Consider the following 57,274-nt stretch of genomic DNA (forward strand, 5'->3'; position numbering starts at 1 on the left):
GGCGCCGCGGTCATCACGGCGCTGACCACACCACCGGCTCCCCTGTGACCATCTCGCGCACTGCCCGGTGTCGCTATCCGGGTTCCGCGTGCCCGGTCAACAAGACCGTCACCCGGGGATTACCGTCCTTGTCCCGGATCTGGACTTTGGATCCGAAATCTCCGTAGTTCGGGGCCTTGAAACTGATCGTCACACGGCACTTGGCATTCGCTTTGTCGGGTGAGCAATCCGTGCCAACGAATTTGAACACCGCGGGATCGGCGGTGGAGATCGTGGCGGCGTCGTAGCATGCCCGCCAATCGATATACGTGTCGCGCTGCTCGGTCATGTTCGGAATCACCGTCCCGAAATTCAACATGCCTCCGACGTACGGATCCGGACACTGTTGCTGCTGTTGTTGTTGTTGCTGCTGCTGTTGTTGTTGCTGCTGCTGCTGTTGCTGTTGTTGCTGTTGCTGCTGCTGTTGTTGTTGCTGCTGCTGCTGTTGCTGTTGTTGCTGCTGCTGTTGCTGCTGCTGCTGCGGATCTGACGGATTCGTCGGTTGCTGTGGCTGCATGGTGGTCACCGAGCTCGATTCGTTCGAATCAGTTGTCGTCCCGGTTGTCACAGCGGATTCGGAGGTGGTCGCGGTCCGGTCGCGAGTGACCTCGCCTGGCGGTGGGTCGATGGTGGTCGCGGGTTCGGACAGCGCCGTGTTCGTGATGTCGTTCGACGGGACAACCGCCAGGCACACCGCCAGCAGCTGCGCGAGAATCAGCAGCGCGACCACGACCGCGCAACGTAGCAATGCCCGATCACGGCCGCGGCGATCCCGCGTTCTCTGCATGTCCTCGATGGCCTTGCCAACCGCCCGGCTCACCGAATGTGTCGGCCCTATCCGGGAGACGAACGTCGGGTACCACGACCGGTACAGCTCTATCCGCTCCTCGAGCCCCGAGGTCGCGATACCGGCGAGGAAGGTCAGCGCACCGGTCGGATCGCCCGCCCCCAGATAATGCCGCACCCCGGCGACCCGCAGGTATTCCGCCGCGTGCGCGGTACCCGACTGCCCGGCCAGTATCACCGCCGCGTGCGCCCGCCGCAAACTGATCGCGTGACCCGCGACCGCGCTCTCCAACGCCGGTCTCAGCGCGGTGTGCGCGATTCCGAGGTGCTCGGCCGTCGTGCCGGGGCGTCGCCGGCTGATCAGTGCGCCGAGGCCTGTCACGACATGACGAGCGTCCGGTGCGGTCACCTCCACGTCGAGATGCTCGGTCGCCGACCGGCACACCAGCTCGATCGGCATCACCGGACCACTCGCCGCGGTCAGCAACACGATCACGACGACGTCGACTACATCGACCGAGCCTGCGTTCGCACCGTCGGCGAATCCCTCACGGGCGCTTCGGAACCGGCGGCCGACGATCGTGTCCACATCGAGCCCGCCCGTGAGCGCGCGATCCTCCCACGACGGGGCGCCTTCCAGCACCAACCGGGCCACCAGCCAGCCACCGGCCAATGCCCATGGTCGATCCGACGGTTCGGCGTCTCCGGGTCCGACACCGGTCGACACCGATCCCCGCACCGCGGTCCACAATTCGAGGAAGCGACTCTCCGGCCACGAATGAACAACACTGTCAACAAGATTGGTGCGCAAATAGTGGTAGATGTCGCGTTCGGAAGGCAGGGGAACCTCGAATCGGCGCATCGGCGGCAACCGCGGTGCCGACAACACGTCCGAGTCGGCTTGGGCGGTGACGATCAGACGAACATTGCCGAACTCGGGCTCCGTCGTGAGCTCCGCGACGCATTCGATGATCGACGCACGATGATCGGGGAGGTCGAGCCCGTCGAGCAGGATCGTCGTGCGCCGCGCGGATGTTCCCGCCCCGGTCAGCAGCTCTCGCAGAACGGCGGGGACCGGGCTGCCGTCGTAGACTTCGGACTCGGCCAGATCATCTCCGCTTCCGCGCAGCTGCGCGACCAGCTCACGCACCACCGAACCGCGGTCGCTGCTGCCGGTCAGGAACACCGCCGCGCTGACATACCGAGCGGTTATGGTCACAACATCGGTCAGATACGGGCGGACCAGCAGTGCGGCCATGGTCGATTTGCCGCTGCCTCCCGGACCGACGATCACCCGCAGCCTGCGGCCACCGTCCTCGATGAGGTCGTTGAGTTGTTCGGCCAGAGTCGTCGTGACGAGCAGATACCGGGTCAGCTCGCTGACGGTGTCGGCTTCGCGGCGACCGAACAGGACATCGGCCTTCGGCGCGGCGTTGCGCACCAGCCACATACCAGGATCGCCACCACTGGGCTTGCGATCCACGACCGCGGAATACCGCGGCCGTTGGCGCTCGCAGTCCCCGGTTACCTTTTCCGCGAGGTCGGCCAGCAGAAGACGGTCCCCGCGATCAGGAATACCGGAACGAGCATGGCGAACCAATGCTCGCGTGAACGCCCCGTCGAACGCCTCACCGTCCCCGGCTGCGACGAACAACTCCACGCGACCCGACACATCCAGCATCGACCCGGACCATTCCCGTCCGGCCGCTTCCTGCACGGCACCGGCGAAGCAGGTATCGATCAGCACGATCACGCCATCCAGACGACGCCGGCTGTTGGCTATCGCGGTCGGAACCACATTCGGAAGGTCGAACGCGGACTGCGCGTCCAAATTGCGCTGATCCTGCCCGTCATCCACCGACGGGCACGGAGAATCCCGCAACAGATAGTAGTAATGCCTGTTCTGGTTCACCGCGCCATGTCCGATGAAGGCGAGCAACAGCGTCGCGCGGACACCGGCCGCGGCGAGCACCGCATCCTTTACCGCCTTGGTCAAGGCATCCAACGGCGGATCGACCAGGACCATTCCATCGGGCAGCGCCGCTTCCCAGCCGCCGGCAGATGTCAACACCGAAGACAATTCGCCGGCGAGAACCGCAGGAAAATCCAACCGGCCCAACACATCGCACTCGGAACTGACGATCAGGGCCAGCCTCTTCCCCACATCCCCATCCTAACTCCCCGACACCCGATACACGGCCCTGATCACTTGCGGCGCAATACCTTCGACGCGCACCCGAAATGCCGGACTCAAAACGAACCCCGCGAACGAACAACCCCCGCGACGCGCGACAACGCGCGACTCTGAAATTCACGTCTTGCCCGCCGCGATCGACACCCGAGAACGAGCGGAGTATCGGCTCGCCGAGGAAATGTGCCCCTCGGGACGACGCGGCCGGGCCGTTACAGGGCGAAAACCGCCGTGGTCAGACGATCGAAAATGCCCGCGGTCCCCCGAAAGGAAAAGCTCCACCGCCGGTCGTCGCGATTGTTCCTCGCCGCGGTCCTCGTCGCAGCACCCGAGCCGCGATCGCCCGCTTCGATCCAGTCCTCGGCGACGGGTTTGGACCAGCCACGGCATCCGGCGACCACCGCTTGCGGCGCAGGGAGTTCGATCTCTCCACGGTAAGCGCGCGCATACAGTGTGGACGGCTCAACGCCTGCCATCCCGGCGAGTTCGATCATGCCGACCAGTTGATCATCGGCCAGTTCCGGCGCCGACAGGCCCACTACGCACCGCGCCGGTGCCTGTGCTTCCTTCGGACGTCGTGCCGCCCACAACGCCAAATGGTCGACCCAGTCGCCCGGCCACGACCGCGGGCGTCGCCGGTCTGGCGCCCGGTGGCGACCGTCCTGGTCGCGGTAGAGCTCCGCGACCGAGAAGACTCGCCCCCGGGCCCCATCCGCGGCGCCCCCGAGTGCATCGGCGACAGTCACCGTGACCGCGTCACGAACCGAACGACGCACGAAACGCCGACCGGAGCGGTCCATGATCTGGCGCGGCCGATACCAGTTCGTCCCGTCCCACCAGTAGCCGCCCGCCCGCAACGTCAGCACCTCGTCGTCCCAGTCCATATGCAGCAACGACGCGTCAATATTGTCGACCAGCACTACCGATCGTCCGTGCTCGGGATGGAACCGCACACACCACGCCAGGTCATGATTACCCGGATCGGTGGTGTACGCCCGCCATCCGTTGTGCCCCCCGCTCTCCGCGCGCCCGCAGTCGTCCCACCGACTCCACATGCCCCGCGTCTCGTGGCCTCGGCCGGTCGCCTCGATCAGACGCGGATCATCGCTGCGAATATGAGTGTCATCGACGAACACCAAACCCGGCACCGGATGATCGGTCGAGATCCCGTTCGCCACCGGCTGTACAACACGTATCATCGAGAATCCCCTCCCCCCGACCACGTTACCGAACCACGGACGTACGTGCGGCGTGGCAACTCGCCCGAAGGCCCGTCCGACCGAGCCATCCCCGGGAACATTCGACCCACCGAAGCGGGGCCGACCGCCGGTAGTCGCCTGTCTCCGAGCTACCCGGTCGACAGTGGGTTCGTGGGTTGATACGTTCCAGCTCTTCGAAATCGGTGGCAACACCGAGTGGTCCGAGCGCAGCGACCGACCCGGACGGCCAACCGGCACGCCGATGTGGGCGGGCACACCGGCGTCCCGGCGTACGAGGCGGATGAAGAGTAGGACCGGGCAGTCAGGTCATTCCGCCGCGTAGATCGCGTCCAGGTCGACCAACATCGGCTTGTCCGTATCACCGGCACGCTGTCCGGGGACCACACCCTCCGCCCACAGATTCTCATCGAATCCGGCGCCGCTGTAGCAGGACTAGGTGGATTTACCTCGGTTGAACGGATCTGCTTCGCGAGTGATCAACTGTGCGTCTTCGAGCACCGACAGCGGATGACCGATGTCGGTCGACGAGCGACCGATCGCATTGGCGATACCGCCCCGCGTCGTATGACCACCGGCGATCGCACCCAGCACCGCGTGGTAAAGAGCGACATCTCGAATCTCGGTTTCCTCGGCGAGGAGATACCGGGCTTCACGAAATAGCGGGACCTGCGGGTTGAGCACGGTGCGCAGTACCCACGAGTCGAAGTCCACCAGAGATTCCGGCACGTCACCCGCGACGAATTCACGCCGATAGGCCGGTGTGCCGCCGACGATCGAATGCACGAGCACAGCGAGGCGCGGGTCGTCGATATCCCAGAACCGCGCGGAATCCAAATATCCGAGCGGCCTGACAATCAATTCCATACTAGGTCAGCCAAGTCAACGGGATGACCTACACGGCTGATCGCCAGCGCGTCGCGGCTGCGGTCACAGTCGACCGACGGCGGATCGCCATCGCTTCATCCCTCGACGCGCTTGCGCAGACCGTTCAGCGTGCTGTCCACGAGCCCTTTGATCACTCGGTTACGAATGAAGCCGGGCAGCGGCAGGTTGTGGTGGATGGTCAACTGGTAGGTGACCGACGTGGTTGCCGGGCCGGCTTCCTCCAGGTGGTAACTACCTTCCTGACCGGTCTGCAGGCGACCTTCCACCATCGACCAGCTCATGCCGTCGTCACTGTGGCGATAGCGGAGAGTATAGGTGTCGGTGCCGACCGTCGCCGACGCCTTGAACCTGGCGATCGACGGCAGACCGGTGTGCTCGTCGACCTCGAGCACCTCGGCTTCGAGGATCTCGGGAATCCATTCCGGCTGACTTCGCAGATCCCGGATGGTCGCCAGCACCCGCGCCGCCGAGGCATGCAGGCGCACCGTTTTCGTCGCACTGTCAGTGGGCACGGCCGCCACCCCCGCAGCAGTTCGCGGATCGGAATGCGGCTGTCCATATATCGGTCACGAGATCTCCTCACGGTGGAGATGCCGACGCCGCTCGGGTCCCGAGGCGGTTATCAGTCACAGTACTCCCGAATTGCGGTCTGCCCGTCGTGCACATCACCAGCGTCGCGGCCCGGCGGGTCGCGGATGCGTTTCCCGCACGACGTCCTGTTGGCGGCCGTCCACGGCGTCTCCGTGCTGCTTCGTGCACACGCCGCAGCACACACCATCCAGTGGATCGCCACCGCCATGACCGCATTCATCGCCGCCGGAGCATTCTGGCTGTCGTTCACCGCGCTACGGTCGCTCGCCATCGCCGCCGGAGTCCCGCACGGCGAAGCATGGCTGTGGCCACTGATCATCGAAGGCTCGATGGCCGAATCCACCGTCGCCCTAATCGCCCTCGCCCATTCCGCACAGGGAGAAGACCGTGCGCACGCCACCACCGAACCGACCACCGACCTCGCAGCGCTCGAGTGCCGTGCGCCCCACAACGATCAGGTCCAATTACCACCGGTCGATATCGCCGTACCCGTGCACACGTCTTCACACGAACTCGAAAAAACAGACCATGACTTTTCGACACTGGCGGCAGCGCTGTGCGCACGTAACCCAGCCAGACGCCGAGACCCGGGGCAGTCCCGCTCGCCCTTCACCCGGCTCGAACTTCCCACCGGCACAGGCTCTTTCTCACGAGACGTCATCGAGGGTTCACTGCTATTCACCCGTCCGGCCTTCCCCTCGCCTGTCACCACCGGGTGGAACGGCAGCGCGTGGGCTTCTCCCCGGAGCTTCGCACCCCGCCGTTACCGACGACGCACGTCCAGGTGGGGACAGATCATCGGACACTGGCCCGGGACCACCCTGACATCGGCATCAACGCCGACCCCCTCTCACTAGACCGCCCACTCAACACACGCGACCTCATGTCGCACCCTCACCATTAGCCTGGATTTTGCGTGAAAGTCCGCCGATAGGGGCGCATGAAGTGCGAAAGTGCCTGTCCTGCAAGGCATAATGGGACTTCTCTAGGGTTCCATGATGCTGCTGGAAGGCACTTCGCAGGTGAAGAATATCGCAACGCTGGGCCGGGTACGGGTCTCGGCGGACGGTCGCGGGGTCGTGTCGCATGCCGGGATGGGGATGCTGCGGGAGCTGGCGGACCTGACGACATTGTCCGCGCAGGTCACCGCGGTGCTGGCCGACACCTATCGCGGGCCGTGGGTGTATGCACCGGGTGCGGTGTTCGCGGATCTGGCGGCTGCGGTCGCCGACGGCGCGGACTGCATCGACGGGGTCGGGCAGCGGTGCGGTGACCGCGAGCACGTGTTCGGGGCTGCGGCGTCCACGACCACGATGTGGCGGCTGGTCGATGAACGCATCGACGCTGCGCATCTGCCAGGAATCCGTTGTGCGCGTGCGGTGGCCAGGGCGAAGGCGTGGGCCGCAGGTGCGGCCCCGGCCCGGGGTGGGTGGCTGCATATCGATGTCGATGCCACGATCACGATCGATCATTCCGACCGCAAGGAGAACGCGGCGGCGACCTGGAAGAAAACCTACGGTCACCACCCGTTATCGGTGTTCCTGGACCGCCCCGAGATCGCGGGCGGGGAAGCCCTGGCCGGGCTGCTACGCCCCGGCAACGCCGGATCGAACACCGCGTCCGATCACGTCACCGTGCTCGAGATGGCTCTGGACTCACTGCCCGCGGACCGGCGGCCGAACCCGGATGATCCTGGCGCGCAGAAGATCCTGATCAGGTCGGACTCGGCGGGCGCTTCCCACAAGTTCGCTGCCGCGTGCCGGAACAAAGCAGTGGGGTTCTCCTTCGGGTTCGCCGTGGACATCCGCGTGCGCGAGGCCGTGGAAATCCTCAACGAAACCGAAAGCTTCTACCCGGCAATCGAATCCGGTGGCGGTATCCGTGAGGGCGCCTGGGTCGCCGAGGCAACCGGGCTGGTCGATCTGAGCGCCTGGCCCACCGGAACCCGACTGATCATCCGCACCGAACGCCCCCACCCCGGCGCACAGCTGCGGTTCACCGACTCGAACGGCCTACGGATCACCGCGTTCATCACCGACACCCCCGAACACGTCGTACCAGGGCAGATCGCAGGCCTCGAGTTGCGGCACCGCCAGCACGCCCGCGTCGAAGACCGCATCCGCGGGGCCAAAGCAACCGGGCTGCGCAACCTGCCCTGCCACGCATTCGACGCCAATGCCGCCTGGCTCGAAATCATCCTGGCCGCAACTGATCTCGTGGCCTGGACCAAACTGATCGGCTTCGGCGACCAGCCCGAACTCGCCCCCTGCGAGATCGGCGCCTTCCGCTACCGCGTCCTGCACGTCGCCGCCCGCATCACCCACTCCGCCCGGCAAACCCGCCTGCGCATCGACGCGACCTGGCGCTGGGCCACCGCAATCGCCACCGCTTGGCACCGCCTCCGCACGGCCTTCACCTGACCCCGGAACCGTCCCTATCCACCCGAACCGAAGGACCGAACAGCCCTGGAAAGCCCGCCCAACCTGGCTGGGCGGTCCCCGATAACGAGACCACCCGGAAATAGAGCCAGGTGATTTCGTACCGTGTTCAGTTGTTCCCGCAGGCCACCGGGTGGTGGGTGCAGGTGCAGGCCGCAGCGTACTCGGCCGGCGTCAGGTAGCCCAGCGCCGAATGCCGGTGCCGCCGGTTGTGGTCGACCTTGAAATCGCCAATCACGACCCGGGCCTCGAGCAGGCTCGTCCAGTGGTTGCGGTTCAGGCACTCGGTCCGCAGCCTCCGGTTGAACGATTCGATGTACCCGTTATTCCATGGAGTGCCCGGCGGAATGTACGAGATCCCCACACTGTCGCCGCAAAAATGTTGCAGTGCAGACGAAATCATCTCCGGTCCGTTGTCCATACGCAGCACCCGCGGTGGCCCGCCCGCCGCCGCGAACACCTTCTCCAGCTCCTCGACCAGCCGATCGGCGGTGATCGAGCGCTCCACTATGTGCAGCAACGATTCCCGCGTGTGCTCATCGATCATCGACGCGATCTTCACCGCCCGACCATCCACGCTCGAGTCGAACTGGAAATCCAACGCCCACACCACCTTCGGCGCATCGGCCTCGACCGGCGGCACCGAGGAAACCCCGGCCCGCTTGCGAGGGTGGTGTTCGCGGACCTGCAAGCCCTCCTCCCGCCAGAGCCGGTGGACCTTCTTGATGTTGACGTCGCAGCCCTCGTCGAACCGCAACCGCGCCCACGCACGGCGAAACCCGTGCCCCTGGTTCTTGACCGCGTACGAACGCAGCCACGCCCGCAAACCGGCGTCCGGGTCGACCGGCGTCTCCTTGGCCGGCCGACACCGGCAGGTCGACCTGGCAAGCCCAACAACCCTGCACGCGAACCGTTCCGACACGCTCTTCACTTCCATGAGCATGTCCACGGCACGACGCTTGGCCGCTGGGCTCAGAATTTTCCCTTCGCGATCTCCCGCAGCGCGTCCTTCTCCAGCTCCGCATCGGCAAGCAGCCGCTTCAACCGGGCGTTCTGCTCCCGCAACTCCTTGAGCTCCTTCGCCGCGTCGGTATCCACCCCGCCGTACTGACGGCGCCAGTTGTACAGCGTGGCCGTCGACACCCCGATCTCCGCGGCGACCTCCTCGCCGGTCTTCCCGGCGGCGGTCAACTCGTCGGCACGGCGCAGCTTCCGCACGATGTCCTCCGCGGAATGCCGCTTACGTCCTGCCATGTCCTCAGTGTCCCTTCTCGGCCCTCACCAGGCCAAACAGGACTCTAATACCGATCGGTCTCATTCATAGGGAGCGGCCCATGGCGAAACAGGCAGACCAGCCATGCCCGAACCCGGCAAATCAAACCGAACCAGCCGACCAGACACCACTCTCAACAACAGACCGATCGGCACGCAAAATCGAGGTTAGGTGCTCCCGATACTGCCGATTCAACCCTAAGCAAGTCGAATCATCTCAGCTCAGGGCGCCTTTCGCCATTTCTGGCGCACGAACACTCGATTGCCATGAATAGCGCAGGTTAGATTGACAGACCCTGACCTGACTTGGAAAGACGCTTGGAGGTATACGCGGTCGCCCTTAAAAGGGGCAGGCGGGTAGCCACCCCCCGTCATGCGCAACCCACCACAGACCGGGGCCACCACGGAGCGCTACGGGGTGTTAGCCTGCCCAGTCTTTGCCTGCCGTGCAACTCTCTGACGATCCACTCTGGCGGGACCCTGATAAATCTCTTCTAGAACTTCGATCATGAAGTTCAGGACATCGGCAGCCTCGTCACCGTCAATCGACTGCTGAGCGAAATCACCGTGCGCGATCTCGTTCCCGACGAAGCGAATCTCGTGGGCAGCGTCTTTCGTATGTGCACGAATCAGCCCCCTGCTATGGAGACTATCAATCTTGCTCGCAAGATTGCCGTTCGCTATACCCTTGTCCTTCGCGACAGCCTCCACCACCGCCCTGGCGAGGATGACCGCAGCCCGGTTGTGACCGATGCTGAGACATTCAGTCGCTTCAGTAGCAGGGCTGGCGATGTGGGCTGGCACATCCGGGAAATCCTGACCAAACGCATTCGCCGGATGCCACACGATGTCCGCCGCGTTGGCGCGCTCAAATCTCTCGTGACTAGGGCTAACGCCCATCATAGGCATGACGCCGAGCGAGCCCCATCGGCATGCAGAACAGGCGAAGGCTCCGATCTGGAGAGACTTCCCACCGGGTTCGGGAATCGACCAGACACTGTTCTGCATGAGGACCATGTGCGAGAACGCGCCACATTTCCAACAGCGCTTACTTGGCAAATCAGCACCTACCTTCGATCTCAAGATCGATGCAGACGTGCCCCCCGCGTGCCCCAACTGTCAGTGCACGGCGGTACCCAGCGGTCAGAGATCGGCTGCATACCCAAAGCTGTCACACTAAAATTCCCCTGACCAGGTGCTACACCAAGGGGATGGAGTGGGGCTCATAAGAAGGTACTCGAATCTTTACAGCCTCAGTCACCTGCAAGAGGTCATCGCCCGCGTTTCCGCTGCTCAGAAGCGCCAACAGGTCCACGGACAGCCTCCAGTCCGCCGCTACCGCATAGATCGTCGGCTCACCCCCGAAGTCATCGCCGAACTGGTGGACGCCTATCGTCAAGGCACCAGCACCCCCACACTCTGTGAGCAGTACAACCTGTCCAAAGGCAGTGTCCTGAAGCTCTTGGCACAACACGGCATCACCATGCGCCACCAACCGCTGACCGACCTTCAGATCGACCGTGCCGTCGAGCAGTACCGAGCCGGGGACTCTCTCGCCACGATCGCCAAGCAACTCGACAGCGCTGCCACGACCATCCGTAGCGCCCTCGCCGCCCGCGGCATCGGGATGCGTCCGGCTGGTGGCGGCAACCCGATGAGTAGGCGACATCGTTCATGATGCATACCGAGCCCACCGGGTGGTTGAGAGGCGGCGCGGGTATGAGCCGGAGAATATGCATGCTCGGGCGGTCGTCCATGTGACCGCCAAAATATGCGCGCTTCGTGAAGCAAGGGCACTCGCTGAAGCGCGCAGCGTCGACAGTGCCGACCTACGACGACTTGGTAGCGTTGATCAGCTTTATAACCGCCTCGAAATTATCGAGCGTTTCAGTGCTGAACTTCGCGACGAGCTTGAGTCGATCACGCAGCAACACATCGGCTGGCTTGCCATGGTCCGTAAAATCGTGCCCCTGCGTTCTGCCGATACGATCGATGATTCGGGTGCCGGGCTGGAGTTTGCTCTTGTAGATTTTCGTGCCGAACGCGCGGTTATACAGGCTGAGGTAGTCGCCAACCTCGAAAAGGTCTTCGATGTCGGCTTGCTTGGTGCCCGTCACCTGGCCGATCATCAAGAGTCGCTTTGAACCAAGCAAGCCCTCTTTCGCCAAGTTCGTAAGTCGCTGAGTTCCCTGCGCGCCACTGTCTATGAGGACGGTGACATCAAGGCTTCGCCCGATTAGCGCGACGAACGCGGGGACGCTATTCACGCCACCAGTCGGCAAGATTCGCCAGGCGTCATCGAGCCCTTCACGACCGAGAGATTTCAGGTGATCGCTGATGATCGTCAAGTAGGTGAAGTCAGAAGTGCCTTCAACAAGTAGATTGTTCGGACCTATAAACAAACTTTGCGCAACATCGTAGCCAAGTGCCGCTTGCAACGGGAATAGAGTGTCATTGCCAACACTGAGGACTTCAGATGAGATAACTGTACCGAGTTTTGCCCCTTTGTCTTCTACGACGCGAACACGGTCGAGCTTGGACGTCTCCACCATGAAGGGCGAGTGCGTTGTGTAGATGACCTGCACTGACGGGGCGAGGCGCTCGTCAATGAAGCGAAGAAAATCTGCTTGGGCTTTTGCATGCAGCGCAAGTCCGGGCTCATCGAGCAACACGATGACGTTGTCGTCGTCGCCGAATTCGCTGAACGCAGCGAGGAAGGAGAAGAACCACTGGAACCCTGCGGACCGCTGACCGAAATTGCTCGTGAAGCCGTGCCGCTTGTCTTTTACGCGGATGTCCAGATAAGTCGCGACTGCCTGCTTGTTCATGCCACCGTGAGGGTGCTGAGTTTGGACTGTCTGCTTATCGATGTCGATCTTGACTTCGAGCTGCTCGTTCTGAGTCCAATATTCAAAGACCTGATCTGTCAGGTCATTTGAAACTGCTTCCATCTCTGCGGTGCGCTCTTCGTAATCGTCATCTCGAAGAGACTCGGTTGTAGTTCCCGCAAGTTCCAACAGAGCCCGGACGGTCTGAAGCTCGGTGCTTGCAGGACCATCTTCCTTCTGATCCACGTCATCGAGAGCAACGCGACCAGGTAGCACGCTGTACTGGCTGAAGTAGAAGAATTTCGGCATACGCTCCCGAAGAATACTCACTGCTCGTTGCCAGGCGGTGCTATCCCCGATCGCCTCCTCGACAACGGCGCTCAGTTGCCTCAAGTCGTCCAATTCGACATCAGATTCATCCGAATCATCGAATTCGGCGATGGCTGTATTCACCTCGTCGCGCAGATGCTCGATTGTTCTTGCGGTCGCGAACTTCTCGCGTACCACCAGCGGTGATTCCGCAATATCCAGCATATGCCGTACAATGTTCTCGTGGCGAAGGGTGAGATTGGCAATGGTGCCAGTGTATGTCCTTCCGTAGACGAAGTTCCTATCGGCAAGCGCATCGTCACCGAAGCGCGCCTCGACAGCCTGAACATCGTCGTCGGATAACTCGAATTGGACACTGATCGGCTGCGCGCTATTGGCGACGCCTGACTTTCGATCCTTGGTCAGGAGCCAACGCGGATAGTGCTCGCTGATTACGAACTTCTCGCCATACGCAGGTTTCAAACGGTAAAGAGCTGTCAGCGCCGCAGTCTTTCCCGACTCATTCTTGCCGACGAGGCAAGTCACATCCGCCTGCACAGCGACAGTGCCGGAATCAAGTATGTTCCGAAACTTCTCAATCCGGAATGAAATCAACTTCACTGAGCATCGTCCTGGAGGCTGTAGGGGGTGGGAGAAGTGTCGAGGCTGGCAAGTCCTGCTGTTTCGCATCTCGCGATCCGGTGAGTCGGTCGGGCTGCTGAGTGATCAGCAGCCCGACCGACTCACGCTATCTCGCTCAGGCGAGCTGGATCAGCTTCCAGTCGACCGCCTTGCCGTTGTACGGCGGCATGATGTTGTCCTTGGCGATCGGCGCGGTGGTCGACGGCGTACCGACGACCTGCCAGACGCCACTCTCCGGGCACTTGTCGCTGGTATGCGCGATCGTCCCGATCCCACTCATGCAGAACTTCCTTTCAACTGGTGCGCGCGACATCCATCGCCACGCATGGCAGCAGCAGGTAAAGCTCTGATCACGATGTGACCGCTATCACTGACAGCGATTCATCCCCCTGGTAACTTCAGCCCCCTGCCGACCAAGCAGTAGTGAAGCCCCAGGATCAGAGCCCCCAGCTCTTGTCCTGGGGTTTGCTGTACCGAGACCGAAGCTTACATCCGACTCCTCGGTTTTGGAAAGTCTGTTCGAGCGCGACTTCAAGATTCAAGCGTGATGTCGAACACCTGTTCCTTCGGCACTTGCAACCAGCTGTGATACCTCAGCGGAATGGCTCAACCGTCCAGTATTGATCCTGCCGGTTTCACAATCGATCGTGAACATGGCTATGCCTCCCCGCATAGCGGGAAGATTGCTCAGGCTAACCAAAGGTAAGTGGGGTTGACAGCCTTCGACGCAAGGCGAACGCACGCCCTGTTTGGGAATCATCTGCTTCGTGTTCGTCCTGAATCCGGTACCAGCACGCCGGACGGATAAGTGTCCGATGTGCGGCGCTGACACTGGTCGATGCCGATTCTGGAAGTGGGTGCCGAACACACAACACGCGCGTTCCACCCGATGGGATGAGCGTCCGACCGTCTCGAATGGCAAGCCGCCATCTGCTTGACTGACCAAGTGCCACCCAGCAGCACCACCCCTCGCATCCGCACCCTCGACGGTCTCCATCTGGCGACCACCCTCGTTGTCCCTGCCCAGCCAACGTCGCAGGCGGTCGTCCTCGTTCACGGCGGCGGCGTCACCCGTGAGGAGGGCGGATTCTTCACGCGCCTCGCGACCGGCTTGGCGGAAGCTGGTGTCGCGTCTCTCCGTTTCGATCTCCGCGGTCACGGCGAGAGCGAAGGCCGGCAGGAGGAACTGACACTCTCGACGATCCTCAACGACATCCGCGTTGTCGTCGCCGAGTTGCGCGAGGCGACCGGTGCGACGGAGATCAGCCTCCTCGGAGCCAGTTTCGGTGGCGGTATCTGCGGCTACTACGCCGCCAAGCGCTCGGACGAGCTGGCGCGGCTGGTGCTGCTCAATCCGCAGTTCGACTACAAGAAGCGCACTATCGACACCCGCGACTACTGGCACGACGACGTCATCAGCGACGAGCAGGCGCAGGAGCTGAACGCGACCGGCGCGGTGCAGTTCACGCCGACGCTGAAGCACGGTCGACCGCTGCTGAACGAAGTGTTCTGGCTGAAGCCGAACGAAGTCCTCGGCGAGATCGAGACCCCGACCCTGATCGTTCATGGCAACGCCGACACCTTGGTGCCGATCGACGGTTCCCGCGCAGCTATCGCGCAGTTCACCGCGTCCGTCGAGCTGGTGGAGATCGAGGGATCGCAGCACGGGTTCGCCGTCCACGATGATCCGCAATACCTGAACCCGAAAAGTCGGGAGTACCAGGCGGAGGTCATCCGGATTGTCGCCAACTGGCTGACGACCGGATCGGCGTCACGGCTGTAGTACGTCGTGGAGCTGGCGCACCATCGGTCGGTGCCGCCAGGCATCGAGCGCTCGCGTGACTTCGACTACGACGTTCATCGTTCGTTCCGATCGGGTCTCGCGGGCAATGCCGACGGATTGCACCGCGACTCGTGCGGCTTCGTCCGGTTCGCCGCTGAGCGCCAGGGCTTTGGCTTGCCGCGCACCGAAGAATCCGGTGTCGCGCCGGGACAACGACCCGCTGGTCAGCACATGACCGAACAGCTGGGCGGCGATCTGAGGCTTACCCGCCTCGGTGTAGCAGACAGCCGCTCGGAGGCGAAAGGTGTTCTGGTTGAAGTAGCTGATCAGCGGCTCATCGGTGGTTGTCACGGCTGTGCTGAGCATCTGTTCGGCGGTGTCGAGGTTCTGTTTCACTACAGTGACCGGCTCACCGAGCATCGCCCTGCCGAGTGCTTCCTGTTGCACCACTTCGGCTTTGATTCGGGAGGGAAGCTGCCATGGTCCCTCGTTGGCTGCCTGAGCCAACGTCAGAAGCGTGCCGGTATCCCGTGTCTCGTATGCCATTTGCGACTTCTTGAGGAGCACGTACCCCTGCATGGGCAGGCTGCCCGCGGCTTGCGCCCATTCCATCGACCTGTCGTAGAGGAAGGCGGCGGTGACCGGATCGTGAAGGTCACGGTAGAGCCATCCGGCGAATTCGGCACCGTCGGCACCGAGCGCGAGCAGTTGCCGTCGCACCACCGGCTGCACATCCTTGACGTGCTGGCGAATCGCCCCGATCACTGCCAGGGTGAGCGGCAATGCCTCCGAAGGACCGAGGGAGCCATCGTCAGCCTTACACCGGGCGAGCTGCTGACGGAAGAACTCCACGACGGTGCCGTCGAAGTAGCGGCGAGCGTCCCCCAGCGCCTGGCTCACCTGCTGAAGGTCGTCGGTCCAGCCGCCTGATGGCACCGGTCCGACACCATCCACGATCAGCCAGCGCGCCAACGCGACCGCATCGTGGTGTCCGCCCGATAAGAACCCACCCGGTTCGTTCGGAGTACCGGGCAGTTTGAACCAGAGGAGTTCTCTCGGAACATCGAGGATCTCGGCCCACCGGATCAGCTTGGAGATCTGCTCGGGCGCTGTTCCCTTCTCGATGCGACTGAGCTGCGCTTGGGTGAGACCGAGCCAGTTCGCCATCAATTCTTGGGGGAGTTGACGCCCATGAAATGGATGGGTGCGGTAGGCGTGGATCACGCGCCCCATATGCCAAGTAGCACAGGCATCTTGCATCTGATCGGTTCGCCAGAACCCCGGTGGCACTTCCGGCGGACGATGGCGTTCGCCGCGGGCGCTGCCGTCGCAGGGGCTGCATAACGCCTCGACGTTGTAGCTGTTCAGCCGAGCGCCACAGCGGGTGCAGTACCGCTGTGACTTAGGCACCCGTGTCATGGCTGTCCCTCCCACGATTGGTCGGTCTTCCTGGGGTTTCGCGACTTTGCGACCACCCCCGCCCTCGGTCGGGTGACCCTACCAGGGCTTGACAACCCACGGTATACGTTTCACGCATAGCCCCAATACGCCCTTGTCGTAGCCCTTTTCGCGCCCGAAACCGACCCTGAGGCGGTCACGAAAACCTTGCCAGGAAAGGGGTAGGCAGTGGCTTTGTCCCTTCTCGTCCCCATCTTCGGTCCGCCAGCTGCGGGCAAAACCACCCTGACCATGCAGCTCGGATCACCACCGGGGCGCCGGGTCTTCCGGCTGCGTGAGCACGTCTCCCGGCAGGTGCTGGCGGCGACGGCGGTCACCCCGGAGCAACTCGGATGGATCGATGACTTCACCGTCGTCGAAGCGCTGCGGCGCTACTTCGAGACCGTCAACGCCGAGCCGGATATCCACACCGTGCTGATGGACAACTTTCCGGGATCCGCCGCGCAGGTGGATCAGCTGCTCGCCACGGTGTGGGCGCTGACGCCGTGCCATATCGAGGCTGTCGAAGTGGTCACCGACGCCAAGAGCCTGAAGCAGCGCTCGCGCAACCGTAAAGTGTGTCATCGCTGCGAGCGCGACCCGATCAACGACCCGCGTCTGCCCGCCATCCCACGTGAAGACGATCCCTGGCAGTGCGCTCGCTGCGGCGGGCTACTGCATCCACGCCGAGGTGATTCACCGCGGCTGTTCAAAGCGCGGATGCAGCGCTACCACCAAGCCGCCGCCGGAATACGCGACAGCTTCTCCCGCGCGGATATTTCGGTCACCCAGCTCGACACCACCAACACCACCGAAGGGGCGGCGAATCTGCTTGCCCCGCTTCTCATCTCTCGGAGCATGCCGCTATGACGACTGTCCCTCTGCCCACACCGACCACAAGACGACGCGGGGATGGCTACGGGCATGCCCGTATGCCACGCGGTGCCGACGTACCGGAACCCGAGCGCATCGACCGGGTGGCGTACGGCAGATTCCGCAATGTCTATCTCTACATCACCGAGGCGTGCCAGCTCCGGTGCGAGCACTGCTACATGGGCGAGCGGCTCGACCGCGCGCTCAAGATGCCGCTGCCGCAGATCGTGGACACCCTCACCACTTGGCGGCGGATGGGCGGCGACAAACTGACTATCCTCGGCGGCGAACCGACGCTGCATCCGCATTACTGCGAGGTGATTCGCCTCAGCCGGAAATTGGGCTACGGGCACGTCATCACCACCACGAACGCCCAGAAGCCGGCGTTGCGACGCTTCCGGCAGCTCGAACCCGAGGACTTCGCCTACATCCAGGTCAGCCTCGACGGCGGCAGCGCAGACAGCCACGACGTGATTCGCGGGGCGGGCACCTTCACCCAAGCACTGGAGACCACCGCGGAGCTGACGCGCCGCGGCTTCGATACCCGCATCATCTGCACGGTCAACAAGACCAACGAGGACGACATCCTGGGGCTGCTCGACATCGCCGACCAGCTCGGCGTCAGTCTGGTGAAGTTCCACGTCTTCTCGACCATCGGCACCGGTCACGGCAACCCCGAGATGGCGATGAACCCACTGGAATGGATCGAGTTCTGCGATCGGCTGAATGAGCTTGCGCCGCAGTACAAGACACGGGTGTGGTACCAGCCGACCTACGCCCGGCGGGATCAGATGGCGCGCTACGCCGCCGAGGGCTACCAAGGATGCATCGGTCGAACGCTGGACCGGATCTCGATCTTCCCAGACGGTCGCTGCTACGTCTGCTCCTACCTGTTCGACACCGATCTATTCTTCGCCGAGATGGTCGACGGACAGGTGCGGCTCAACCACGGCGTCAACGAGTTCGACCTGTTCGCCGGTGCCCTCAACGAAAGCGCCTGCGGGGGCTGCAAGGCAGGCGCGTGCCTCGGAGGCTGCCCAGCCGAGGAAGTCGTCATGGGTCAGTCGTCCTGCTCGGCCTACGACGACATCGTGCCGGTCTGCCGGTTGTGGAAATCCAGCGCGAAACCCGAAAGCGAGCCTGCCTGATGGACGCGATGAACACCCTGTTCAAGGATCTGCGCGACCTGGACTGGAACGATATCGACGCCGTGGAGAACACCTGTACCGAAGTCCTCGACATCCTGGTCAAGGAACCCGGCATCGTGCGAGACCGGCTCGCCGAACTGCCCGACCGACCGGATCTGCTGAAGCTGTGCGAGCACTACGACATCTTGGACAAGGTCGTCCTCCACGATGATCCGAGCGGATTCCGGGTGCGGCTTCACGTCTTCCTACCGGGGTATTTCGATCGACCGCACAACCACCGCTGGTCTTACGCCAGCCGCATCTTGCGCGGTCAGTACCGGCACTTCCTGTTCGGAAACGCCGAACTTGACGAGCAGGTCGAGCCCGCGAAACTGCCAGTCCTGCAAGCCCGAGAAGAACTGGTCGGCAACGCCTACGCTCTGCACCACAGCATGGTCCACGCCGTCGTCGCCGAGCCCTACACCGTCTCCCTCGTCCTTCGCGGTCCAGCCATGAAGGACCGGTTCCTGGTGACGGACCGCAAGACGGGCGAGGCATGGTGGCAGTACGGCGCCACGCAGGAGTCCAAGGAGGATGCCGAACGAAAGCGGATGGCACCGGACCGTCTCAGTTGGTTGATCGAACAGCTGGACGAGTGGAGCCTATTTCGATAGGCATATGCTATATGCACAGTTCAGCGATGGGATAGTTGTGTCGGTGCCTCACGATACACTCCGCTTCATGAGTACCGACAGCACGAAGAAGTGCATGCACTGCCAGGGACCGATCGGTTCGACCGTGAAGCCCACCGCCGAAGGATGGGGTGCCGGGGCGCCCGTCCGCGAGGACATCTTCTACCACTGCCAGAACCAGTGCGAGATGTCTAGCCTTACCGGCGAATGCGGTCACTAGGCTACGCGACGGTGGACGAGGGCTTCTAGCTCGACCAGCGTCGGCAGCGGGGCGCTGTGGTGTCGTGCGCACCGCAGTGCCCCGCTCGCCGACGCCAACACCATACTGCGCTGCATCGACCACCCTTTGTCCAGCCCATACAGCAGCCCGCCCGAGAACGCGGCGCCCGCACAATGCGTATGCTGCACATTTACTCGGAACGCGGGTGCGAGTACCTCTTCGCGTGGACCGACTGCCACTGCGCCGGACGCTCCAGCCGTCACCACCGCCCAGGCTGCTTGCGTTCGGGTCAGGAGCGACCTGGCGACCACAGGCGCTTCGGCGTGATTGCCGTCATCGACGTTGGTCTGAATATGGAGCTTCTCGTAGCCCGCCACGATCCGACGCACTTCGTCGGACAGCGGCGATCCGCCGAGGTTGATCAGGAGCGGGACATTCGCTGCTCTGGCTGCCACGATGACCCGCACCGCGGCGGTCTCGATGAGTTCGTAGGCGTCGACGTAGACAAAAGTCGCGGTCTGAATCGGCAACAGGTCGATCTCCACAAGGCTGCCAACGACGCCGGGGAGATGCGCGAACCACGTCCGAGTTTGCACGCCGTCGACCACGACGGTGATCGACGGCGTACTCAGGCTCTCGTGAATGGCGGCTGTCACCGGGACACGGTGCTGGCGCAGCCAGGTGCGCACTTGCTCGCCAGGTCGATCGTCGCCGATTCCGTTGGTCATCAGGAGAGTCGGGACGCCGAGGGCAGCTAACACCGCCGCCGTCATCGGAGCGTCGGCGGCGATCGAGTCCTCGACCTCGACGATCGGAGCGCCGGAATTGGCGGTGGGAAACTGCGGAACGCGCCAGAGCTGAGCGGCGGCAAGGTAACTGAAGCAGACGATCTCGCTGGCGCGTGCCGTCATCGTCGAACTACCAGCCGTACGCCGAGAATGGCTGGTTCACAGCGATGTAGTCCATCGCGGTCCGGCAGTAGGCGATCATGTGGTCGGGCAACGCGTCCGCCGCGAACCACTCCAGCCCGCTGCACTTGTCGGGCTCCTGGTTCGTGGGCTCACCCCGCCACGAGCGCACCGTGAAGAAGAACGCCATCCGACCACCCGACGACGAGTTGTGCATGATGTGGCTGAACTGCACATCGTTCGCCTCGATCGTCACGCCGATCTCTTCGTCGGCTTCGCGAATCAGGGCGTCGATGACGGACTCGCCGGCTTCGAGGTGACCCGAGGGCAGATGCCACGCCCCATCCTCGAAGCCAGTGTTCTGGCGCTGCCCGAACAGCACTTCGCTGCCGCGGCGCAGTAGCAGATGAACATCGCCGGTGACCTTGTGGCGCTGCGGTTTTGCGTCGGTCGCCGATGCGGTTGCCGTCTGGCTCATGCAGAAGAATTCCTTCCCTGAAAGTACGACTGACCTGGTTATTTCTGGTCTTTCGCGTGAATCGCCCTGAGCGTAATCCCTTGGCGGGTGCCGAGCTATGCGCCGAACGCATAGTGGTCTGCGACGTCCCTGTATAGCCCCTGACCAGTACAAACGCGAAGGTGGTAACCGGTACCCGGCACCGGGGTGACGCCGCAAACCCTCAGCGGCGCACCGCCTCCCGAACGGTCGGGCGGGTCGGTGGCTCTGGCTGGAGCCCCCGGTGCCGGGTACACCTTCTCGACCTGGTCGGTCGAGTCCGCCCGAACCGGGGAGATCCACCATGCATTCGCCTGCCATGTCCCAGCTCGTCGCCCAGGTCGAGCAGGAAGCCCACCAGGCGCCGACGGTGCCATTCACGATCGACCAAGCGCACAGGGTCATGCAGTTCCATGTCGCCTGCCGGGCGAAGCGCTGCCCGCGAAAGGCGGCGGCGCAGTTGGCGTTGGTGGATGCGGGGCGCGTGGTCCTCGCCGAGACCAAGCCGTCCTGATGGTCACTGACGTGCCCCCGATTCCGAAACCGCGCCGCATCCGGCATATCCGGATCGAGTCCGGTCCCTTGCGCTTGGACTACCAAGCCACCGCGGAACAAGCCCAGCACGTCGCCGACGAACTGGCGCAGGGATGCCCCGAGTTCCGCGTCAGCGTCGATGACGACGTGCACGAAGACCTGCCGCCGCTGCCGTGCGCCCGAACTCTGGGACTGACCACTCCCACACGCTGCGGAGCCGCTGCTCCATCCTCCCGAATCCATGTCCGAAAGGAACCCGCTCCACCGTGCCTTCCGATCGCCACACCTCCACCGTCTACGGTCTGACACCGCAGCTGCCCTTCGCCTTCTCGGTGCCGCCGGTCGAGGCACAGCCCGACCAGCCGCTGCCGGATGCGGGACCGGTGCTTCGTATCTGCGCTGGAGTGCAGGAACCGACCACGGTCCTGATGCGCTGCGTGCACGGATTGGTCGGCGAATGGCGTCACGTCCATGAGCATGGTCGCAAGGACTCCGACTCGGTCGATGAGCAGCTGAATCTGCTCATCTGGCTGATCGATCGCGAAGCGGGCGGGCACACCAAAGAGATTGCCCACCAGATGGATGCGCCGACCAGTCCCTCGTCCTACGGTCAGTGGGTCGCCTGGTTAGTCTGGCGCTACGTGCGCTATGCCCTGCGTCAGGACGATCCACAGCATCACGAGCGCGACGCCGCTGAACTGACCTGGTGTATCGAGGGACTCGACCAGTTGGTGACAGCGGTGCGGGCAGGGCGTATGCGGCTGCCCGACCAGGCGACCGAGATCTTCCCGCCGAGGTCGGTGCTGCCGGAGGCGGGACAGGGATCGTGAGCGGGGATCAGCAGCGTCGAGCGGTACCAGCCGAACGGCTGGTTCCTGCCGAGCGCCATCCGAGCTGAGGCTCGCCCTGTCCACCATGGCGAACTGGTTGGTCGCGATCCTGCTGCTGTCCGCAACGATGGGGCTGGCGGGGATCGTCTGCTTCCGAGCCGGAAGGTGGCGCAGTGCCCACCGGTTGGGTGGGCACTGCGACGACCAGACTTCTCGTCACTGTGACAGCTTGGACGTCGAGGTCGACCCCAACGAAGCGGAGGCGGATACGATCGTGCTTGAGCTGCCGCCGAGCAGCCATCGCGCCGGGCGGATAGCGACGCACGATGCGCCGACCGAGTTTCTGCCGCGGGTGCAGGACATCCGTCCGCCTGTTCGCCGGACGCCGATACGGAGACCGCCTTGGATGGGGTAAAGGTCTCAAATTTATGCCCTATACGGGATGGGCGCTTTCAAGTTGAATTGCCTCATTAACCGCCTCAGCTGCGGACCTTCTATTTCCTACTAGCGCATAACAGCCGGAGATGGCACGGAGGTCAGCGGCAAGAAGCATTGGATATATTTGCGCACCGCCGCGTGCGAGTTTTCGGAGTATGTCGATTGACTCACTATATGTATCAATCGCGTCGGGCATCTGACCCAACCTCTGTTGGCAGGTAGCGAGTCGAGAAAGATTCATAGAGGACTTCACTAAGAGTGTTCTGCGCTGCGGGGCTGTCCGTGCCAAATTTACGGCACTGCGCCACTCGACCGCAGCCGCCTCTAAAGCCTGCTCTGCAATTCGATACTCTCCAAGAGTGCATTGGATTCGACCATAAATGTCGAAAGCCTCCGGAATGGCAAGAAGCAGCATTTCGTCATCGATTGAGATTCTCCGCAAAGTTGAAGCCGCGCCATCGTTTGAAAGTCTAGCTGAGCCGATATCCGGTGCACGAAGTAGCATGCTCCAGTTCGAAACTCGTGAATGCAGCGTGGTCAACCGCTGATCTTTTGGTCCATCAACCATTTGAATGAACTGATCGAGCGCGATGCTCGCTGGCGACATCAATTCTGTCAAAGTAAAGCGACCATTCGACCCTCTCTCGACAGTTTCCGCGACAACAAAATAGCTGACTAGAAGATTGCCGAGGCGATGTATGTATGCTGGATCCTCGCGGTCGCTAGCCAGAGCGAGCGCGACAGCGCGAATGCCAGTTTTGGCAGCTTGCTTCAACTTTCCCAGATGGAGGCGAACATCCGCAAGCTCCATCGTCATCGTCGCAGCACGACCAGAAATTGATGACAACGGCGCTTTGCTAGCATTCTTACGGAAGCCAAATAAGATTGTGGAAGCTTGGCCAAGCTGCGTGGCGGCTTCATCGTAGCGTTCCAAAGCAGCCAAAGGCCATCCGAGATCAGCCTTCGCTAATTGCACCAGAATGCTATCCCATATGAAGTTTTTTCGGGATAGAGCATCCACTCTAGCCTCGTATGCCGCATTTGCGGCGTCCAGTGCTGCTTCGAAATTTCCGCAGACAGATGATGAGTGGCGTAAGCCGGAATAAGCTTCAGCGAGTCTCGACAGCCATACCTTGCTATCTTCCGAGTCCGCTACGGTAGCCAAGAGGTCGCTTGCCTTCTCATACGCAGGCACCGCGCGGTCATGAAGACCTGCCATTGCAAAGTGTTGCGCCATCTTCAACGTTATAAGCGCCTTAGAGCCCTCGGAATTGGGGTGGTCGGGAAAATTCTGAAGAAGCCGTTCAGCCATGAAGGCAGTTCCAGCGTCGACGCCGCGATCGGCAGGAATTTCGCCCCTAACGATAAGGCGCGCAAATTCGAGTCTGGCTATACGAGGCAATGTTTCTATGCGTGCAATTGTTGTCAAGACATTCGAGCCAGCACGTAGCGCCATTTCAGGGGCTGCGGACACAATTATCCCGAGAACAGGCACAAGATGCAACCACCTACTTGAGGAGTCGGCGAGAAGCCCAAGAGCTCGTGACAAGATGTGATCTGATGTACCATCCCGCACGTCTGACATCACCCTGAATAGAAGCTGCTCAGCCCAAGGATGCGCGCCCTTATCCGACGCCGACGAAGTTGCGAAGCATTGTGCAAGATAATCTTCAGCCAGTCGATCGGGGTACAGCGGTTCAAGTGCATAGCCGGATTCACTCGGGGGGTAGCATGTCGAGTGGTCTGCGATTACACGCTCTACCGAAATATTACTTCCGAGTGTTCGTAGAGCAGAACTCAGTGCGGTCAATGCTGCGCCATACAGTGCAGGTCCGATGAAGCCAGCTACAAATACAACAGCCGCCATTACATCGGGGGGTGTTAAAAAATCCGCTCCTCTAATGCGGTTCTCGTACAAGGTAGCCCAGTGCAGCCGTTCGCGGCGCATCAAATAGGCAGAGATGCTGGTCGGATCGGCAGGGGTAGTTACGATCTGATTGATGCGCGCATCGACGGCCATCAGGGCAGCCATATGGATAGTTAGAATAGAGCCGAATTCGTCCTCGCCGAGGACTGTCGGCGGATGAATAGAGGCCGTCTCACCTGGGGAGAGACCATAATGACGTGCGAAGCAGTCCCGGCCAGTCAAGAACATGCGGCGGCGCTCGTGCATACTATCGGTATCGGTGACCGCATGCAGCTGATACGTGTCCGCCTGGATACGTCGCCCTTCGATTGCCGCATGTAGAGCTGGCCAGAGACGACTACTGCGCGCAAGTAACAGCACACGAGTTGGAATGTTCTTGTGGTAGAGCAATGCATTACTGAGAAGCCACATGAGGTGGTGAAGAGGCCAACGATCGGCGTAGTCGACAATCAAGAGCAGACCCGCGGCACCGTCCAGACGAAGATCCTGGCTGCCTGGTTGCGGCAGCACTGCCCCTGCTCCGGGAATCGCGGTGACGATCTTCCAGCCCTTCGCGACCGCCTCGCTGGCGAATTCAGCGGCCAGACGCGTCTTACCCTGCCCGCCCGGTCCGTGGAGCCAGCGGACAGCTAACCGGGGGCTGGAGCGGCACCAGGTGTGCAAGTCGTCACGCTCCACCCTTCGCCCGGTGAATTCAACCACTCCGTATCGCGCATTAAGCATCCGACTGGGAAGCGCAGTCAGCCAGGAAGACCGTGGAGATTCAACCTGCCGATGATTCAGCAGCAGATATAGCGGGCTGCCGTTTCCGAGCACATGTACGTCAGCCCCGATCGCGCCATATGCATATCCGGCGACAGCTGTGACATACTGATTGATTTGCGCTTGACCGGTATCAGTGCTATCCATTTGGCTCGGTCGACTCCGGTGGCTGAGGCGGCTTAAACTGTTGCGGAGTCGAATAATGATGGTGAATTACATTGCCACCAATAGATCCGGAAGTCTGACTGAAAATTCCGGTTACATACTGAGTTACGTCACCCTCGAACTTGTTGGTCGGCTGCTTTTCTTCGTGATCGTCCATATCGGTGCTGTCATCCATATTTCCACTGTACGGATCGCCGAAGGCGGATTCCAGTTCCACTGGCGGATTCGTACGGTCCGAGGAAATATCGACGTCAACCAGTGACTCGGTCGAATTTTCATCTTGCCGAGCTTGACCTATGACAGGATCCTGAATTGTTCTTCTCAACTGTTCAAACCCGCCGCTCATCTCTGCACCTAACAGTATATCTGCCAACATTTGCCGTATATCGGTAACTCTATTTGTAAATTGCCGACTGCCATCCGGCAGACCGCAGAGGTCGCGAAGATACTTAGCCCACTTAGCGTGATTCTGTCCGTGCCCCTCATAGCCGGTTATCTCAATTCTGGCTTCCAGAGAAAAGGGGTACAGACCATATAGAATGGATGCTGCGTCTCGCCAGGTGACTTTAGACTCTCTACTAATGTCGGTCAGTCGAGTGTTCGGCAGAAATTTGATGGCCTCTTGCAAGCCAAGCTTGATGGCTTCGATCATTGTAGTATCGCGCTGGTCGGAACCCTTATAGAGTCCACCGATAACCCGGAAGAGGATCTTGAAATCCTTTGGTTCGCCTTGAGTGCGAAAAATCTCGTCGATCGTGCGAAGACGTAGATCATGAAGCTCGCCAGCCAGCTCGACCTGATCAGAGTGTATTGGACTCCCCATCAGGTAAGTATGCCACGCTCCGGTCTACGTGACCAGTTCTCGTGAAGACCTGATCCTTCGAACATCAGGCGGGAATCTTATTCGGATCGCTGCGGATTGCCTTGGCCGTGTGGAGGATAGTGATGGTGGATAACATTGCCACCGATAACGCCCGTTGCTATTTCGCCCGGCCTTCCGGATATGCCACCGATGATCGTTTGCACGGTGGCGGCGTTGCCGAATGACCGGTCTCGATTTTGACGTGCTTGATCGGCTTCCAATTGACTCCTGCCCCATTCTGTGGCCATGAACTGAACAACCTGGGCAGTCGTGTTGGAGTCGAATTGGTTGTCCAGTAGCGCTTCCCCAAGGGCGCTGCCTAGCTCTGCTGCACCTCGATTGCCATCGCCCAAGTACTTAACTCCCATTCGCATAAGGCGCCAGGCTTCATCGGGATCTGCATTTAGCATTGCGGGAATCATGGTTGTCCACATCGGATACTCATTGCTGCGAAGGTGGTACTCGACCGAAATGAGGCTCTCCATTACGTAAGCCGCGACGTCCGAATTTTGAGTTGGGAGCTGCTTCATATCATGCAACAGCTCCACCATTTCGGTTCGCCACTTATGATTCAGCGGCAAATCGGTGTAGTCGCGCTCTAGGTAGGTCTGCGCCCGACCGATAATTTGCTCAGACTCCAGACCATTCAAACTTGATTCCTTCCCAGAATGGTCTTGCCTACGTTCGCGGAACGAATCATTATCTTGCGAATGTCTTCCCATATGAAGTTTTCCTATTTAATTCTGGGTTTATATAATCACGTTTAGTGATCTCGGTCAATAGCGCGTAGCTGTCACTGCCCTCCTGATGCAAGCACTTCCGGTCCGACTTCCTTGTAGAGTTCCCTGCACTTTCTCTGAGCCAGGACTACCGGAAGTCATCAGGGAAGTCGTCAGGGAAGCAACTGAATAGGGGTCGGAGTCCTGGGATCGTGGGGTCGTGCTCCCTTTTGGAGCCTCTTCCCACTACAGAAACGAAGATCCATTGTTCACCAATTCAGCTTCCGAGAGCGTCGGTCTCCCCACCACCGCCTACCGCGACCAGATGGACACGGCGAAACTCGTACTCCTGGAGGTGACCGCTCGCCGCAGCGACGCCTTGCCCGGTCTGACGGAGTACCTCCAGGACAGTGTGCATATCGACAGCGGCGACGTCGGTCCTCATCAGGCGCACGGCTGGTTCTACCCCGGTGCCTGGCAGCACGAAGGGCACGACATCGACGAGATCTTCTTGAACGCCGATCTTCGCCGTGGCACCGGGGACCGCTACACCGCCGAAGACTGGCTCGTCACGCTGGTGCACGAAGCCGCCCACGCGTGGAACCACCTGTGCGCCGTGAAGGGCACTTCCAACCGTGGTCGCTACCACAACCGGAGGTTCGCCGAGGTCGCCATGGCGCTCGGTCTGCATGTCACCAAGCACCGCGTGCACGGGCACATCACTCCGTGCCTCCGGCCGGATGCGCAGGTCGACTACGCCGATCTGATCGCTTTGCTGGACAAGTCGCTGGTGATGGTGCGCGAGCCGAAGTGGGTGCGACGGACGCCCAAGGGAAGCGGTGTCGGTGCGGCGTCGACCGGAACGGCGACGCTGACCACGGATGAGAGCGTCGCCAAGTACATCTTCGCCGCCTGTGCCTGCCGCACGGCTCGTGGCGGCCTGGTGACGATCCGCATCGCCAAAGGTTCCTGGCGCGACGGTGTGGCGATCACCTGCTCGGCATGTGGTCAGCGCTTCCGAGTCTCGACCAGCGCCGGTTAATACCAGAACTCCCGAACCGAGAGCGTCGCGTGGTGGCGGTACGTGCCACCACGCGAGGCGTTCATCTCGCCCCAGAAAAGAGGTAAACCCTATGTCCCACAAACAAATCAAGTTCCGGGCGCATCCCGGCATCGCTGCCACCGTGGCAGCCACGACGGTGGCGGTCGGTCTGACCGCCTGTGCCGTCCCCACCCCTCCCGGCGACCTCGCCGAGCTGAAGAAGATCGCCGCCTCCTGCCCTGAAGGTCGCGAAGTCGCCGGACGCGCCGCCATCGACGTCAGCGGTGACCGACTGGAGGTCGCCGCCGACGATGGAAGGCTCGCCCCGGTGCGGGCCCTCGCCGAACGGGTTGCGGTGTGTGGAGGTACCTTCCGTGCCGACATTTTCGGCGGTTCCGCCGGGGCGGTGTCGGCTGTCTACGACGGCGAACTGCACGCCCAGGGGGCAACCGAGAACGCCCGCCTGAAGCGGGTACCCAAGATGGTCGACGCCGTGATGGACACCGTGAAGGCGAACCTGCCCAAAGCCGCCGCCACCCTGTCCCGTGACGGCAAGGATGTCGTGTCGCAGCTCGGACTCGCCGCGGAATTCGGTCGCCAGCTCGATCCCGTCGGCACGCGCTACGTGCTGGATCTGGTCATCACCACCGACGGCGCACAGACGGTTGCGCCCTCGCTGACCGATTCGTCGCTGACCGTCGCCCGTGCCGAGCAGCTGGCACAGCAGGTCACGCCGGTCGATCTGACCGGTGCCACCGTCCGCATGACGGACATCGGCAAGGCACCGGGTCAGTCGTTCCCTTCGGACTACGTCAACGCGCTCAAGGCGTTTTTCCGGCTGCTGTGCGAAGCCACCAAAGCGGCGGCGTGCTTCATCGTGACCGATGCGGCGGTGCGGTAATGAAACTGCGCATGCCGGGGGGCTCCGGCGGTGATCGGGCGCTGCGGGAGCGGGTGCAGCACGCCCGCCTCATCCCTGCGGAGCAGGCGGTGGCGGTACCGCGACCGGACATCGTGGACAGTTTCTATTTGGAACAGGAGTTCAACGCACGGGCGGAGCACCAGGTTCATCTCCATGATGCCGAAGGTGAACGGGCGGCGGCGAAACCCGCAGCGCTGGCGGCTGGTCTGGAGCCGGGCAACGTCGAAACTGCCTACCTCATCGACGCCAACCGCCCGATGGTCAACGAGGCTCAGGCGACCTACGCCAAGGTGAAAGCAGCACTGCATCCCTTGGCGGTACGCAAGGGATCGTCGCTCGGGTACCGGCTGCGAACCGCGGGGCTGTTGGTCGGTGACATCGCAGGTCTCGGCGGTGCCGGGATCGCCTACGGCGAGCTTCCGGCATTGGCGCTGGCACAAGCGGCGTCGGCGGGCGTCGCCACGATCACGGCTGGTCTGGTCGGAACACAGGTGAAGCACTACCAGCTGGCGCGACAGCGGCAACTCGATCCCGAAGAGGCATCAGCGGAGTTGCGTCCGTACCTGCCGATGCTGCTGGGACAGCGGAAGGGACGCGCCTTCGTCCTGGCGGCGGTGGTGGTTGGTGCGGCGGTCGCGCTATTCGTCAGTGTCGGCATCTTCGCGCTGCGCTCCAGCATCGAAGGACCGGCGGCGGGGTTCGCCTTCGGCTTGCTGGCGCTGGGCATCGCTACTGCGTCGTACATCAACGCCCATTCCCACGCTGATCCGGTCGCCGATGCCATCGAAGACGCTCGGCGGGCGTATGCCAAGGAGCAGCGAGCGCATCGGCGTCTGGCGTCGTCGGTGCGAATCCTGCTGGCGGAGCGCGCCTTGCGACGGGTGCGCCACATCCAGCAGGAGCATGCGCTGCGCGGGCAAGCCGCCAGCGCCTACGTGCATGCTTTGAAGCTGGAAGCCATGGCACAGAGCCCGGAAACGGTGGGGCACGGTGTGGGGCACGATTCGAGCGCTCTCACCGTCCGGGGGCGTAATGGGGCTGGGGTCGGGGTGGCGTCCGCCTCCCAGCAGGCGAGCAAGGGCAAGCGTCTCTGACAAGCGCGCTCCAGTGGAGCCGCCAGTCGCGTAGCGGCTGAGTTTTTTACCAGTTCTGTCACTTCTCCCGAATTTCTGTGGTGCTGCCGCCATGCCAAAAACAGGCGGCAGCACCACTCTCAACAGAGTTTTTGCTTCAAAGGAGGTCTATCCGTGAGCGATATTCCCACCCCAAACCCTTCCATCCCCGAGCCCGAACCCTCGCCGCAGCGGGGCGGGGCAACGATCCCCGAAAGCGGCCCCTCGGAGACCATTCCGCATACGGACGGTTCCGTCCGGGGAGCGGCGGCGATGAACCACACGAGCCCGGCTCGTTTCCACAGCACCGCATTGCCCGCGGGGCTTCGGGCGCTCACACGTCGTCAGCCGTGCCAGCAGCCATCCGAACCGGCGCCGCTCAAAGTGGCTGAGCTGTATGCCGGGATCGGGGGATTCTCGCTGGGATTCGAGACGCTCGGCGCTTCGACCGTCTTCGCCAGTGAGAGTAATCCGGCTGCACGCAAGACCTTCGAGGCGAACTTTCACCATCGCTATCCCGGAATGTTCGGCGATGGGCAGTTCGTCGGCGACATCGGCACGGTGGCTGCTGAGGATCTGCCGAAGTACGACGTGCTGACGGCGGGATTTCCCTGCCAGCCGTTTTCTGAGGCCGGCGTTCGGCGGGGCTTCACCGATACCAGGGGGACGGCGTTCTTCGATGTGGTGCGCATCCTCGAGGCGACCCGTCCTCCGGCGTTCTTCCTGGAGAACGTCCGTGGTCTGCTGACCCATGGCGGCGGTCAGACCATCGCCGTGATGAAGGCGCTGCTGACCGACCATCTCGGCTACACCCTGCATCTGAAAGTGCTGCGCGCCTGCGATTTCGGACTGCCGCAGTTGCGTCCCCGCTTGTTCATGGTGGGGTTCCGGCGTCGATCGACACCATTCTCGTTCCCTGAGCCGGTGCCGCTGGTGATCACGATGGACGACATCGTCGGCGGCGACTGCCACCGCAAGATCGGGTGGTCCGTGCTCGCGAGCGGCTACAACAAGCCGTTCGGCGTGGATTTCGGCTGGTCGCACTACCTGGTCGATGGAGTCGTCCGCCAGCTCGGGATTGCTGAGATCCGTCGCATGCAGGGGTTTCCCGATGACTTCGTGTTCCCGGTCAGCGACGCCCAAGCGCTGCGGCAGCTGGGGAACGCCGTCGCGGTCGCACCGGTCGCGGCGACAGCGCGCGAGATCGCACGGGCGCTCGGTCGTCTCCGCCCCGATGTTCCGGCGACGCGAGACCAGCGGGACCGCACCCAGTAATGAGCGGCGCGGCACCCCTTGCAATATCCAACATTCTTGCCCGAAAAGGAGGTCATCCATGAGTGATGCACCGAATACATCCAACCCCGTATCCGAACCCGATCCATTGCCGTGGCAGTTCGACGGCGGCATACCGGAGGGCGACAACCCCGAGGTGACACGACATCTCGCGGAATCGACGGTGGCAAAGCTGACCGTCACGCTGCGAGAAATCGTGGATATGAACGAGGTGCATCAGGATATGGCACCGGCCACGGCGATCAAGGTGTGGGGGTTGCTCCTGATTCTTACCGACGAGCTGCTGGCGTGGATTCGGAGGTGGCAGGCATGAGCGGCCACGAACAGCCAGGACTCATCGACCGCCTGGTCGGCGCGTGCTTGCGGGTACTGGGTGCCGCCATCGCGCTGTACGTGGCGGTGTCTTTGGTGCAGTCGATCTTCTGGCCGGTAATCATCATCGTGGGGACGGGGGTGTTGGTGTGGTTGGCGGTTGTTGTAATTAAGACATGGCGGGATCGCTGGTGAATATCCTGCCCTTACAAGCGTTTTGATTCGGGAACGCATATGGGCGTTTCGGATGTTGTAGAAAATACTGCTACCGCCCGCAATGGATTGAGCGGCTCGACCCCCGTGTGGTAAACCCAGAATAGACGGACGTTGACACAGAGCAATACATGTTCAGACGTCGTAATTCGGGTGGGTCGTCGGCATTTCAGCACTAATACATGAGGAGGGTAAACCCATGTCCAAAAACAACGGCAAAATGAATTATCGGCGGCCTGCCAATGGGCGGAACCGGCCGAGCAGGCCGGAACGCTATATCAGGGTACGGAGTGTCCGGCGGGAGCCATTTGACCCCCGCCCGTTGGGACGTGCTGCCATAGCCCAGGCACTGGCTGATGCACAAGACGACGCCACGATCGCCAGCGACGAGGCCAAGCATCAGGACGCCACTGGAAACGATGCTGCGGACGGCATGGGACAGGAGGCTGACCATGACGCCTGACGATCAAACTGAACTGCCTCTCTCGCCTGATGTCCTGGTATGGCAGCAAATCTGGTTCCCCCGGCCGTACTCGGAGGGTTCTGCTCTCGGGCTCCTGCGGCAGTGGGCGGCGCAGCGGCATGCTCCGCGCCTCGTTTTGGAGGCCCGATCGTCATCTGCCGGGGTGGATTACCTCGTCGGCAGCAAGCTCCGCTACGCGAAATCTGTTCAGCGCGCCATCGAGCAGCTGGTACCAGGTAGTCAGGTCAGCGGTTTGCCTGGTGAACGTGGATCAGTGTCCGTGGCGCGGCGTGTCGAACCTTCCTCTCGCGCCGGGCTGATCGAACCAGCTGACGCCGTGGCGTCGGTGCGCACCATTTTGTCGGCTCTGATGGGTGTCGCCCCTGGGGAACGACTGGTGCTGCAAGTCGAGCTGGGTGCCAGGCGGCGTCCACAGCAATTGCCACCCGACCTGCCCGAGCAGGAACAGTCCGTCCTGTCCAAGGTGCTTCAAGGCATCCAGCCGGAAACGCGCTCGGACGTCAAACAGGATCTGAGTAAGAAGCTGGGACAGCACGGGTTCGCGGTGACCGTTCGTATCGGGGCTGCGGCACGCACGAGCGACCGACGCCGGAGCCTGCTGCTGGGATTGGCTTCGGCGCTCGGCACAGTCAACGCCGCGGGGGTGCATCTGGAACTACGTGCCGAATCACCGAAGAAGCTCAATACCCCACGCCGCCGCTCCTGGTGGTCACCATGGCCGCTGGTGGTCGGTAGCCGGCGCTTGGGGATCGGTGAGGTGCTGCAACTGACGGCCTGGCCGGTCAGCGATAAAGAAGAAGCCTTCCCAGGGCAGCACCCGCTGCACCCGAAGAAGCTGCGACCGACCCCCGCGCTCCTGACCGGCGATAAGGTGATCGCGATGGCGAATGCGCCTGGCATGGAGGGAAAATTCGTCAGCTACGGAGTTCACGATGCCTGCCGACATACGCATGTGATCGGGCCGAGTGGCGTGGGCAAAACGGAACTGCTCATACGGCTCATCCACCAGGATCTCGTGGCGAGGCGTGCGGTGTTCGCATTCGAGCCGAAAGACCTGGTGGATGGCGTGCTGCGCGTGATGCCGGACAGCCGTAAAGACGACGTCGTCGTCCTGGATCCACTCGACGACTTCCCGGTCGGCATCAATCCGCTTGATCGGCTCCGAGGCGGCACACCCCCGGAAGTGGTGGCGGACAATATCTTCCACATCTTCCATTCGCTTTATGGCGACTCGTTGGGACGGCGTAGCGGTGACATCCTGCGCGAATCGCTCAAGGCAATCGCGCTGGCGCCGAATCCGAGCCTGATCATGCTGCCACTCATCCTGACCGATCCGGCATTTCGGCGTCCGCTGGTTCGTAAGGCAGTCGAGCGCGACCCGTTCGCTGCCGGAACCTTCTGGTCGTGGTACGAGCAGCTCTCGCCCGAGGGGGTGATGAACAATATCGCACCGCTTAGCAACAAAGTACGTCCGTTCCTGGATGTCTATTTGAGAGGGGTTCTGGCGCAACAACATCCGAGATTTGATGTGCGCCAGGCGCTTGATCAGAAGAAAGTCTTCCTGGTACCGCTGCAACCGGGGCACATAGGACCAGATCGAGCCAAGCTGCTCGCGGCGTTTCTGCTGGCAGAAGTCTGGAATGCCATCCGGGAGCGCGCCACCATACCGGAAGCCAAGCGCGACCCAGTCATGGTGTACGTCGATGAGGTACAGGAGTTTTTGAATCTGCCAGTTGATCTTGATGACGCGCTCGCCACCGCCCGCTCGATGGGTGCCTCATTCGCTCTCGCGCATCAATATGGTTCACAGCTTCCGCCAGCGATGGCGCGCGCCTTCAAGAATGGGGCTCGGAACAAGATCGCCTTCCAGTTGGGCGTGGACGATGCCAAAGAAATGGCCGCCGGGCAATCTGTGCTCAGCCCGGAGGATTTCATGGCGCTGCCCGCCCATCACGTCTATATGAAGCTGGTACGGGATAACAGCGTGCAGCCGTGGACATCGGGCGTGACCCTGCCGCCTCTGGAAACGACCGAAGGGTTCACCCCGAGCGATCCGGACGAGATCCGTCGTCTGAGCCGCGAGCAGTACGGGCGACCCAGAGCAGAAATCGAGGCGGAGTTCCGTGCCCTGTTGGAAGGACCAGACCAGCAGCGGTCCGGCACTGCATCCGAGGGGCGTGGTCGCCGACGGAGGCGATCATGAACCGCGCCGAAGGGCAGGAAGGGGACGGGCGTTTCGGCGGGCGTTTCGCCTCGTCCGACACCACCGCATCGTCGCTTGTCCTTGCCGATTCAGGTCGGGTTGCAGCACCGACTGATGGTGCCTCCGGCACCATCTCCCCAGTCAGACGGCGGGTCTCACAGCGCGACCTGGAACGGATTGCCCAGTCACTCAGTGACCGCGACTGGGCAGTGCTGAAATCGGTGGCAGCTCATCGGTTTCTGACGGTGGAGCAGATCCGCCGCTTCCACTTTGCCGATCTCAGTCCGGCATCGAGTTCACGCCGCACCCAGAAGGTGCTGCGGCGGCTACGCGACGATCGGCTGCTCGGGACGCTGGATCGTCGCATCGGCGGGGTCGGGTTCGGCAGCAGCGGACTGGTTCACTACCTCGATGTCACCGGGTATCGGCTCTTGCGGCAGGACGAGCAGTCGGGGGCGCGGCGGCATGTGAAGGAACCGACCGAAACGTTCCTTCGTCACACCCTGGCGGTCGCTGAGACGCATATGCGCTTGGTCGAGGCAGATCATCAGCGCGCGCTGGAACTGGTGACGTGCGAAATAGAGCCTTCGTGGCCGCGTTTCGTCCGCCTGGGCAGCGTCGTCAGGTTGCGACCGGATCTCTATGCAGAGACGGCGCTGTCGCCGGATAGCCCCTACGTGGATAGCTACTTCATCGAGGTCGATCTCGGCACCGAAAGCATCAAGCGGTTGATCAGGAAGTGTCGGGATTACCAGGCGTACGAACGAGTGGGGCTGTCATCAGGTCACCACAGCGAGGCGGGGTTTCCGTTCGTCATTTGGACGATCGCGCACCGCAACTTGGCCACCGCTGAACGACGCCGGCGGGCACTGCGGGACGCCATCGAGCACGATCACCAGCTCGACCCAACCCTGTTCCGTGTGATCTCGCCGGATCAGCTTGTCGAACTCGTTCGGAAAGGAGGTGATCAATGAGCCGTTCCGTCCCGAGGCACCGCTACCGCACGATCCTGGTCGATCCGCCGTGGGACGTGCTGCAAAAAGGCAGCTACGGCGCCGAACGGCATTACCCGCTCATGAGCCTCGACCGTGTCAAGGGGCTGCCGGTCGGTGATCTCGCCGAAGACGATGCCCATATCTGGCTATGGGTCACCAATGCGACCCTGCGCCACGGGTTCGAAGTCATGGAGGCGTGGGGCTTCACCTACCGATCACCGCTGACCTGGATGAAACCGCGCCTACAACTCGGACAGTACCTGCGCAACATGACAGAACATGTCCTGTTCGGCACCCGAGGGCGAGCGCCGGTCAACTTCCGTGCTCAACCCACGTGGTTCATCGCGCCGGTTCACCCTCAGCACAGTCATAAGCCGGAAGAGCAGTTCGCGATCATCGAAAGAATCAGCAGCGGTCCGTATTTGGAGCTGTTCGCCCGGCGGCGGCAGCCCGGCTGGGATGTCTGGGGCAACGAAGTCGATTCCGACCTCGTGATTCCCGGCTACCCGGTGCCCTCGGATCGGAAATTCCGCGAGGGAGAGTCAGCATGAACACCAGGATCACGGTTCGGGCAGGTCCGACGACGCTGTTGCCAGGGGTCGCCTCGTCGGTGGGATGCGGCTGGTCGTCGAGCGCCACACCGGCACTCACCAGTCGCACCCATTCGAGGAGGTAGCCGCCATGTCCATGCCGGACAACGACTCCCAACGCAAGACCATGGCTATCCGGGTCGACCCGGAGATCCATGCAGAACTGAGTTTGATCGCTCAGCTCCGCGGCAAGACCCTTGCGGACGAACATCTGCAAGCCGTGCTGAATCACATCGAGAAAGCACGAGAAGAGTCCGACCTTGCGGAACGCGCCGAACAAGCTATCGCAGATATCGAGCGCGAGGCGGCATTACGACGAGATGCGATCAACCGGCTGCGACGTTCCAAGCCTGCGGCAGCCGCCGAGGCGACCGAACCCAGCAGCACGGAACCGCCGGCTTCTCCCCAGAAGCGCGGACGGCGCACCGCTGATCCGTCGACGGACTGAGCCCCGCTTCTTCAGGACGTGATGCTCGAATCTTGAGCACCCAGTTCTGATGATTCTGATGGCTCAGCCGTAAGGGAAATCGCAGGCTCGGCAGGTCGGGAGGAAAACGGCGATGCCGTTCTACTCCCGCCTGTCGGGCTTCGATTCCCACCTAATTTCGCATATTGCATGTTAATAAAACATCGACTGACGACCTCTTTAATTCACAAGAAATTCTCCCTACAATTATTGATTTTCACCAACAAAGGAGTTACGCTTTGGTGAGATTTTATTAACGGAGACTTACTCGGAATGGATCAGAAGAATGCGCTGCGGATAGCGGTGAAGATCGTGGCTGCCCGCGAATCCCATGGATGGTCTATTAATGGGCTGGCGCGACGGTCGGGTGTTGACCAGGCGACTATCTGGAGGATCGAGCAGGGGCAATCGCTCGACACGAGACCGCGTACCTTGCGAGCGCTCAGCGAAACGTTGGGCATTTCGACCGCTGACCTGTTCCAGGCTGCCGACTGGATCGGCAAGTGGGAACTGCCGGGGCTGCGGAACTATTTGCGCAGCAAGTACCCTGCCGTGCCGGTCGGTGGACGCCGGAAGATGGAACAGGCATGTTGTGACATCGTTTCGGAATACGGGCTCGACTTTGCCGAGTTGGATAGTGCGCCAAATCGCCTCACCGGACGACTCTCCAGAGGGAAGCCAGTGATCACAAAAGAAATGGAGGAGCGCATTCGACGCGATATATCTAATTCATAGAATCGGCGCTGGGAAGGCGGCAGCCTATCTCGGCGCGATCAGCGGTAAGACTCGTCGGCTCCATGCGTACGGGCAGACGAGAAAAGAGGCGAACGAGAAGCTGACGGTCAGCAAAGGAGACTATCCATGCACCAAGACATCACATCCCCAGACGACCGCGGTAGCGACAGCAGTCGTGAAGTCCCCGGTTTCATCCAAGATCACATCGCTGCCAAACGCGGTCGCAAGAACGGACGCAGTGGAGCGGATAGCGGAGCAGGCGAGTTCGGCAGCAATCCGCTGCTGGCCCCAGTCCTGGCGCCGACCCTGATCTACCTCCGCGTCTCCACCAAGGGTCAGTTGGGTACCGCCTTGGACATCGACCCGAAGGGTCTGTCGATCGCCACCCAGCAGAGCGAATGCGTCAGCAAGACCGAGGCTATCGGCGGAGAACTCGTGCACGCCCCATTCATCGAAGGCGGCTTCTCAGCCAAGGACGTCGAACACCGCCCCGCGTTCAAAGAAATGCTGGCCTACATCCACGCCCATCCCGGTATCAAGTACGTCATCACCTACAACCGGGCGCGCGCTTTCCGTAACCACTTCGACGCCGCCATCCACGTCGCCCAGCTCCAGAAACTCGGCGTCCGCCTGATCACCGTCAAGGACGACTTCGGCGAAGGCCCCGCCGCCACCGCCATGGAAGGCATGCTCGATGTGATGAACGGGCTCATGAACACCATGAACGGGCTCGACGTTGCCGCCAAGATGGGCTACAAGGCCACCCACGGCGGCACCATCGGTCGCGCCAAACTCGGCTACCTCAACACCAAAGCCGACATCGGCGGCAAGAAGATCTCGACCGTCATCCTCGACCCCGAACGCTTCGAGTTGGTGCGTAAAGCCTGGGAACTGTACGCCACCGGCGACTACGGCTTCGAACGGTTGGAAGCCGCCATGGCCGATCTCGGGCTCACCGCCCGCCCCAGTGCCCGTAATCCCCACGTTCATCCCGTGTCGGCCAACAAGCTCGATCAGATGCTCGGCGACCCGTACTACCTCGGCTACGTCATCTACAAAGGCGACATCTATCCCGGCAACCACGAACCCCTCGTGGACGAGGAACTGTTCCAACGGGTGCAGGAAGTCCGTGATCTCAGAAGCGCCAAAGGTCAACGCGATCGGGTGCATCAGCACTACCTCAAGGGCGGACTGTTCTGCCAGCGCTGCCACCTCCAGGGGCGCACGTCACGCCTGATCTTCACCCAGCCCACCGGTAGGGCAGGCAAGAAATACGGGTACTTCGTCTGCCGGGGCCGCCAAGACGGCTACTGTGATCTGCCGCACCTGCGCATCGAGGACGTCGAAGACGCCATCGTCGAGCACTACCGCACCTTCAGGCTGCCGACGACCTTCATCACCGACGTTCGCGCCGTTCTCGACCACACCCTCAGCAACGAGCAAGCCGCCACCAAAGAACTCCACGCCAGCCTCACCCGGCGACTGCGCGACCTCGACACCCAGGAAAACCGCCTCGTTGACGCCCTCGCCGACAGCAGCCTGCCCAGCGACAAGATCCGCGCCAAGCTGCGGGATATCACGATCCAGAAGAACCGGCTCGCCATCGGACTCACCGATGCCAGCGCCGAACTCGCCACCGGAGCCGACGTCCTACGGCACAGCCTCGATCTCCTGGTCGACCCGCACGCCATGTACCTGGGCGGCACCGACCAGATCCGCCGCCTGCTCAACCGAACCTTCTTCGAAGCCTTCTACCTCGACCAAACCACCGACACCACCGTCCCCGACGATGACAAGACACCGCTGTTCGCCGAACTCCACCATGCCAACTGCGTCCACCAACGCCGCACCACATCAGGAGCGGGCATCACGGCAGCCTCACACGGCACACACCACCAGCACGCACCGAACACCCATCCTGGAGCCACACGGGATGCTCACAGCCCCTACGCCCCGCACAAGGCCAGACACGACAAGAGCCCCCGCAATGCGGAGGCTCTGCCGAGCATGGGAATAGCCAATTTGTCTTTGCCTTCTTCCGGTGTCGCGCCCGAACCATCTCTTGCCGACGTTTTGTCGGTCAATGATTCGAGTACGGCACTTATGGTGGTCCCAGCTGGGATCGAACCAGCGACCTTCCGCGTGTGAGGCGGACGCTCTCCCGCTGAGCTATGAGACCGGACTCTTGCCATGAGGCTTCGTTCGGGTGGCGCGTGAGCGTCTTCCGAACGAGATGGAACATTAGCACGCACTCCCCGGCGGGCACCAAATCGCCTCCTTCGAAGGGGCACCGGATATCTCGGAGCGGCACGAGGATCGGGCGCGAAGTCGGGTGAATCGGGTGGATTGTCAGCAGGCGCCACTGCGGCCACATGCGTCACATATCGGTTCCCACCCGTTCTACCAGCGGATTTGTACCTTTCACCGAGCGTCCGCTAATGTTCTGTCTCGCACCAGGGAGCCTCGGACGGAGCCCGCGGTGCGAATGCGGATGTAGCGCAGCTGGTAGCGCATCACCTTGCCAAGGTGAGGGTCGCGGGTTCGAATCCCGTCATCCGCTCGAAAGGTAGGGCTTGGCGGATACAGCAGAAACAACTGCCTTCCCCCTTCGCACGGTGGAGTGGCCGAGTGGTGAGGCAACGGCCTGCAAAGCCGTGCACACGGGTTCGATTCCCGTCTCCACCTCGCGCGATTAGCTCAGCGGGAGAGCGCTTCCCTGACACGGAAGAGGTCACTGGTTCAATCCCAGTATCGCGCACCATCGTAGTACCAGTTCAGAGGCACTTTTCGAGGAAACTCGGATGGTGCCTTTCACTGTTTTCGGCCACCGAACACACAGGGTGACCGTCGCCGATTCCTACAGACAAGCGGACTGTCCGCACTGGCGTTGCTCGCCGCCGCGGCCTGCGACAACGACCACACCGCCGCCCCTACGGCGGGCGCGCGGCGCACGGTGATCGTCGTCGGCGCCGGGATCGCCGGTTTGGCCGCGGCGCGCACGCTGGCCGATCGAGGCCAGGATGTGGTGGTCCTCGAGGCGCGCGACCGCATCGGCGGGCGGATCCTGACCTCAACCCGGTGGCCCGATGCCCCGGTCGATCTGGGTGCGTCCCGGATCCACGGCGTCGACGGTAACCCGATCGCCGACCTCGCGCGCGAAGCGGGCGCGCGGACGGTGCCCACCGACGCCGAGAACAACACCGTGTACGGCACCGACGGCCACCGCATCGACGAGGACACCGCCGAGCGGATCGAGCAGTTTCGCGGCAGCATTGCCGAAGCCCTCATCACCGCCCAGGACGACGCCGAGGACGAGACGCCGGATGTGTCACTGCGGTCGACCGCCGAGCCCGCCGTGAACTGGTCGGCCCTCTCGAAATCCGACAAGGCGTTGGTGGCGTCGGTGCTCAACGACTACGAGCACGAGTACTCCGGCAGCATCGAGGAGTTGTCGAGCCTTTATTTCGATGACCGCGTCCACTTCGCCGGCGAAGCCACCGACCGCCGCTCGTTCGGCACAGTCCACGGCGCCTACGACTCCGGCCTCCGCGCCGCCACCGAGATCACCGGCTGAGGCAGGCAGCTCTCGGTGCGCGGGAACGGCATCGGGTATCGGTGGGTCGACCAACGTCTCGACCAGCCCCGCGAGCGAGCTCCGGGAATCGGACGGTCGAGCCCGGATAGGGCGCGCGTGCGGGTCGGTGTCGGTGGACGGGGTTAGTCTGCGCTGATGGTGGCCGGGTGTCGAGACAGGGGCGGTATGTGATGGTGGAGCGGGGCGCGGAGGACGTGGAACTGCTCGACGATGTCGCCGCGGATGTCTCGTTCGGGTTGGAGGAGATCAACGAACTGCTGGGGGAACTGGTCGAGGCGCAGGGTCGGCGACGGCGCCGCGATGCCGATATCGTGGCGCTGCGGTTGGGGATCTCGGGGGAACGACCGGAGACGCTCGCCCGTATCGGGGCACGCTTCGATCTGGCGCGGGATCGGGTGCGGCAGTTGCACACCCGGGCGGTCGGGCAAATGCTGCGCGATGCGGCGATCACCGGACACCGGTCCGCGCGGGTGTTCGCCGAACGCTATCCGCTCGACGCCCGGGATCAACCGCTGGTGCGGGCGCTGTTGATCGAGACCTATGCCACCGACACCGATCTGGCCGCGAACGAGCTGGCCTATCTGAAGCTGCGGCTGGCCGGGCACGCCCCGGAGGACGCGCGGCGCGTCGCGGGCTACGTCATGCAGCGAATCATGGTCTGGCAGAAGAAGACCAGACACCGGCTGGCGAAACTGCACCGGGCGCAGGGCACCGACGCGTTCGGCTCACTGCTCGCGGGTGTCGAGTGGCCCGCGAACGGAACGCCCGCACCGCTGCCCGCCGCCTCGGCGCGCACGGTCGACGGTGACGACGACGCCCGCGCCCGCTTCTACCTCGACAAGGTGGGCCGGGAGGTGGCCTTCGACTCGGCACTCGAGGCGCGGCTGCTCCAGGCGCTCACCGCGAGCGAACTCGTCGACACCTTCCGAGAGACGCCGCTGGCGGTCGATTACGAAATCGACGGTGTGCGACGCACCGCCTACCCGAGCGTGGTGGCCCGCCTCACCGACGGGCGCGCGGTTCTGATCGAAGTCCAACCGTTGGGGCATATCGGATTCCACGTGCGCCGCGCCGCAGCGACCGCGGCCCGCGAGCGCGCGCACGCCAACGGTTGGGGGTGGCTGCTGTGGACGGGCAGCGGCACCGCACTCGCCGAACGTCCGGTCGAACCCGAGGTGGAGCGGCGGCTGCGGGAATCGCTGACCCGCGGACCGGTGTTCTGGCCCGAGTTGCGCGCCCTCGCCGCCGAACTCGACTTCGACCTGCTCGACCTCATCGCCCTTGTCCTGCGCAACGACTGGCGCTGGGACCGCGCGCCGTTCGTCCTGCGGGCCGACGCGGCGCGCACGGACTAGAGCGTCACCGATGCTTCACCGCACCACCATCGCGCCCGCGACGAAGGTGAGGATCAGCAGCATGGCGCAATAGGTCACCAACTGCCAATGGCCGATGGTCTGCTGCAAACGGGAGATGGTGGCGCGCAGGGTGGCGTCGACGCGATGGTGATCGGCGAGTTTGCGGCTCACCGCGGCCAGTGAATCGGCCTGCTTCTGGGCGTCGAATTCCGCCCGCTCCAACCGGGCGGCCAGTTTCATGACCTGTTTCTGCTTGTCGCGCACCGACTTTCGCGACAGCGCGAGTGCGGTGCGCTGGTTGACCAGCTCCTGGCGCTGACGGGCGATGACCACGGCCTGTGTCCTCGTGTGATGCTCCCAGTCCTGCACGGTTGCCCAGCCTCCCGTCAACTCGTCACGATAGCCCCAGACGATCCAGCCCTTCACCCAGCCCTCGAGGAACTCCCGCAGTTCGAAGGGGGCGCGGCGCGGCACCGCCAGCGCGCTGTTCCCGGCGTCGAGCATGCCGCTCTCCGCGAGGTAGTCGCAGGCGGGCGGCGCGAAGTCGGCGATTCCGAGCGCGGGCAGATGCGGTACCCAGTATCCCGGTTGACACAGCCACAGCACGCCGTCGCAACCCGCCTCCCGCAGGCGCGCGGTGTGTTCGCGCGCCAGCGCCCGGTCCAGCGGCCCACCGCGGACCTCGATGGCGTAGCGGCGCTCCCCCGCCGTCCACAGGATGTCGACGCGGTGAATGCCGACCCGCTGGTCGACCTCGGCGGTCTCGGCACCGAAGGCCAGCAGGCGCCCGCATATCCAGTACTTGAGCCGCTGGATATCCCATTGCGCCGCAGCGCATTCCGGGCAGTGACAGCTGTAGCGGGACTGGGCTCCGCCCGCCACGGCCGGTTCTTCGGCCGTCAGCTCCCCGATCCCCAGTTCGGCGAGCACCGCCCGACGCCCACAAGTCTGATCCGCTCGCTGCCGAGTCCTCACGCGATCACACCCCTAGCCCATACCACCGACGGTCTCGCGACCGGCGCCATAGATCAAGAGTGCGCCGTCGCGCCTCCGCTCGCCAGCCCCGTATACCCCGCGCCCGCGCGCGCCATCGCGCCCGTATCAGGTCTCCACCAGGCGATGTGTAATGCATCACAAGGGAATTCGTAGCGACATGCGAGAGTATCGCCACAGTAATTCCGCCGAATTGATCTTTGTCGCCAATCCGTGGGACACGTCCGCGCGGCTGCCTCGTGCCCGATCGACGCTGACCACCGCCGCGAACCTCCCCCCGCGCCGTCGGCCGAACCGGGGCGCGCCTACCCTCGGACCATCTCGGCGACACGGCCTTCGCGCGCGGCGCGGCGAACGGTCGACGACCGAACCGACGGTGCTACGAGAACGGAACTCTCATGCCGCGCACCGGCGGGTTGACGGATAGAATCGCGGCCGGCCACGGCGGAGTCCGGGCAGCGACGGGGAAGAAGGTACGGATGGAGCACGGCCAGCGCGACGCCGAGTCGATCGGCGCGATCTTGTCCGGCATCGCGCGGATCCTGCGTGAGGTCAGCGACAAGTTGGATGCCGTGGCGGCCCGGGTCGATGCGGAGGGCGCCGACGACGGCAGCCTCGCGGTCCGCTTGGCGAAGATCGAAGCCTGGGCGTTCCGTACCGAACAGCATGTGGCCGCGTTGGACACCCGTCTCGAATCCGTGACCTCGGGCGCGGTGCGCGCCCCGGCCCCGTCCGAGCCCGCCCCGCCCCGCGCGCCCGATCCGGTCGCGCCGCCCGCCGCGCGCGCCCCGCGCGCCGACGTCGGCACTCGACCGCAGCCGCCGACCCGGGCCGAACGGCGCGAACTCGCGGAACGCGCCGAACAGGACCTGCCCACCCGCACCGAGAACCCGCTCCCGGTCCGCGACACCTCCGCCGCGGCGACCGCCCGCGAACGCCGCCTGCCGCGCGCCGCGGCCAATCGCGGCGAACGGGCCGAAACGCCGGCAGGCGCCCACGCCGAGAGCGCGGAACAGGTCGTGGCGAGCGCGCAGGAGGCGACCGCCGAGCGGCTGATGCCCCCGGTACCGCCCGCACTGCACGATTGGGTCGAACCGCCCGCGTCCGATCCCGCGCCGCGGGTGGAGGCGCAGGCCGCGGACACCTTCACCCCGCGCTACGAGCCGGTGCCGGTCGCCGATACCGCGCCCGCCGGTCCGCTCGGCATGGACTACGGGCGGCGCGCGGAACGCCTGGACACCCCGACCAGCCCCAACGGCCGCGTGGAGATATCCGCACCGAACCTCAACGGCCGCGCGGACTCCGGTCTCACCGCCGCGCATACCGAACCGGAGACCAACGGCGCGCATCGCCCAACCATCGAGGACAACGCGCACGTCGACAAGTTGCAGGCCATGCTCGACGAACTCAAGCGCAATCCCAACGGCCCCTTCGGCCGCCCGCTCGGCGCGGCAGGCGAGATGCCCGCCTGAGCCTCGGCGGTCTCATCGACGTCGCCGCCTGCCGTTCGGTCGCTCGGAGTCGACGGGCGGGGTGAGTAAGGTCCGTATCGATTCGCGTAACCACCGGTGTCCGCTGTCGGCGCCGTGACGCGGATGCCATGCCATGGAGACCGGCACCTCGGGCAGCGGCAGCGGTATGTCGAAGGTGCGTAAACCCAGCGCCGCCACGGCCGAACGGCTCAGATGAGCCGGTGCGGGACAGACGACGTCGCCGGAGCGCACCGCGAGCAGGGCCGTCGTCAGATCGGGGACGGTCGCCACCACGCGGCGGGTGCGGCCGTGTAAGGCCAGCCGGTCGTCGATGGGTCCGTGCGCGCGGCCGTGGCGCGAGACGGCCAGATGGGAGGCCGCGGCGAAGCGCGCGACGGTCACGCGCTCGGTGATCAGCGGATGATCCGGTGCGGCGACGCCGTGCACGCGATCGCCGAAGATCCGCTGCACAGTGGTCTCGGGGTCGGTGCGCTCGATGACGCCGACCTCGATGTCGACCCGGCCGTCGCGGAGGGCGGCGATGTCCTCGGGTGCGTCGGGTCGGATGTTCAGGGTGACGCCGGGCGCCTGCGTGCGGACCGCCGACAGCAGCGGCGCGACGAGTTCGGTGTGCACGGTGTCGCCCGCCCGCACCGCGAAGGATCGCTTCAATCGTGATGGATCCAATTCGCCGGGCGGGCTCAGCAACTCCCGCCCCTGCCGCACGAGCGCGCTCACGTCGTAGCGCATCTCGAGCGCGCGCGGGGTCGGCACGAGGTTGCGCCCGGCTCGGACGAGAAGCGGATCGCCGAGCACCCGCCGCAATTTGGCCAGGGTTCGGCTCATGGCGGGCGCGGAGGTATCGAGCCGTTGGGCGGCCTTGGTCACACTGCTCGTCTCCAGCAGTGCGTCCAGTGCCACCAGCAGATTCATATCCAACGTCGCCACTTCTGGATTATCACCAATGGAATCGTCGAGCTCTACCATTGCATCCCCGATAACCCGTGGGCGTGTCGCGATGGACGTTGACATCCGACCGCGGCGCGAACGGGAATTCTCGATTTCGGCCGGGAGACCCGTAGGTGAATTCCCCGCCAAGACCGCCGAACTCGAATCGCGACGCGATACACCCGTTTGTCGGCTATCTTCCGGCATCGGGGCAGGCACCCTCACCCCGGGGGTCTCCGACATTCTGTCGTACACGCAGTGTCCGCGCGCGGTGAGCCTGTCGGCGCGGACGGGCGCGAGCCGGAGAAACGACCGCTCATCGACCGAGCGCGCTCAGGAAACCGATATGGGACGGTCGTACAGAACTCGGTCCGGCGACGTGACTCGAGGCGGCCGGGACGACGCGACGAGTCCGAGCGCGCGCGAAACCCCTACCGCACAGGGAATTCACCAACACCCGACCCGCGAGAGAATCAGCCGAGATCGGCGGCGGACCGATGCGGCTCCAGCGTCTCGGCCCGCGGACGATCCGGCTGCCGCGGCGGCTCGGACTGCGACCGTGCCCCCAGTCCCCGGTACGACGACGGCTTGACCGGTAGGAACCACTGGGCCAAACGGGTGCGCAGCGGAAGCCGGAACTTCATGTCACGCAGCATGTCATCGATATTGTGGATGGCGAACGGGGTGATGGCCGTGCCGTGGGCGTGGTGGCCGTCGGTGCCCATCTGCATCCATCGCAGCCGCTCGTCGACCTCGGCCGCCATCTGCTCCGGCGGCGGCAACTCGATGCGCCCGCGCAGCATCGCCGCGGTCCAGTGTGCGCCGACCTCCGCGCCGAGCGCGCTCAGGAACGACGAGTTGTAGCCCGCGAAACTCAGATTCGGCACCTCGACCGGGAGAATGTGCCGGTACAGGCGAAAATTGCCGTTCTCGTCGGTGAGCCTGCGTTGGATATAGGGGGTGAGGAAGGGCACGCGCTGGTGGAATCCGGTCGCACACAGCACGACATCGGCCTGCACCCGCTGCCCGTCGGACAGGTCGACCGCCGGTCCGGCCTTGGTGCTGAGCATGTCGACGATCGTGGTGTCGCGGTGCACGACGATCCGCCCATCGCGGACCTGCTCGTAGAAACCCTCGGTGGTCAGCGAGGCGCCGCTCTGCGCGATCTCCTCGAACCGGCCCTGGGGTACCAGACCGAGTTCGCGCAGCATCATCCGCTTGGTCGCCAGTTCACGCAATACGTCGAAGTTGCTGTCGCGGAAGGAGCGGCCCGCACCGTGCAGCAGTCGCTCGGCGCGCCCGAGGCGCTGGTAGCGGAAGTGCGCCTCGCCCGAACGGGTCAGGATGAGCCGTTCGTAATCCTGGCGCAGACCGGGTTTGCGCGGCATCTTCCAGTGCAGCCGCCGCGCCACCACCCTGGTGGAGGCGGCCACGTGACTGACGGCCTCGGCGACATCGCAGGCCGACTTGCCATAGCCGACGACGAGGACGGTCCGGCCGCGCACGGCCTCGAGATCGTGGAAGTTCGAGGTGTGCAGCAGTTGTCCGCCGCCCACCTGGTACAGGTCCGCGCCGCGGAAATCGGGAATCGCGGGATCGCTGAAGACGCCGTTGGCGACGATCAGGTGGTCGCACGAGGTCCGGTGCACCCCGGTGTGATCCCTGACCTCGAGCAGCCACCCGCTGTCGACCGGGTCGGCGGCCACCACCTCGGTGTCGAGCCGCAGGCTCTCGCGCAGACCGAAGTGCTCGACATACCCCTGGAGGTACGCCTGCATCTGCGCGCCGTCCGGCACGTCGGGATAGTCGTCGGGCATGGGAAGGTCCGAGAAGCGGTAGGTCCGCTTCGAATTCTGGGTCCGCAGACCCGGATAGCGCCGCGTGATACTCCATACGCCGCCGACATCGGGTGTCCTGTCGAACACCTCGATCGGAAAACCTTCCCGGCTCAACACCTTCGCGGAGGCGAGGCCTGCAATGCCCGCACCTACGATCGCGATGCGGTTCCCGCTTGTCATGGGCATCGAGATTACCCGCCCGCGCGGTGTCGCAAAGCCGGCGCACCGGATTTCGCCGGATCCGAGCCCGTCGTCCCCCGTGAACGCCTAGCGCGCACGCGGGGTGACCACGACGCGCGCCCGCCGCGCCGGAACCGTCGTGATGTTGCGCACCCGCAAACGTTCGGGTGCGGCGTCGGCCGGAGTGAGAACATGCCTGGTCAGGACTTCCCGCAGCACCTCGGTTGCTTCCATCAGCGAGAATCCGGCGCCGATGCACCGGCGCGCGCCGCCGCCGAAGGGCAGCCAGGTGTTCGGCTCGACCGAGCCGTCCAGGAAACGCCCAGGGCGGAAGACCTCGGCATCGGCGAAGTTGTCGCGATCGCGGTGCGCCAGCAGTATCGAGCAACTGACCGTGGTGCCCGCGGGCAGGCGCCACCCACCGACCGTGGTGTCCCTGGTGAGCCTGCGCACCGCGGCGGGGATCACCGTGCGCAGTCGCATGGCCTCCTTGACGACCGCTTCGAGCACGTCGTCGTCACCGTTCGCCGCGGCGCGCGCCGCCTCGTGCTGAGCTTGCGGGTCGACGGCAAGTTCGTACAGCGCCCAGGACAGCGCCGCCGCGGTGGTCTCGTGTCCGGCCAGCAGCAGGGTGATGAGCTGGTCGCGCAGTTCGGCGTCGCTCAACGGCTCCTCGCCGGATCCGGCGCCGACCTGGAGCATGCGCGAGAGCACATCGGTGCGGTCGGCCAGGTCGGGTGCGCGCCTGCGCGCGGCGATCTCGCGGTACAGCAGTTCGTCGATGGCGGTCAGATTGCGTCGGAAGCCCCGCCACGGCGGTATTCGCCGCACGCCCACGCGCAATCCGGCGTACTGCACCGGGGTGATGGTGACCACCCGATGCAGCCGCGGCGCCAGCTCGGCCCGGGTCCGCTCGTCGGTGACGCCGAATACCACGCGCATGATGACCTCGAGGGTCAGCGCGTTCATCCGGTCGAGGGCGGGCACGGTGGCACCGGGACGCCAGCGTTCGGCTTCGGCGGCCGCGATCGCGGAGACCAGCGTCCGGTAATCGCGCAGCGCCGTCCCGGTGAAGGCGGGCATGAGCAGTCGGCGCGCGCGGGCGTGCTCGGACTCGTCGGTGAGCAGCACCGAATGCGTTCCCATCAGGGGCCGCAGGATGTTGTTCGCCTCGCCCGCGTGCATGGTCCGCGGGTCGCCGGCGAAGATCTCCTTGATGTGCTCGGGACGCGAGAACACCACGGCGCGATCGGAGAACGGCGGTATGCGAATGGAGAAGACCGCACCGTAGCGGCGGCGGAGCACCGGCAGCACTATCGCACGTCTACGCAGGTAGAGGACGGTTTGTAAGGCCGCGGGCAGCGGCGGCCCCGGCGGATAAGGACTTATCGTGTCGGCCGTCATCGCCTCTCCCGGATGTTCACGCCCCGGCATCAGTGTGCGCGGCGACCGCGATGAGGTCCACCGGCAGGTCGCGCACACCGCGGAACAATACGCTCTCACGCCAGTGGATATCGTCGGCCCGCACCGCCAAACGCAGGTCGGGGAATCGCCGGACCAGCGCGGTCAGGGCGATTCGGGCTTCGAGGCGGGCCAATCCCGCACCGAGACAGAAGTGGATGCCGTGCCCGAAGGCGATGTGACCGCCCGCGTCACGGGCCGGATCGAAATCGCTCGCGCCCGCGAAACGCCGCTCGTCGTGATCGGCCGACCCCAGCGCGACCAGAACCAGCTCGCCCGCGGGGATCTCCACACCGTCCACCCTGATCGGCTCGGTGGTGTAGCGCATGGTGGCCATGTTCACCGGGCCGTCGTAGCGCAGCATCTCCTCCACCAGTGCGGGCGCCCCCTCCGGCCGAGCGGCCAGCGCCCGGTACCGCGAAGGCTCCGACAGGAGTGTGAGCACGGTATTGCCGATCAGGTTGACCGTGGTCTCGTGACCTGCCACCAGGATGACGAAGGCCATCGACAGCACCTCGTCATCGGTGAGTCCGTCCTCGTCGCCCGAGGTGGCCAGCAGATCCGACAGCAGATCCGCGCCGAGCCCTTCGGCCCGGCGCGTGGCGATCAGCGCCTCGAAATAGTCGACTATGGCGTCGGTGGTGCGGCGCATCTCGGCCGCGTCGGACATGGCGGTGTCGGAGACGACCGACGACCACTCGCGAAACATTTCACGATCGGCGAGCGGAACGGCGAGCATTTCGCAGATGACGGTGATGGGCAGCGGAAATGCGAATTCGGCCATCAGATCCACCGGACCCGCACCGCTTTCGGACATCCGATCGAGCAGCGATTCGGCGATAGCCTCGACGCGGGGCGTCAACGCCTCGACGCGGGCCGGGGCGAAGGCCGGGGTCACCACCCGCCGCAGCCGCGAATGCCGCGGCGGGTCGGTATTGAGCAGATGGTGGGACAGCCGCGAATTGACCGCGGTGATTCCGCTCTGCCCGCCGCCGTCGGCGCGCGCCCGCCTACCCGTGTCGGTATGCGGATCCTTGCGGACCGTGGGGTCGCGCAGGACTTGGCGAGCCGCCTCGTAGCTCACCACCAGCCAGGCGCGCACGCCGGTGCGGAATTCGATCGGATGCACCGCGGCGTCGGCCCGCAGCGCGGCGTAGTAGTCATACGGCGCACGGAAGAAATCCGGCGGCAGACGTTTCATCTCGACGAGCCTTCCCGAGTCACGACCGAGCCCCCCGCACGATCTCCATCACGTGCTCCCCGCTGCGGAATCCGCGCCGTGCGCCGTCGACATCGCCGCGGGGGGTGAAACCGCCGGATCGAAAACCGTTGTGCCCTCGGTCGATCCGGCCACATCGATACTGGCACGGTTCCCCCGATTCGGCCACAACCCGTACCCGGCTACTCTCCTTGGATGCGTGTGACAGTCCCCGACCTGCGGCGAGCCCGGATCGCGGACTCGCTCGCCTTCGGGATGCAGGGCTTCTTCTTCGCCGTGATCCTCAGCCACCTGCCCCAGCAGCAGGAGAAGTTCGGGCTCTCCGACGGCACCATCGCCGCGGGCATCCTGCTCGCCTCGGTGCTGGCGGGCGGGGGCAGCGTCCTCGCCGAGCGGATCGCGTTGCGCCGCTCCAGCCGCACGACCCTGCGCCTCGGACTGCTGCTCGTCACGGTGACCGGCTGCGCGGTCGCCTTCGCCCCCGATACCGCGGTGCTGCTGGTGAGCCTCGGCTGCTACGGCGTGGCACTCGGCATGGTCGACGCGAGCGCGAACATGCAGGCGGTGTTCATCCAGCACGGGTACGGCACGTTCATCCTGGCGTCGTTCTACGCGGCGTGGAGCGCGGGGTCGATCGGCGGTGCGCTGTACGTGGCGGGGACCGAATCGCTGGATATCGGGTTGCGGCCCTCGCTGCTCGGCGCGGCGGGGCTGGTGCTCGCGGTCGGCCTCGCGCTGGGGCCGTGGCTGTTGGATCGCGGCGCGGCCGAAGCCGCTCCCGCGGAGTCACCGGATGGCGGATCGTCGGCGTCCACACCTGTCGGAACCCGGTTGTTCCTTGCCCTCGGCATGGCCATCGCGCTGGTCTTCGCCGTCGACGTCTCCGTCGGCAGCTGGTCGGCGCTGTACCTGACCGACGAACTGCGCGCGAGTCCGGCCATCGGGGCGCTCGCCCTCGCGGCGTATCAGGGCTCGGCGCTGCTCGCGCGGCTCGTCGGCGACCGGTGGGTGCGCCGATTCGGACCGCGGTCGGTGGTGCGCGCCGTGGCGGTGGTCGGCGCGGCGGGGATGGCGCTGGTGGTGTGCGCGCCGGCGCCCGGCTTCGCACTGGCGGGCTTTCTCGTCACCGGACTCGGCATCGGCGTGATCGCCCCGCTGTGCTTCAGCGAGGCGGGCGAGGCGACCGGCGGACCCGCGCTCGACGCCCTCATCGCCCGGCTCAACCTGTTCAACTATGCGGGCACGCTGGTGGCGGGCGTGGTGGTCGGCGGTATCACCACCGCGCTCACCTACCGCGTCGGATTCGTCGTTCCCCTGGTCTGCGCCGCGGCGCTGGTCGCGCTGGCGGGCGCCTTCCACCGCCGCCCCGCGGTCGGGACATCACCCGATTCTCCGCCCGACCGTGCTGTACTGGACATATGAGCGACATCCCGGTAACCGTCGACCGGGCCGGACTGTGGGACGCCGAGGCACTCAGCGACGTTGCCGCCGCGACCTTCCCGCTGGCCTGTCCCCCCGGCGCGACCCCCGAAGACATCGACATCTTCATCACCGAGGCGCTCTCGGGTGAAAGGTTCGGCGAATACCTCACCGACCCCACCCGCACCGTGCTCAAGGCCGTCGCGGACGGCGACATCGTCGGATACGCCATGCTGCACGCGGGCGCACCCGTCGATCCCGGGGTCGCCGCGGCGGTGAACCTGAGTCCGGTGGTCGAGATCTCCAAGATGTACGTGCTGCCCGGACACCACGGCAGCGGCGTATCGACCGCGCTCATGCATGCCGTGCTCGACCGCGCCCGCGCGGACGGCGCGGCCGGGGTCTGGCTCGGGGTCAACCAGGACAACGTTCGCGCCCAACGCTTCTACGCCCGATACGGATTCCGGCGGGTGGGCACCAGGACCTTCCACGTGGGCAGCCAAGTGCACGACGACTACGTCATGCGCCTGGTCTTCTGAACCGTCCTGTTCCGGCCGTCCTTTTTCACGAAATCGACAAGGGCCGAGGCGAATTCAGGATCGATGACGGCCATCATGTGATCGCCGGAGACCACCGTGCAGCGCCCGTCGGGCAGCGCCGCGGCGAGGCGTTCGGGTTCGATCGCCAGCGGATCGGCGTCACCGGCCAGCACCAGGGTCGGCACGGTGATATCGGCCAGCGTGCTGACAGGGCGTTCGTCCAGGGCGGCGGCCACCGCGCGGATCGCGGTGCGATCGGCGCCGACCGCGTCGGCCAGCAGGCGGAACGCCGCGGCCAGCGGCGGTACCTCACCCGGTTCGTCGCGCATCGCCTCGATCAGCGACTCGAGTTCGATGGCACGGCGATCGATACCGCCGCAGTCGATCACGCCCGAACCGATACCGCCCACGACCAGCCGCCGCACCCGATCGTCGGCTGCGGCCACCAGCAGCGAGATCACCCCGCCCATCGAATAGCCGACCTGCACGACCTCTTCCAGACCCAGTTCGTCGTAGAGTGCCCGGACGTCCTCGGCCATGGCCGCCCACGAGTACCGACCGGGATCGTGCGGTTTGTCCGACCGTCCGTGTCCGCGCGCGTCCAGGGACACCACCGTGCGGCCCGCCCGCTGGAGCGCGCCGACCACCCCGACGCTCATCCAGTTGGAATTGGTGTCGCCGACGACCCCGTGCTGCAACACGACGGGTGTGCCCTCGCCCTCCCACACGCGGTAGTTGAGTTCGAGCCCGTCCCAGGTGGTGAACTTCGTCATGGCCGAATCCTAGGTGGTGGCCGTCGTGCTGGGTCTCGGACCGCAGGGCCGCGGTCAGGCGGTGGCCGCTTCGAAACGCGAGAGCGCCAGCAGCCGCGAGGTGGCGCGCAGATACTTCTTGCGGTATCCGCCCTCGAGCATTTCGTGGGAGAAGATCTCGTCCAACTTGGCGCCGGAGACGGTGACCGGCACGCCCGCGTCGTAGAGCCGGTCTGCCAGCACCACGATGCGCAGGGCGACGGCCTGGTCGGTGACCGCGTGCACCCCGCGCACGTACACCGCCGTGACGCCCGCGATCAGCGCGCCGTACTTGGACGGGTGCAGGGTGCTCAGGTGCGCGAGCAGCGGATCGAAATCGTCGAGGGTGGAACCCGGTGTGGCCGCGGCCCGTTCGGCCAGCGCCGTCGGATCGCCCGGGGCGGGAGCGGGCGGTAGATCGCGATGCCGGTAGTCGGGACCGTCGACGCGCACCGCCTCGAAGATCGAGCCGAGCTTCTTGATCTCGCGCAGGAAGTCCTGTGCGGCGAAACGGCCCTCGCCGAGTTGGCCGGGCAGGGTGTTGGAGGTGGCGGCGATCGAGACGCCGCGGCCGGACAGTTCGGTCAGCAGCCGCGACACGAGCATGGTGTCGCCGGGATCGTCGAGTTCGAATTCGTCGATGCACAGCACGCTGTTGCGGGCGAGACGCTCGACGGCGTTGGTGAAGCCGAGCGCGCCGACGAGATTGGTGAGTTCGCCGAAGGTGCCGAAGGATTTGGGCGCGGGCGCGTCGTGGAAGATCGAGGCGAGCAGGTGGGTCTTGCCGACGCCGAAGCCGCCGTCCAGGTAGAGCCCGGCGCCGGTGACCTGCCTGCGCCTGGCGAACAGCCCCTTCTTGTTGGCCGCGCGGTGGATCTCGCCGACCTGGCGCGCGAAGTTCTCGGCCTCGCCCACCGCCGCGGCCTGCGTGGGTTCCGCCGGGTCGGGGATGTAGGAGCCGAAACTGACTTCGTCGAACATCGGGGGCGGCACCATCTGGGCGACGAGTTGATCCGCCGGAACCTCGGGGTGGCGATCGACGAGACGTTCTTGCATGGACGAAGCCTAATTACGTGGTGTGATATTGGTTCATGCGGCGTATCCACAATGCGATCCAGCTCACAGAGTCGGACCCCGACGACCTCGCGGAGCTGTACGCCTACCCCTCTTCGCTCGATCTGCCCTGGGTGCGTGCGAATTTCGTTTCCAGCATCGACGGCGCCGCGACCAGCGCCGATCTGTCCGCCGGCCTCGGCACCGACGCCGACCGCACGGTGTTCACGATGCTGCGCGACCTCGCGGACGTGATCCTGGTCGGTGCGGGCACGGTGCGCGCCGAGAACTACGGCGGCGCGCGCACCGACGCGGTGCGCCGCCGCGTACTGCGCGAGCGGGGCGCGGGCGGCAGCGCCGAGGGCTATCCGCCGCCCATCGCGGTGGTGACCGCGAACGCGGCACTCGACCCGACCAGCCGACTGTTCCACGACACCGCCGTCGCGCCGCTGATCATCACCACCGCGAGCGCCCCCGCGCGGAACACCGCCGCGCTGGCCGCGGCGGGTGCGCAGATCGTCGAGGCGGGCGCGGTCGCGGTGACGCCGAAGGGGTTGCTCGGCGCCCTCGCCGACCGTGGCCTGTTCCGCGTGCTGTGCGAGGGCGGCCCGCACCTGTTCGGCCAACTGCTGGAAGCCGACGCGATCGATGAACTGTGCCTGACCATCGCACCGGTGCTGGTCGGCGGTTCGGCGGGCCGAATCGCGCTGTCGGCCCACGAGTTCCATCGGCGGATGGAGCGCCGCCACGTCCTGCTCGACGCGGACGGGACCATGCTGACCCGGTGGACCAGGCGCTGATCCGCCGATATCGGCGCACGTCGCGCGCGCCCCGCGCCCATGGCCCGACGCACCCGACGCCCGCCGTGTGAAACCGCCGCGCGAACCTGGCAGGCTGTAACGCATGCGCTGGACTCGGTCGGCCGTTGTGGCCTCGGCACTGTCGATCACGACGGCACTCACGCTCGCCGGTTGCGGTGCGGGCCCGTCCGACCGTCCCGGCGTCGCCGTCGAACGTCCGGCCGTCGGCGGTGCGACGACCACCACCTCGGCCGCCCCCGCGCCGCCGCCCGCCGCCGGGGTGCCGCGCACCGATCTGAGCTGGCGCGACTGCACCGCCGCCACCGTGGACCAACTCGGCCTCGGTCCCGCGCCCGCCGGGCTGGTGCTGGAGTGCGCCGAGTTCGCCACGCCGATCGACGCCTCGGGCGCCGTGCTCGGCAGCTTCCGCACCGGTGCCATGCGCGCGCGACTCCAGCAGACCCCCGTCACGGCCCCGCCGCTGGTATTCACCTCGGGCACCGACCGCGCCTCCACCGCGACACTGGCCGGACTCGCCGTCGGCGGCGGCGCACTGCTCGCCGACCGGCCGGTGGTCGCGGTCGACCGGCGTGGACTCGGCACCTCCCAGCCGATCGACTGCCTGCCGCCCGGCGTGCGCCGCGGGCTGGCCGACAATGCCCAATTCGGGCCGGACGCGAAACAGCCGATCCAGGCGATGACCGACTACAGCCAGGACGGCACCATCGCCTGCCGTGACTTCCTGCAACCGTACGAGGGCACCTTCGACGCACCGCACGCCGCCGACGACATCGAACAGTTGCGCAAGCACTGGCAGGTCGACCGCATCGACCTGCTCGGAACCGGTAACGGCGCCAAGGTCGCGCTCAGCTACGCGCGCAAATTCGGCGACCACCTGTCCCGGCTGGTCCTCGACTCCCCCGAGCCGGTCGGCACCGACGCCGTGACCCGCGAAGACCAGCGGCTGCAAGGCGCGGAGGCGGCGCTCAAGGGCTTCGCCCAGCGCTGCGCCGGCCTCGGCTGCTCCCTCGGCGCCGACCCGCGCGCGGCCGTCGGCGAACTTGTCGACCGAGCCGAGAGCGGCGGTCTCGGCGACATCTCCGCGAACGCCTTACTCACCGGAATTACCGGCTTCCTCGGCGCGCCCCGAGCCGATCAACCCACCCGGGTCGCCGAACTGGCCGATACGCTCTCCGCGGCCGGCAAGGGCGACCGGACCAGGCTGACCGCGCTGATCCAGCGCGAAACCGCCGCGACGGCGGCCGACGGCCAGTTCGTCAACCGCTGCACCGACACCCAACAGCCCCCGACACCGGTCAAGGCGCAGGAACTGCTCACCACCTGGGATCAGAAGTATCCGGTGTTCGGCAGGTCCGCGGCCATCGCCCTGATGGAATGCGCCGCGTGGCCGGTCATGGGGGCGCCCGCGCTGCCGGACAAGCTCGACCTGCCGGTTCTGGTGCTCGGCGGGGTCGCCGATCCGCTCGTGGGCAGCGGCGGCACCGCCTCGGTGACCGGTGCGCTCGGCGCGGCGGGCGCCCGGCACTCGACCCTGACCTGGCAGGGCTGGGGTCATCCGGTGTCGACGCACTCCTCCTGCGCGCAGAACGCGGTGCTGACCTATCTGAAGGAGGCCAAGCTTCCCGGCGACGGTACGGCCTGCCCCGCCTGAGACTTCGTTCGGCGCGCGTGTCCGGGGCCGCGGCAGTCCCCGGGAAGCTATTCGACGGCGATCCGGTGTACCGTGCCCCAGTGTTACTTCGACAGCTCGAGCCGCGCACCGCTCGTACCACCGCCGAGGTGATCAAGTTCGCGTTGTGGCCGCTCGCGATCATGACGGTGCTGAACCGAGTCCTCATCAAGGCCGTCAACGGATTCATCACCGACGATTTCAAGCCGGTGTACAACGCCTCGCTGGCCTTCCTCAACGGCCGACCGGTATACACGGCGAACTTCGACTCTGTCGACCCGCACTACCTCTACCCGCCCGGCGGCACGCTGGTCATCGCGCCGCTCGCGCTGATCGATCCCGAGAAGTCGCGCTGGTGCTTCATCCTGCTCAACGCCGTGGCGATCCTGCTGGCCTGGTATCTGCTGCTGCGCTTGTTCCGCTACACGCTGCGGTCGGTGGCCGCGCCCGCCCTGCTGCTGGCCATGTTCATGTCGGAGACGGTGATCAACACCCTGGTGTTCACCAATGTCAACGGCTGTATCCTGCTGGCCGAACTGATCTTCCTGCACCTGTTGCTGCGACGGCGGGATCTGTGGGC

Annotated in this window: 54 protein-coding genes, 4 tRNA genes and 1 pseudogene (2 of these 59 only partly in view); 35 read left to right on the forward strand and 24 right to left on the reverse strand. The window is 64.4% G+C overall.

The features are described 5' to 3' along the window. Positions 1-48, forward strand: the 3' portion of a protein-coding gene (locus APZ21_RS15795) for a hypothetical protein (RefSeq protein ID WP_054814076.1). The gene continues 906 nt to the left of window position 1, outside the view; only the last 48 of its 954 coding nucleotides appear in the window; the start codon falls outside the window, past its left edge; the stop codon is at positions 46-48. Positions 49-73: 25 nt separating this feature from the next. Here the strand turns inward: APZ21_RS15795 and APZ21_RS35110 are convergent, their stop codons facing one another. The 4 genes from APZ21_RS35110 to APZ21_RS15815 form a co-directional block, all read right to left on the reverse strand. Further along, positions 74-2,893: an ATP-binding protein gene (locus APZ21_RS35110; protein WP_176580237.1), complete on the reverse strand. Its 2,820-nt coding sequence runs from the start codon at positions 2,891-2,893 to the stop codon at positions 74-76. A gap of 335 nt (positions 2,894-3,228) precedes the next feature. After that, the gene (locus APZ21_RS15805; protein ID WP_156371104.1) at positions 3,229-4,215 is read right to left on the reverse strand and encodes a helix-turn-helix transcriptional regulator; all 987 of its coding nucleotides are present in this window, start codon (positions 4,213-4,215) and stop codon (positions 3,229-3,231) included. Positions 4,216-4,668: 453 nt separating this feature from the next. After that, positions 4,669-5,019 (reverse strand): ATP-binding protein, encoded by a 351-nt coding sequence (locus tag APZ21_RS15810; RefSeq protein WP_156371105.1) that lies wholly within the window; start codon positions 5,017-5,019, stop codon positions 4,669-4,671. 176 nt (positions 5,020-5,195) lie between these two features. After that, positions 5,196-5,633 carry an SRPBCC family protein gene (locus tag APZ21_RS15815; protein WP_054814372.1) on the reverse strand — a complete coding sequence of 146 codons (438 nt, stop codon included), beginning with the start codon at positions 5,631-5,633 and terminating at the stop codon, positions 5,196-5,198. Positions 5,634-5,816: 183 nt separating this feature from the next. Between APZ21_RS15815 and APZ21_RS15820 the strand changes: the two genes are divergently transcribed. Beyond that, on the forward strand, positions 5,817-6,569 hold the full coding sequence (locus tag APZ21_RS15820) for a DUF2637 domain-containing protein (RefSeq protein ID WP_054814080.1): 753 nt from the start codon (positions 5,817-5,819) through the stop codon (positions 6,567-6,569). Positions 6,570-6,734: 165 nt separating this feature from the next. Further along, positions 6,735-8,132: an IS1380 family transposase gene (locus APZ21_RS15825; protein ID WP_054814373.1), complete on the forward strand. Its 1,398-nt coding sequence runs from the start codon at positions 6,735-6,737 to the stop codon at positions 8,130-8,132. Between the two features lie 127 nt (positions 8,133-8,259). Here APZ21_RS15825 and APZ21_RS15830 read toward each other — a convergent pair. Both APZ21_RS15830 and APZ21_RS15840 read right to left on the reverse strand, forming a co-directional pair. After that, a protein-coding gene (locus APZ21_RS15830) for an IS3 family transposase (RefSeq protein WP_156371106.1) occupies positions 8,260-9,404 on the reverse strand; the annotation gives its coding sequence in 2 pieces (ribosomal slippage) (positions 8,260-9,137 and positions 9,137-9,404; 1,146 coding nt in all). Between the two features lie 429 nt (positions 9,405-9,833). After that, positions 9,834-10,430, reverse strand: a complete 597-nt coding sequence (locus tag APZ21_RS15840) for a DUF4145 domain-containing protein (RefSeq protein WP_239476652.1) — start codon at positions 10,428-10,430, stop codon at positions 9,834-9,836. 208 nt (positions 10,431-10,638) lie between these two features. Here APZ21_RS15840 and APZ21_RS33020 point away from each other — a divergent pair, with 208 nt between their 5' ends. Continuing rightward, positions 10,639-11,100 (forward strand): helix-turn-helix domain-containing protein, encoded by a 462-nt coding sequence (locus APZ21_RS33020; protein WP_239476653.1) that lies wholly within the window; start codon positions 10,639-10,641, stop codon positions 11,098-11,100. Positions 11,101-11,251: 151 nt separating this feature from the next. Here APZ21_RS33020 and APZ21_RS15850 read toward each other — a convergent pair whose 3' ends face one another. Both APZ21_RS15850 and APZ21_RS35115 read right to left on the reverse strand, forming a co-directional pair. After that, the gene (locus APZ21_RS15850; protein ID WP_054814084.1) at positions 11,252-13,180 is read right to left on the reverse strand and encodes an AAA family ATPase; all 1,929 of its coding nucleotides are present in this window, start codon (positions 13,178-13,180) and stop codon (positions 11,252-11,254) included. 136 nt (positions 13,181-13,316) lie between these two features. Continuing rightward, the gene (locus APZ21_RS35115; protein WP_169812058.1) at positions 13,317-13,481 is read right to left on the reverse strand and encodes a hypothetical protein; all 165 of its coding nucleotides are present in this window, start codon (positions 13,479-13,481) and stop codon (positions 13,317-13,319) included. A gap of 666 nt (positions 13,482-14,147) precedes the next feature. On the opposite strand from APZ21_RS35115, the gene APZ21_RS15860 reads away from it, so the two are divergent. Next, complete coding sequence (locus APZ21_RS15860) at positions 14,148-14,984, forward strand: alpha/beta hydrolase (RefSeq protein ID WP_054814086.1); 837 nt, start codon at positions 14,148-14,150, stop codon at positions 14,982-14,984. Here the strand turns inward: APZ21_RS15860 and APZ21_RS15865 are convergent. Beyond that, on the reverse strand, positions 14,973-16,217 hold the full coding sequence (locus APZ21_RS15865; protein WP_204249105.1) for a helix-turn-helix domain-containing protein: 1,245 nt from the start codon (positions 16,215-16,217) through the stop codon (positions 14,973-14,975). The two genes, APZ21_RS15860 and APZ21_RS15865, sit on opposite strands and share 12 nt — an antisense overlap. Before the next feature lie 393 nt (positions 16,218-16,610). Here APZ21_RS15865 and APZ21_RS15870 point away from each other — a divergent pair, with 393 nt between their 5' ends. The 4 genes from APZ21_RS15870 (at position 16,611) to APZ21_RS15885 (ending at position 19,333) form a co-directional block, all read left to right on the forward strand. Continuing rightward, positions 16,611-17,291 carry an adenylate kinase family protein gene (locus tag APZ21_RS15870; RefSeq protein ID WP_054814088.1) on the forward strand — a complete coding sequence of 227 codons (681 nt, stop codon included), beginning with the start codon at positions 16,611-16,613 and terminating at the stop codon, positions 17,289-17,291. Beyond that, positions 17,288-18,442 carry a radical SAM protein gene (locus APZ21_RS15875; protein WP_054814089.1) on the forward strand — a complete coding sequence of 385 codons (1,155 nt, stop codon included), beginning with the start codon at positions 17,288-17,290 and terminating at the stop codon, positions 18,440-18,442. The genes APZ21_RS15870 and APZ21_RS15875 overlap by 4 nt, the downstream gene beginning before the upstream one ends. Next, complete coding sequence (locus APZ21_RS15880) at positions 18,442-19,095, forward strand: hypothetical protein (RefSeq protein WP_054814090.1); 654 nt, start codon at positions 18,442-18,444, stop codon at positions 19,093-19,095. The genes APZ21_RS15875 and APZ21_RS15880 overlap by 1 nt, the downstream gene beginning before the upstream one ends. A 67-nt stretch (positions 19,096-19,162) precedes the next feature. Then, a complete protein-coding gene (locus APZ21_RS15885; protein ID WP_156371108.1) occupies positions 19,163-19,333 on the forward strand; it encodes a hypothetical protein in 171 nt (56 codons plus the stop codon). Here APZ21_RS15885 and APZ21_RS15890 read toward each other — a convergent pair. Further along, complete coding sequence (locus tag APZ21_RS15890; protein ID WP_054814092.1) at positions 19,330-20,244, reverse strand: carbohydrate kinase family protein; 915 nt, start codon at positions 20,242-20,244, stop codon at positions 19,330-19,332. The genes APZ21_RS15885 and APZ21_RS15890 overlap by 4 nt on opposite strands. A 7-nt stretch (positions 20,245-20,251) precedes the next feature. Continuing rightward, complete coding sequence (locus APZ21_RS15895) at positions 20,252-20,719, reverse strand: NUDIX hydrolase (RefSeq protein ID WP_054814093.1); 468 nt, start codon at positions 20,717-20,719, stop codon at positions 20,252-20,254. A 322-nt stretch (positions 20,720-21,041) separates the two neighbouring features. Here APZ21_RS15895 and APZ21_RS15900 point away from each other — a divergent pair, with 322 nt between their 5' ends. Continuing rightward, complete coding sequence (locus APZ21_RS15900) at positions 21,042-21,251, forward strand: hypothetical protein (protein WP_156371109.1); 210 nt, start codon at positions 21,042-21,044, stop codon at positions 21,249-21,251. 286 nt (positions 21,252-21,537) lie between these two features. After that, on the forward strand, positions 21,538-22,101 hold the full coding sequence (locus APZ21_RS15905; RefSeq protein WP_054814095.1) for a hypothetical protein: 564 nt from the start codon (positions 21,538-21,540) through the stop codon (positions 22,099-22,101). 433 nt (positions 22,102-22,534) lie between these two features. Here APZ21_RS15905 and APZ21_RS34075 read toward each other — a convergent pair whose 3' ends face one another. From APZ21_RS34075 to APZ21_RS34085, 3 genes are all read right to left on the reverse strand, one after another. Beyond that, positions 22,535-25,375 carry a hypothetical protein gene (locus APZ21_RS34075; RefSeq protein WP_156371110.1) on the reverse strand — a complete coding sequence of 947 codons (2,841 nt, stop codon included), beginning with the start codon at positions 25,373-25,375 and terminating at the stop codon, positions 22,535-22,537. Continuing rightward, entirely contained in the window at positions 25,368-26,216 is an 849-nt protein-coding gene (locus APZ21_RS34080) for a hypothetical protein (protein WP_156371111.1), read from the reverse strand. Before APZ21_RS34080 ends, APZ21_RS34075 begins: the two co-directional genes overlap by 8 nt. Before the next feature lie 77 nt (positions 26,217-26,293). Beyond that, a complete protein-coding gene (locus APZ21_RS34085; RefSeq protein ID WP_156371112.1) occupies positions 26,294-26,977 on the reverse strand; it encodes a hypothetical protein in 684 nt (227 codons plus the stop codon). A gap of 352 nt (positions 26,978-27,329) precedes the next feature. Here APZ21_RS34085 and APZ21_RS15920 point away from each other — a divergent pair, with 352 nt between their 5' ends. From APZ21_RS15920 to APZ21_RS36345, 13 genes and pseudogenes are all read left to right on the forward strand, one after another. Continuing rightward, positions 27,330-28,016 (forward strand): hypothetical protein, encoded by a 687-nt coding sequence (locus APZ21_RS15920; protein ID WP_156371113.1) that lies wholly within the window; start codon positions 27,330-27,332, stop codon positions 28,014-28,016. 157 nt (positions 28,017-28,173) lie between these two features. Further along, the gene (locus APZ21_RS15925; RefSeq protein ID WP_204249106.1) at positions 28,174-28,917 is read left to right on the forward strand and encodes a hypothetical protein; all 744 of its coding nucleotides are present in this window, start codon (positions 28,174-28,176) and stop codon (positions 28,915-28,917) included. Then, complete coding sequence (locus APZ21_RS15930) at positions 28,917-30,032, forward strand: hypothetical protein (protein ID WP_054814100.1); 1,116 nt, start codon at positions 28,917-28,919, stop codon at positions 30,030-30,032. Before APZ21_RS15925 ends, APZ21_RS15930 begins: the two co-directional genes overlap by 1 nt. Positions 30,033-30,185: 153 nt before the next feature. Continuing rightward, a complete protein-coding gene (locus APZ21_RS15935; RefSeq protein WP_156371114.1) occupies positions 30,186-31,325 on the forward strand; it encodes a DNA cytosine methyltransferase in 1,140 nt (379 codons plus the stop codon). 58 nt (positions 31,326-31,383) lie between these two features. After that, complete coding sequence (locus APZ21_RS15940; RefSeq protein WP_156371115.1) at positions 31,384-31,656, forward strand: hypothetical protein; 273 nt, start codon at positions 31,384-31,386, stop codon at positions 31,654-31,656. Then, positions 31,653-31,850: a hypothetical protein gene (locus APZ21_RS15945; RefSeq protein ID WP_054814103.1), complete on the forward strand. Its 198-nt coding sequence runs from the start codon at positions 31,653-31,655 to the stop codon at positions 31,848-31,850. The genes APZ21_RS15940 and APZ21_RS15945 overlap by 4 nt, the downstream gene beginning before the upstream one ends. A 217-nt stretch (positions 31,851-32,067) precedes the next feature. Then, positions 32,068-32,331, forward strand: a complete 264-nt coding sequence (locus tag APZ21_RS34760) for a hypothetical protein (protein WP_162240345.1) — start codon at positions 32,068-32,070, stop codon at positions 32,329-32,331. Next, on the forward strand, positions 32,321-34,555 hold the full coding sequence (locus tag APZ21_RS15950) for a type IV secretory system conjugative DNA transfer family protein (protein WP_082393148.1): 2,235 nt from the start codon (positions 32,321-32,323) through the stop codon (positions 34,553-34,555). Before APZ21_RS34760 ends, APZ21_RS15950 begins: the two co-directional genes overlap by 11 nt. Beyond that, positions 34,552-35,529 carry a replication-relaxation family protein gene (locus APZ21_RS15955; RefSeq protein ID WP_082393149.1) on the forward strand — a complete coding sequence of 326 codons (978 nt, stop codon included), beginning with the start codon at positions 34,552-34,554 and terminating at the stop codon, positions 35,527-35,529. Before APZ21_RS15950 ends, APZ21_RS15955 begins: the two co-directional genes overlap by 4 nt. After that, entirely contained in the window at positions 35,526-36,101 is a 576-nt protein-coding gene (locus tag APZ21_RS15960) for an MT-A70 family methyltransferase (RefSeq protein WP_054814105.1), read from the forward strand. Before APZ21_RS15955 ends, APZ21_RS15960 begins: the two co-directional genes overlap by 4 nt. A 130-nt stretch (positions 36,102-36,231) precedes the next feature. Beyond that, positions 36,232-36,588: a hypothetical protein gene (locus APZ21_RS15965; RefSeq protein WP_082393191.1), complete on the forward strand. Its 357-nt coding sequence runs from the start codon at positions 36,232-36,234 to the stop codon at positions 36,586-36,588. Between the two features lie 291 nt (positions 36,589-36,879). Further along, complete coding sequence (locus APZ21_RS33030) at positions 36,880-37,341, forward strand: helix-turn-helix domain-containing protein (RefSeq protein WP_082393150.1); 462 nt, start codon at positions 36,880-36,882, stop codon at positions 37,339-37,341. Positions 37,342-37,467: 126 nt separating this feature from the next. After that, positions 37,468-38,415 (forward strand): annotated as a pseudogene (locus APZ21_RS36345) (recombinase family protein); the annotation flags it as partial. Between the two features lie 153 nt (positions 38,416-38,568). Here the strand turns inward: APZ21_RS36345 and APZ21_RS35615 are convergent. The 3 genes from APZ21_RS35615 to APZ21_RS15985 all read right to left on the reverse strand — a co-directional run bounded on the left by APZ21_RS35615 (position 38,569) and on the right by APZ21_RS15985 (position 39,520). Then, positions 38,569-38,805 carry a hypothetical protein gene (locus APZ21_RS35615; protein ID WP_239476654.1) on the reverse strand — a complete coding sequence of 79 codons (237 nt, stop codon included), beginning with the start codon at positions 38,803-38,805 and terminating at the stop codon, positions 38,569-38,571. A 186-nt stretch (positions 38,806-38,991) separates the two neighbouring features. After that, positions 38,992-39,180, reverse strand: a complete 189-nt coding sequence (locus tag APZ21_RS35620) for a hypothetical protein (protein WP_239476655.1) — start codon at positions 39,178-39,180, stop codon at positions 38,992-38,994. 265 nt (positions 39,181-39,445) lie between these two features. Beyond that, a tRNA-Val gene (locus APZ21_RS15985) sits at positions 39,446-39,520 on the reverse strand. 308 nt (positions 39,521-39,828) lie between these two features. Here APZ21_RS15985 and APZ21_RS15990 point away from each other — a divergent pair. The 5 genes from APZ21_RS15990 (at position 39,829) to APZ21_RS16010 (ending at position 42,291) form a co-directional block, all read left to right on the forward strand. Continuing rightward, positions 39,829-39,901 (forward strand) — tRNA-Gly (locus tag APZ21_RS15990). 54 nt (positions 39,902-39,955) lie between these two features. Further along, positions 39,956-40,026: transfer RNA gene (locus APZ21_RS15995), tRNA-Cys, on the forward strand. Position 40,027: 1 nt separating this feature from the next. Next, positions 40,028-40,102: transfer RNA gene (locus tag APZ21_RS16000), tRNA-Val, on the forward strand. 126 nt (positions 40,103-40,228) lie between these two features. Further along, positions 40,229-40,915, forward strand: a complete 687-nt coding sequence (locus tag APZ21_RS36020; protein ID WP_054814110.1) for an FAD-dependent oxidoreductase — start codon at positions 40,229-40,231, stop codon at positions 40,913-40,915. 167 nt (positions 40,916-41,082) lie between these two features. Beyond that, positions 41,083-42,291, forward strand: a complete 1,209-nt coding sequence (locus APZ21_RS16010) for a sigma factor-like helix-turn-helix DNA-binding protein (protein ID WP_239476656.1) — start codon at positions 41,083-41,085, stop codon at positions 42,289-42,291. Between the two features lie 15 nt (positions 42,292-42,306). Here APZ21_RS16010 and APZ21_RS16015 read toward each other — a convergent pair whose 3' ends face one another. Continuing rightward, positions 42,307-43,266 carry a hypothetical protein gene (locus APZ21_RS16015; RefSeq protein WP_239476657.1) on the reverse strand — a complete coding sequence of 320 codons (960 nt, stop codon included), beginning with the start codon at positions 43,264-43,266 and terminating at the stop codon, positions 42,307-42,309. 497 nt (positions 43,267-43,763) lie between these two features. Between APZ21_RS16015 and APZ21_RS16020 the strand changes: the two genes are divergently transcribed. Beyond that, complete coding sequence (locus tag APZ21_RS16020; protein ID WP_054814112.1) at positions 43,764-44,756, forward strand: hypothetical protein; 993 nt, start codon at positions 43,764-43,766, stop codon at positions 44,754-44,756. A 12-nt stretch (positions 44,757-44,768) separates the two neighbouring features. Here the strand turns inward: APZ21_RS16020 and APZ21_RS16025 are convergent, their stop codons facing one another. From APZ21_RS16025 to APZ21_RS16040, 4 genes are all read right to left on the reverse strand, one after another. Further along, on the reverse strand, positions 44,769-45,704 hold the full coding sequence (locus APZ21_RS16025; protein WP_174553560.1) for a LysR family transcriptional regulator: 936 nt from the start codon (positions 45,702-45,704) through the stop codon (positions 44,769-44,771). Positions 45,705-46,177: 473 nt separating this feature from the next. Further along, positions 46,178-47,728: a flavin-containing monooxygenase gene (locus tag APZ21_RS16030; protein ID WP_239476658.1), complete on the reverse strand. Its 1,551-nt coding sequence runs from the start codon at positions 47,726-47,728 to the stop codon at positions 46,178-46,180. 81 nt (positions 47,729-47,809) lie between these two features. Beyond that, on the reverse strand, positions 47,810-49,126 hold the full coding sequence (locus APZ21_RS16035; RefSeq protein ID WP_054814378.1) for a cytochrome P450: 1,317 nt from the start codon (positions 49,124-49,126) through the stop codon (positions 47,810-47,812). Positions 49,127-49,142: 16 nt separating this feature from the next. Continuing rightward, entirely contained in the window at positions 49,143-50,384 is a 1,242-nt protein-coding gene (locus APZ21_RS16040; protein ID WP_054814114.1) for a cytochrome P450 family protein, read from the reverse strand. Positions 50,385-50,597: 213 nt separating this feature from the next. Here APZ21_RS16040 and APZ21_RS16045 point away from each other — a divergent pair, with 213 nt between their 5' ends. Further along, complete coding sequence (locus APZ21_RS16045) at positions 50,598-51,824, forward strand: MFS transporter (RefSeq protein ID WP_054814115.1); 1,227 nt, start codon at positions 50,598-50,600, stop codon at positions 51,822-51,824. After that, positions 51,821-52,360: a GNAT family N-acetyltransferase gene (locus tag APZ21_RS16050; RefSeq protein ID WP_371852281.1), complete on the forward strand. Its 540-nt coding sequence runs from the start codon at positions 51,821-51,823 to the stop codon at positions 52,358-52,360. Before APZ21_RS16045 ends, APZ21_RS16050 begins: the two co-directional genes overlap by 4 nt. Here APZ21_RS16050 and APZ21_RS16055 read toward each other — a convergent pair. Continuing rightward, on the reverse strand, positions 52,336-53,133 hold the full coding sequence (locus APZ21_RS16055; protein ID WP_054814116.1) for an alpha/beta fold hydrolase: 798 nt from the start codon (positions 53,131-53,133) through the stop codon (positions 52,336-52,338). The two genes, APZ21_RS16050 and APZ21_RS16055, sit on opposite strands and share 25 nt — an antisense overlap. 54 nt (positions 53,134-53,187) lie before the next feature. Continuing rightward, positions 53,188-54,207, reverse strand: a complete 1,020-nt coding sequence (gene zapE / locus APZ21_RS16060; protein WP_054814117.1) for a cell division protein ZapE — start codon at positions 54,205-54,207, stop codon at positions 53,188-53,190. 35 nt (positions 54,208-54,242) lie between these two features. On the opposite strand from zapE, the gene APZ21_RS16065 reads away from it, so the two are divergent. The 3 genes from APZ21_RS16065 to APZ21_RS16075 form a co-directional block, all read left to right on the forward strand. Then, entirely contained in the window at positions 54,243-55,004 is a 762-nt protein-coding gene (locus tag APZ21_RS16065; RefSeq protein WP_054814118.1) for a pyrimidine reductase family protein, read from the forward strand. A 103-nt stretch (positions 55,005-55,107) separates the two neighbouring features. Beyond that, on the forward strand, positions 55,108-56,676 hold the full coding sequence (locus tag APZ21_RS16070) for an alpha/beta hydrolase (protein WP_054814119.1): 1,569 nt from the start codon (positions 55,108-55,110) through the stop codon (positions 56,674-56,676). Between the two features lie 80 nt (positions 56,677-56,756). Then, a protein-coding gene (locus APZ21_RS16075) for a glycosyltransferase family 87 protein (protein ID WP_239476659.1) crosses the window boundary here: on the forward strand, positions 56,757-57,274 show its 5' end (the start). It continues 841 nt past the right edge of the window; the window shows 518 of its 1,359 coding nt (coding positions 1-518); its start codon is at positions 56,757-56,759; its stop codon lies beyond the right edge, outside the window.

The organism is Nocardia arizonensis, from assembly GCF_001310275.1.
In the GTDB taxonomy this organism is placed as follows: Bacteria; Actinomycetota; Actinomycetes; order Mycobacteriales; family Mycobacteriaceae; genus Nocardia; species Nocardia arizonensis.

What these genes read in the sequence shown, in the direction of transcription:
- APZ21_RS15805 (WP_156371104.1), bottom strand. Translation starts at nt 4,215, where the DNA reads ATGATACGTGTTGTACAGCCGGTGGCGAACGGGATCTCGACCGATCAT.
- APZ21_RS15820 (WP_054814080.1), top strand. Translation starts at nt 5,817, where the DNA reads ATGCGTTTCCCGCACGACGTCCTGTTGGCGGCCGTCCACGGCGTCTCC.
- APZ21_RS15840 (WP_239476652.1), bottom strand. Translation starts at nt 10,430, where the DNA reads ATGCAGAACAGTGTCTGGTCGATTCCCGAACCCGGTGGGAAGTCTCTC.
- APZ21_RS35115 (WP_169812058.1), bottom strand. Translation starts at nt 13,481, where the DNA reads ATGAGTGGGATCGGGACGATCGCGCATACCAGCGACAAGTGCCCGGAG.
- APZ21_RS15865 (WP_204249105.1), bottom strand. Translation starts at nt 16,217, where the DNA reads ATGGGGCGCGTGATCCACGCCTACCGCACCCATCCATTTCATGGGCGT.
- APZ21_RS15875 (WP_054814089.1), top strand. Translation starts at nt 17,288, where the DNA reads ATGACGACTGTCCCTCTGCCCACACCGACCACAAGACGACGCGGGGAT.
- APZ21_RS15880 (WP_054814090.1), top strand. Translation starts at nt 18,442, where the DNA reads ATGGACGCGATGAACACCCTGTTCAAGGATCTGCGCGACCTGGACTGG.
- APZ21_RS15885 (WP_156371108.1), top strand. Translation starts at nt 19,163, where the DNA reads ATGAGTACCGACAGCACGAAGAAGTGCATGCACTGCCAGGGACCGATC.
- APZ21_RS15890 (WP_054814092.1), bottom strand. Translation starts at nt 20,244, where the DNA reads ATGACGGCACGCGCCAGCGAGATCGTCTGCTTCAGTTACCTTGCCGCC.
- APZ21_RS15895 (WP_054814093.1), bottom strand. Translation starts at nt 20,719, where the DNA reads ATGAGCCAGACGGCAACCGCATCGGCGACCGACGCAAAACCGCAGCGC.
- APZ21_RS15900 (WP_156371109.1), top strand. Translation starts at nt 21,042, where the DNA reads ATGCATTCGCCTGCCATGTCCCAGCTCGTCGCCCAGGTCGAGCAGGAA.
- APZ21_RS34075 (WP_156371110.1), bottom strand. Translation starts at nt 25,375, where the DNA reads ATGGATAGCACTGATACCGGTCAAGCGCAAATCAATCAGTATGTCACA.
- APZ21_RS34080 (WP_156371111.1), bottom strand. Translation starts at nt 26,216, where the DNA reads ATGGGGAGTCCAATACACTCTGATCAGGTCGAGCTGGCTGGCGAGCTT.
- APZ21_RS34085 (WP_156371112.1), bottom strand. Translation starts at nt 26,977, where the DNA reads ATGGGAAGACATTCGCAAGATAATGATTCGTTCCGCGAACGTAGGCAA.
- APZ21_RS15930 (WP_054814100.1), top strand. Translation starts at nt 28,917, where the DNA reads ATGAAACTGCGCATGCCGGGGGGCTCCGGCGGTGATCGGGCGCTGCGG.
- APZ21_RS15940 (WP_156371115.1), top strand. Translation starts at nt 31,384, where the DNA reads ATGAGTGATGCACCGAATACATCCAACCCCGTATCCGAACCCGATCCA.
- APZ21_RS15945 (WP_054814103.1), top strand. Translation starts at nt 31,653, where the DNA reads ATGAGCGGCCACGAACAGCCAGGACTCATCGACCGCCTGGTCGGCGCG.
- APZ21_RS34760 (WP_162240345.1), top strand. Translation starts at nt 32,068, where the DNA reads ATGTCCAAAAACAACGGCAAAATGAATTATCGGCGGCCTGCCAATGGG.
- APZ21_RS15950 (WP_082393148.1), top strand. Translation starts at nt 32,321, where the DNA reads ATGACGCCTGACGATCAAACTGAACTGCCTCTCTCGCCTGATGTCCTG.
- APZ21_RS15955 (WP_082393149.1), top strand. Translation starts at nt 34,552, where the DNA reads ATGAACCGCGCCGAAGGGCAGGAAGGGGACGGGCGTTTCGGCGGGCGT.
- APZ21_RS15960 (WP_054814105.1), top strand. Translation starts at nt 35,526, where the DNA reads ATGAGCCGTTCCGTCCCGAGGCACCGCTACCGCACGATCCTGGTCGAT.
- APZ21_RS15965 (WP_082393191.1), top strand. Translation starts at nt 36,232, where the DNA reads ATGTCCATGCCGGACAACGACTCCCAACGCAAGACCATGGCTATCCGG.
- APZ21_RS33030 (WP_082393150.1), top strand. Translation starts at nt 36,880, where the DNA reads ATGGATCAGAAGAATGCGCTGCGGATAGCGGTGAAGATCGTGGCTGCC.
- APZ21_RS16020 (WP_054814112.1), top strand. Translation starts at nt 43,764, where the DNA reads ATGGAGCACGGCCAGCGCGACGCCGAGTCGATCGGCGCGATCTTGTCC.
- APZ21_RS16030 (WP_239476658.1), bottom strand. Translation starts at nt 47,728, where the DNA reads ATGCCCATGACAAGCGGGAACCGCATCGCGATCGTAGGTGCGGGCATT.
- APZ21_RS16035 (WP_054814378.1), bottom strand. Translation starts at nt 49,126, where the DNA reads ATGACGGCCGACACGATAAGTCCTTATCCGCCGGGGCCGCCGCTGCCC.
- APZ21_RS16040 (WP_054814114.1), bottom strand. Translation starts at nt 50,384, where the DNA reads ATGAAACGTCTGCCGCCGGATTTCTTCCGTGCGCCGTATGACTACTAC.
- APZ21_RS16045 (WP_054814115.1), top strand. Translation starts at nt 50,598, where the DNA reads ATGCGTGTGACAGTCCCCGACCTGCGGCGAGCCCGGATCGCGGACTCG.
- APZ21_RS16050 (WP_371852281.1), top strand. Translation starts at nt 51,821, where the DNA reads ATGAGCGACATCCCGGTAACCGTCGACCGGGCCGGACTGTGGGACGCC.
- APZ21_RS16055 (WP_054814116.1), bottom strand. Translation starts at nt 53,133, where the DNA reads ATGACGAAGTTCACCACCTGGGACGGGCTCGAACTCAACTACCGCGTG.
- zapE (WP_054814117.1), bottom strand. Translation starts at nt 54,207, where the DNA reads ATGCAAGAACGTCTCGTCGATCGCCACCCCGAGGTTCCGGCGGATCAA.
- APZ21_RS16065 (WP_054814118.1), top strand. Translation starts at nt 54,243, where the DNA reads ATGCGGCGTATCCACAATGCGATCCAGCTCACAGAGTCGGACCCCGAC.
- APZ21_RS16070 (WP_054814119.1), top strand. Translation starts at nt 55,108, where the DNA reads ATGCGCTGGACTCGGTCGGCCGTTGTGGCCTCGGCACTGTCGATCACG.